Genomic DNA, 55,357 nt, shown 5'->3' on the forward strand with positions numbered 1-55,357 from the left:
CGTGACTAAGCTAGGCATTAAATTTCATATTGAGCAGGTATACGAGCCAGTGGAGCCAAGCGTGTGGCTGCCAGTGACACATAAATTTTTCATTAAAGGGAAAGTACTTGGTTTTGAGTTTGAGGGAAATTATCTGGCCACGGTAAGTGATTATAAAGTGGAGATCAATCCCGACCTGGATGTGGAAATAACGGTAATAGATGAGAAAGTAGAGAAAGAGCTTGCAAAAGAACTGGAAGAGCAGGTGCCGGATAAGGATAAGGAGGAAATACAGGAGTTGTTGACTTCCGGTAAAGAGGTAACCAGAAAGCAACTGCGCAAAGTGATCAAAGCCTATGAAAAGATGGAGATGAAGGAGCGAAATGAGCCGGACGTAATCTCAAACCGGACATTTAAAGTTGACTCTCTTGCTCATAAGCAAGACTCTGCTTTTTGGGCACAAATACGACCGGTACCACTTACAGCTAATGAAAAGAAGGGATACGCCATCACCGATAGCCTTGCACAGGTGGAAAAGGCTGAAAGGGAGGGAGATACCCTAAAAACAGCCAAGAATAAACGACAGGGCTTTCACTTGCAGGATGTAATGTTGGGCAATACCTATAAACTGGCAGACAAAACACACCTGAAAATCTACAGTCCGTTGGAAAAACTGCGATATAACACAGTGGAAGGATTTAATTTCGACTACCGTCTGTCATTCACCAAAACTTTTAACAATAAAAACTGGCTTAGGTTAGGGCCAACTGCGCGATATGCCTTTGCCAGGGAAAAGGTATCAGGTTTTTTTGATGTCAGGTATGATTTTGGCGAACCGGAGCGTAGGAATATCCTGGACCTGGATGTAGGTAGATATGTGGATCAGTACAACAATGATGAACCCATTCACCCTTTTATCAATAGTTTCATGACACTTTTCTTTGAAAGAAATTATATGAAGATCTATGAGAAGGATTTTGTGAAGTTAGATTACACACGAAAGCTTAGCGATAAGTTTAGAATAAAAATAGGTGCCCAACTGGCTGATCGCAGGGAATTGGTCAATAACACTGACTACAGGTTTTTTGACATTTCCGGTGATCACCTGACGCCAAATGCTCCCGCCAGCCTGACGATGCCGGATACCTCTTTTCCTGAGCACAGAGCGCTTACAGCAAATGCGGTCCTGGAGTTTCAGCCATTTGTCAAATACCGGATATACAATGGCAGAAAATCAGTGATTGAAAATTCCTCCCCTGTGGTCAAGTTTTACTATAACAAAGGGATCAATGATGTGCTGGAGAGCGATGTTGATTTTGATCAGTTGGAATTGAGCTTAAGGCATGGCTTTAAGATCGGCATACGTGGCTTGGTTGACTTATCGCTAAAGGCGGGCACATTCCTGAATAGCGATAAGATGTACTTTATGGATTACAAGCATTTTCTGGGCAACCGTACCCCCTTTGCTACTACTGATCCTGTCGGAAGCTTCAGGCTATTGGATTACTATACCTTCAGTACCAATGAAGAATACTTTGCCGGCAATCTGCACTATCAGTTCAGAAAATTTTTGATCACCCAAATGCCGCTGGTGCGCCTCTCAGGTGTTCGGGAAGGTTTCTTTGTAAACTACCTGGCCAATGATGTCTCAAAAAATTATACCGAACTGGGCTATGGCATCAACTACATCTTCAGGGTTTTCCGCCTGGAAGCAGTTACATCTTTTTATGATGGCAAGTACCAGGATTTTGGTGTGAGGATAGGAATTGCAACTAATTTTGAGAATATTTTTTGATGTTCCTTGACGATTGAAAGCTCCGTGATTTCATAGAGAAAGTCAAATAGCAGGTTTTAAGAATAAGCGCAAGAGGCAAGAGTGATTCTTAGTAATTAGTGTTTGTAAGAAAACTCTAAGTGGCTTTAAGAAAACGTTACCGTCAAAGGGCGGCGGGACGAAGTCCCAAAAAGCGGTAGTCCCGTACAGTTGCCAGGAAGGGCATTTTTGGGACAAGCGTAACGCAGACATTGACGTTTTCTTAGAGACACTAATTATGATGAAAGGAAACTATTTGCTATATTACACGTGTTACATTGAATATAAATGTACGTGTATATGAACACTAAACTTACCTTAACATTGGAGAAGGAAGTAATTGAAAAGGCTAAGAAATATGCGGCTGAAAAGGGAAGAAGCCTGTCCGAACTGGTAGAGAATTACTTTCAATTTCTGACAGAAACACCAGAACAGGAAAAGGAGATAAAACTCTCACCTAAGGTGAGTAAGTTGCGAGGTGTTTTAAAAGTTAACTCAGACTTTGATTATAAAAAAGTACTGGAAGAAGAGCTGCTGAAAAAGTTTAATGGATAAAGTATTCGTTGATACAGACGTAGTCATTGATTTCTTAATTGATAGGGAACCACACATCCGTCACTCTTCGCTGATATTCAGTCTGGCAGAAAAAAAGAAGCTTCAAGTCTATATTTCTACTTTATCGATTAATAACATCTATTATGTAACCCGGAGAATTATCGGACATAAGAAGGCGCTGGAAATAATTAAAAATTTAATTGAAATCGTGGAGATACAAAGTGTGGATAAACATGAGATACTATCCGCACTTGATAGTGGCTTTAAGGATTTTGAAGATGGTGTACAACATGCATCGGCCCTTCACATAAAGGGACTTAAAGGTATTATTGCCAGAAATATTAAGGACTATAAAAAGGCTCAAGTCGCAGTTTTTACTCCGGAAAGTTTTCTTAAAGTCTTTAAATCAAAAAGCCATGGCTGATTTGCATACCCACCTAGCGCAAGTCTGCGACTTGTGCTCAAGAATGAGCTAGAGAGTCTGTGACTCGGCAAAGCAGGGAAGAGTACGATTAGGGGAACGAAGGGAGCAGGATGATTATATGTAAAAGGAGCAAAAAAAGCCGCTAAAAGCGGCCCCTCATCTCAATACTCACATCTAACATCTCAATACTAACCTACACTGTCATGATCTCTGATTCCTTCTTGGCAAGGATCTCGTCAATCTTCTTGGTATATTCATCAGTCAGTGCCTGCACTTTGTCTTCAGCCCGCTTGATGTCATCTTCTGAAGCGCCTTCTTTTTGAAGCTGCTTAAGGTTGTCATTGGTTTCTTTCCTGATATTTCTTACACTCACCTTGCCCTGCTCGCCTTCATGCTTAACCTGCTTAACAAGTGTTAAACGCCTTTCTTCTGTCAACTGGGGAATGTTAATAATGACCTGCTGACCATCATTCTGAGGGTTCAGCCCCAGATCGCTGTTGATGATGGCTTTTTCAATATCGGGAATTACAGTTTTTTCCCAGGGTTTGATCATCAGTGTTCTGGCGTCAGGTGCGGTAACAGAGGCTACCTGATTGATAGGGGTGGGGTTGCCATAGTATTCTACCATAAGTCCTTCCAGCATAGTTGGAGAGGCTTTTCCGGCTCTGATCTTTACAAGTTCGCCACTAACATGTTTTATGGCTTTGTTCATCATATCCCTGGCTTCATCCAGGTACATATTAATTTCTTCCATGGTTTTCGGGTTTTCCTGCTAAATATAAGAAACTGAGTTAATTATTAGGTTATCAAAGTACCTGCATTCTCTCCCTGCACAATATTAAAGAGGTTATCAGGTTTATTCATATCAAACACAATAATCGGGAGGTTGTTTTCCTGGCACAGGGTGAAGGCTGTCATGTCCATAATGTTGAGATTCTTCTCATATGCTTCTTGAAATGACAGCTCCGAATACCTCGTTGCCGTGGGATCTTTTTCAGGATCAGCAGTATACACACCGTCCACACGTGTTCCTTTTAGCACTACATCAGCCTGGATCTCAATCGCCCTTAAGCTGGCTGTGGAGTCGGTGGTAAAATATGGATTACCAATACCAGCCCCGAAAATTACAATCCTTCCTTTCTCCAGGTGCCTGATAGCTCTCCTTCTGATAAACGGCTCGCAAACCTGCTCCATCTTAATGCCCGACATTAGCCTGGTGTAAAGGCCGGCACCCTCCAACGCGCTTTGAAGCGCCATGCCATTAATTACCGTGGCCAGCATACCCATATAGTCTCCCTGCACACGCTCTATTCCTGAAGCTTCTGCCTGCACGCCCCGGAATATGTTTCCACCACCAATCACAATAGCAATCTCCACGCCCATCTCTTTTACCGCTCTTATCTCTTCGGTGTATTGCTGCAGACGCTTTGGGTCTATGCCATATTGACCCGATCCCATTAAAGATTCGCCACTAAGCTTCAGTAATATTCGTTTGTATCTCATTGAAAGTAGGAAGGTTGTTTTAGTTTAAATTGGTGCAAATATAATAGGGATAAATGAATAATTCAGAGGTGCGTCTTAAAATTGGACCAGCACCTGATTTTTTTCTACACTATCACCTTTTTTTACCTTCACCGACTTCACTACACCATCACCACTCGCTTTGATAATATTTTCCATTTTCATGGCTTCAAGGATCATGATCGGATCACCTTTCTTTACCTCATCGCCTTCTGAGACATGCACTTCAAAGATCAGCCCTGGCATAGGGGCCTTGATGTCGTTTAACTGCGCCGATGCTACAGTATCCATTCCCAATTTTTCCAGCAAAAGATCGAATTTATCTTTCAGCTCCACCTCATACTTATTACCGTTGACTTTTAGAATGATCGATTTTTCCTTGTAGTTAGCCTTTACAATGTCTGCCCGATAAGAATTGTTATCTTTTATGATATGGAAAGACTGACTGTCGATCTTGGAGATATCCCAAACGAAAGACTCTCCGTTAACCAGCATCTGGTCCTCTTTGAGTACAACTTCAAATGTGTTATTATTAACTGTTACCTTATACATAGCGCGCGTTTAGTTAAGGTACCAAAGATAAAACCCTTCGGTGTAATACCTGACGAATTTATTAGAATTATCACTTTTTTGTACCTTTGCATTACGAGGGGTGCCCCAAAGCACGGGCTGAGATTATACCCAAAGCTCCACTAGCAACGGAGCTGAAACCTGATCCAGGTAATGCTGGCGTAGGGAAGGTATGTTAACAATGATCGGGATCCCCTGTACCCGAAGAAAGTTTAACACTAAAAATATCAATCATGAAATGCTTATTACTAACAGCGCTTATGCTGTTAACCGCTTTCGTTTCTTACGGACAATTTTCCGTGTCAGGTATCGTAAAAGATGCCGATACAAGTGAGCCATTACCCGGAGCCAATATTTTTCTTGGGGAGAAGGCCAGGGCAACTGATAATGAGGGAAGATTTACATTTACCAGCGTCTCCAAAGGGATATATCAACTGAAAGTAACATATATAGGATATAATATTTACGAACAACGCCTGACACTTGATGATAACAAGGAGCTACAAATTGTCTTAAAGCCAGATGTTTTTATGGCTGATGAAGTGATCGTATCTGCCACCAGGGCTACGGAGAAAACCCCTACTACATACACTAACGTAGATAAAGATGAAATTGAGGCAAACAATCTGGGCCAGGATTTGCCTTATTTGCTTAATATGACGCCCTCACTGGTGACAACCTCGGATGCCGGAGCAGGCGTGGGGTATACAGGATTAAGGATAAGAGGGTCGGATGCATCACGTATCAATGTAACTATTAACGGCATTCCGCTTAATGATAGTGAATCTCAGGGAGTGTATTGGGTCGACATTCCGGATATAGCTTCCTCAACGGAAAACATCCAGATACAGCGCGGAGTAGGTACCTCAACCAATGGTGCCGGAGCTTTCGGAGGTACTATTAATTTGCAGACCAACACCAAAAAAGAAAAAGCTCATGGGGAGGTGATCAATTCCTTTGGCTCTTATGATACCTGGCGGCATACCCTCGGGTTTGGTACCGGCCTGATCAATGACAGATGGACTTTTAACGGGCGATTATCTAAGATCACCTCCGATGGATATATCGACCGGGCTACTTCTGATCTCAATTCTTATTATTTATCCGGTGGATACTATGGTAAAAATACACTGATTAAAGCCATCATTTTCGGAGGAAAGGAAAGAACATACCAATCCTGGTACGGCACCCCTGAGGCACGTTTGGAAAATGATATGGAGGGGATGAACGTGGTGGCTGATCTTAACGGCTTCACACCTGAACAACGGGCCAATCTCTTAGAATCCGGCCGTACCTATAATTTTTATCAATACAAAAATGAGGTAGACGACTATCAACAGGATCATTACCAACTGCACCTGTCACAACAAATCACAAACGCCATTACAGCAGGTCTGTCTTTTCATTATACCTACGGCAGAGGTTTTTATGAGCAGTTTAAAGAGGACGATGACTTTGAAGATTATGGTTTGCCAGATGTTGTCGTAGGTGGTTCTACTATTTCTTCATCGGATATCATTCGCAGGAGGTGGCTGGATAATGATTTTTATGGAGTGACATATTCTTTTGAATACAATGAAGGAAAGTGGAATGTGGTACTTGGAGGCGCCTACAACAAATATGTGGGAGACCATTTTGGGGAGATCATTTGGGCTGAATATGCTGTGAATAGCTTTATAGAGGACAGGTACTATGATAACACTGGCCACAAAGATGATTTTAATACCTTTATTAAAGCCAATTATCAGCTAAACGATCGGCTAAATGTTTTTGGAGATATTCAGTATAGAAACATTCAGTACGAAGTAGATGGTATAGATAACGATCTTCGCATTTTGGCGGTAGATGCCGCCTATGATTTTTTCAATCCGAAGTTTGGGTTATTATATGACCTGAATAGTACAAGCCACCTGTATGCATCATATAGTATCGCTAACAGAGAGCCTGTTCGTACGGATTTTATCGACTCTCCCGAAAAGCCCAGGCATGAAACCCTGCGAAACCTGGAGGCGGGTTATAGAAAGCAGGGATCAGGCTATCACATAGCCGCGAATTATTATTTAATGGATTATCAAAATCAACTGGTTTTGACCGGAGAGTTAAATGATGTAGGCAGCCCGTTGCGCACCAATGTATCAGAAAGCTATCGGATGGGTGTTGAGCTTCAGGGGCAGTTAAGGCTCCTTGATCAGTTGAGGTGGAGTGCAAATGCTACTTTTAGTCGCAATAAGATCGGATTGTTCCGGGAAGTGGTCTATGACTATGGTGCGGACTGGGATGAGTTCAATGTGGTTGAAACTACTCATGAAGATACGGATATATCCTTCTCGCCCAACATTGTGGCAGCCTCTCAATTGACCTGTTTGCCGTTCAGAGGAATGGAAATTTCCCTTTTGTCGAAGTATGTTGGTAAGCAATACCTCGACAATACTTCCAATGACAACAGAGCAATCGAGGCATATTTTGTAAATGATCTCAGGCTCCGCTACACGCTCTATACGTCATTGATAAAGGAAATCGGAGTTACCTTTCAAGTGAATAACATTTTTGACGAACGGTATTCATCTAACGGTTACACCTTTGGCTACAGGGCTGGTGATTTCATAGTGCGGGAGAATTATTATTACCCCCAGGCTACAACAAACTTTCTGGCGTCTGTCACCTTGAAATTTTAGGAGTTGGAAATGTCTTAATAAAGAAAATTTGAAGTTGTTTTAGCTTTTACCAGTTGTCATGCTATTGTAATACTTGCCATTCGGATTTACCTTTGCAAAGCAAAAAACGATCTTAATGGCTCCACCATCGAATATTAAACCGCATAACTTCTCCTTATCAGGGTTTATTCAGGTGACCAGGTTCTGGAATTTACTGATCATTATTCTGGCACAATATTTCACAGCGGTTTTTCTGGTGAATGACGACACCTACCTGTTATACTATTTAAAGGATGTCAGGCTTTTTTTATTAAGTCTTTCATCTGTGATCATTGCCGCGGCCGGTTATATCATCAATGATTATTATGATGTAAAAATAGATTTGATCAACAAACCGGAAAGAGTGGTGGTTGGCCGCATACTTAAACGCAGGGTGGCCATGGTAGCTCATACAGTACTTAATTTTACAGGTATTAGCCTTGGCTTTCTGTTGTCGTGGAAGATTGGCGTGGTCAATTTTACATGTGCACTACTGCTTTGGCTCTACTCCAACCAACTGAAAAGGATGCCATTGGTGGGTAATTTGTCAGTAGCCCTCCTTACAGGAGTAGCCATTTACGTGGTAGATATGCTTTACAGATCCGGTAACCTGATGATAATTGCCTATGCGTTATTTGCCTTTTCATTTACATTGATCCGTGAGATCATCAAAGATATGGAGGATCTTCGGGGTGATGCGACCTTTGGCTGTAAAACACTGCCTGTAGTATATGGTATCAGGAAAACCAAGAATATTATTTATTTCCTTTCCGCCATTTTTTTGGCAGGGCTGTGTTTCCTTGCTTATATATTTGTGGGTATTGCTATGACACTATTTTGTCTTGGTCTGATCATACCTTTGGGTGTCCTTGCCTATAAACTGGCCGGTGCCGATACTGTGAAGGATTTTAATTACTTAAGTAACTATTGTAAAGTAGTCATGCTACTGGGGATACTGAGCATGATCATTTTTAAATGAAAACTATGACTCGAATAGCCATTTTTGCTTCCGGCAGCGGTTCGAACGCAGAGAAGATTGCCAGATATTTTCAAAACATTACAGATAAGCAGGTAAGTCTTATACTCACCAACAATGCGAATGCCTTTGTATTGGAAAGGGCTAAAAATATGGGTATTCCTACCATTGTCTTTTCAAAAAAAGAATTCATAGAATCCGAAACCGTGCTTGAGATCCTCAGAGATCATCAAATAGACTTCGTAGTTTTGGCAGGGTTTCTACTTCTGGTTCCTGAATATCTGGTGGAGGCATACCCTGATAAAATAGTCAATATTCATCCTGCTCTGTTGCCGAAGTACGGGGGCAAGGGGATGTATGGAGACAAGGTACATCAGGCAGTAAGAGAAGCCGGAGATGAAGAGTCGGGTATTACTATTCATTACGTAAATTCCCGGTACGATGAAGGACAGATAGTTTTTCAAGCCCGATGCCCTGTCACTGAGGAAGATACACCTGAATCCATTGCTCAAAAGGTGCATGCGTTAGAATACCAGCATTATCCGCAGGTTATCGAGCAGTTAATTAATAAATCAATTAAAAATTTATAATTTTGCACCCTTGAAAGCAAGCCTTGCATCAAGGACTTGCGCACATGGCAAAATACACATTCAATCATTTATAAATTTACTCATTCAACACTAGCAACGCATGTCTTTGAAAAAGATCCAATCAGCCTTAATATCAGTTTATTACAAAGATAATCTGGAACCAATTGTGAAATTACTGGCTGAGAATAATGTAGAGATCTTCTCTACGGGAGGTACGCAAAAGTTTATTGAGGACCTTGGGGCTCCTGTAACTGCAGTCGAGGATCTTACCAGTTACCCGTCAATCTTTGGAGGGAGGGTGAAAACCTTACACCCCAAAGTGTTTGGAGGTATCCTGCACAGGCGTGAACTTGATGCTGATGTGCAGCAGGCAGGTCAATATGAAATACCAAGCATAGACCTGGTGATTGTGGATCTTTATCCATTTGAAGAGACAGTAGCCTCAGGGGCTGAGGAGCAGGATATTATTGAGAAAATTGATATCGGAGGCATTTCACTTATCCGTGCGGCTGCTAAGAACTTTAAAGATGTTCTTATTGTTTCATCACGCGAGCAATATGGCGCTATAGAGAATATTTTAAAGGATAAGGGTTGTGCCACCGATCTTTCTGATAGGAAACTATTTGCAGCAAAGGCCTTTGATATCAGCTCGCACTATGACTCAGCCATTTTCAATTACTTCAACCAAAATGATGAAGTGAGCAGCTTTAAACAGAGCATCAGGCACAAACAGGTTCTGAGATATGGGGAAAATCCACACCAGCAAGGCGCTTTTTATGGTAACCTATCGTCAATGCTGGAACAGTTGAATGGGAAAGAACTATCTTACAATAATCTTGTTGATATTGATGCTGCCGTAGCTTTGATTGAGGAATTTGACGAAACGGCTTTTGCTATTCTGAAACACACCAATGCTTGTGGTGTTGCCACGGCAAGTAGTGTTAAAGAAGCATACAAAAGGGCATTTGCAGCGGATACGGTGTCTGCATTCGGGGGCATTTTGATCACCAATAAAAAGGTAGACAAAGCGGCAGCGGAGGAAATGCATGCCCTGTTCTTTGAAGTGCTGATAGCGCCAGATTTTGATGAGGATGCACTGGAGTTGCTTAAACAGAAGAAAAATAGAATATTGCTAAAGCAAAAACATAACCTCAACACAAAAAAACAGTTTAAAAATTTGCTGAACGGTATAATTGAGCAAGACAGAGACCTAAAGACCGACCAACTGTCTGACCTGAAAACGGTAACTGAAAAGGAACCAACAGAAGCAGAAAAGACGGCATTGGTATTTGCCAGCAAGGTATGTAAACATACTAAATCAAACACTATAGTTCTGGCAAGAGACGGCCAATTGCTGGCAAGCGGGGTTGGTCAGACCTCAAGGGTTGATGCACTTAAACAGGCAATTGGAAAGGCTAAAGAGTTTGGGTTTGACCTGAAAGGCGCTGCAATGGCTTCAGACGCATTTTTCCCTTTCCCGGATTGTGTGGAAATAGCCAATGGAGAGGGTATAAAAGCGGTGATCCAGCCGGGAGGTTCCATAAAAGATCAGGATTCTATTGACTTTTGTAATAAAAATGACATGACTATGGTATTTACCGGAATACGTCATTTCAAACATTAAAAATATTTAACTTTGCAAGTTAAACAGAAACAAATTTGTAAATTTCCGATTATTGATAAGCCTAACCTTTTGATACTATAACATGGGATTGTTCGATTTTTTTTCAAGTGATATAGCCATTGACCTCGGCACAGCTAACACGCTCATTATTCATAAAGACAAAATAGTAGTTGACGAACCTTCAATAATAGCCATCGACAAAAACACCAATAAGGTGCTTGCGATAGGTCGTGAGGCTATGCAAATGCATGAAAAAACTCATGAGAATATCAAAACCATTCGTCCGCTGAAAGACGGTGTGATCGCTGATTTTCATGCTGCAGAGCACATGATCCGAGGCATGATCAAAATGATAGATAGTGGCAAGAAATTTTTTCCGTCATCTCATAGAATGGTGATCTGCATCCCTTCAGGCATTACTGAAGTAGAAAAGAGAGCGGTACGCGACTCAGCAGAACATGCCGGGGCTAAGGAAGTATATATGATACACGAGCCGATTGCAGCGGCTATAGGTATAGGTATCGACATAGAACAACCCGTAGGATCAATGATCGTTGATATCGGTGGGGGAACAACTGAAATCGCTGTTATTGCCCTTTCAGGAATAGTTTGCGATCAGTCAATTCGCGTGGCCGGTGATACTTTCAATCGCGATATACTTGACTATATGAGAAGGCAACACAACCTCTTAATTGGGGAGAGGTCTGCTGAGAAGGTTAAAATTGAAGTAGGCTCAGCGCTTACCGAGCTGGATGACGGACCTGAGGATTATGAGATCAGAGGTCGTGATCTGATGACAGGTATCCCCAAAGTTATCAAGATCTCCTATTCTGAAATTGCTTTCGCTCTTGATAAATCAGTTTCTAAAATAGAGGAGGCAGTGCTGAAGGCGCTTGAGATATCGCCCCCCGAACTGTCAGCCGATATTTATGATAATGGTATACATCTGACGGGAGGAGGTGCGTTGCTGAGAGGACTGGATAAGCGATTGGCTTTAAAAACCAAATTGCCCATCCACGTGGCTGAAGACCCTCTAAGAGCAGTAGTGAGAGGAACAGGCCACGCACTGAAAAACCTGAATTCATTCAAGGCAGTATTAATGACTTAATTGCTTTTGTCTTATAATTGGCTATCTTATAACATAACTTTTGACTTTTGATCAAACCGGGTAAATGCAAAGATTATTTCTGTTTCTTTACCAATACAGAGCGTTCTTGACATTTCTTTTCCTGGAGGTAGTTTGTAGTTGGCTGATTATTGAGAACAATGACTATCAGGGAGCTAAGTTCTTCAATTCCTCGAATCGCATTGCAGCAGGTCTGTTGCAGTCGTCCAACAACATTTCTGACTATTTTGGACTAAAAGGAGTGAATGAGCAGTTGGCAAGGGAGAATGCAGAGCTAAAAGAAAAACTTGAAAGCCTGAACCAAAGCCTGTACGATACCTCCTACATAGGTCCGGATTCAATAGTTGCTGACATTGATTCGACTGTTACTCATAAGTATGAGTTCTTCAGCGCCAAGGTCATAAATAATTCCACAAGACGGTTTAACAATTATATCACCATCAATAAAGGCAAGAAGCATGGCGTTGAGCCTGGCATGGGTGTAATCGGAAACGATGGTGTAGTAGGAAAGGTAAAAACCGTATCGAAACATTTTGCGGTGATCACTTCCATACTTCATGGTGACGTACTGGTCTCCACAAAGGTCAAAAGAACCGGCGATCTTTCTACTGTAAAATGGGGAGGAGTGGATCCTTATGTCGCAGAGCTTTTATATGTACCACGGCACGTCAACGTTCAGGTGGGCGATACAATTGTTACTTCAGGTTACAATGCTATATTTCCAGAAGGTGTGCCGGTTGGGCTAGTAAAAGAGGTAGATCTTCCGGAAGATGCCCTTTTTTATGATATTACAATTACTCTGGCAAGTGATCTTAATGAAATTTCTTATGTATACCTGATAAGAAATAAGCTCAGGGGAGAACAAGACTCTTTGCAAATTAATACCGAATTACACTAAATGATAAACAGGAGACTGATCATACAGATTTTTTCGTTTTTCCTATACGTACTCGTGCAGGTGCTTTTTCTGAAAAATCTCGTACTTTTTGATAAGTCCTTTTGTTTTTTATACGTAGTTTTTTTGCTACTTATGCCTGTCGAAACCGGGGTGCTCGGTCTGATGATACTCGGTTTTATAACAGGTTTCACCGTTGATATTTTTTATGACAGTTTGGGAATTCATGCAGCCGCTTGTGTGTTTATAATGTTCGTAAGAAACTACTGGTTAAATCTTTTAACACCACAAGGTGGCTACGATTCCGGCTCTATACCCACCATTCGATTGAATGGCTGGCAATGGTTCAGCTTTTATACGCTGCCATTGATCTTTCTGCACCATTGTGTGTTGTTTTTCATAGAGTCTGCAGGCTTTGGATTGTTCGGGTTCACCCTTTCTAAGGCATTTTTTAGCACCTGGTTCACTTTTGTGGTAATCCTGATCACACAGTATCTTTTCTACAATAAGAGAAGGGGAATATGAACGAGTCGCGTAAAAATATTATTCAGTTGATTGTGATACTCACAGCAATTGTTTTTTTGGTCAAACTTTTTTCTATTCAGGTACTTGACGACAAGTATGCGCAGGCAGCCACTAGTAACATTATACATAAAGTAGTGGAGTATCCTCACCGCGGCCTTATCTACGATAGAAACGGGAAGCTAATAGTATACAACACACCTCAGTATGATCTCACAATTACTCCAAAAGAGGTGAGGGACCTTGATACTTTGAGGTTTTGTGAATTATTCGGGCTTGCTCCCGGTGAATTTAAGTCGAAGTACGAAAAAATGTCGCGCACCAAGGGCTTTTCTTATGTAAAGCCCAATGCCTTTATCAAGCAGCTTTCGAACGTAGACCTGGCGCGCGTGCAGGATTACCTGGTCGATTTCCCCGGGTTTGATATACAGGCCAGAACTACCAGGGCTTACAGCTATCCTGTAATGGCCAACGCATTGGGATATGTCAGCGAGATAAACCAGAGGCAGTTGGATCGTGATACGGCCAATTACTATAAACAAGGTGACTACATAGGCCAGAGTGGGATTGAAGCTTACTACGAAGAACAGTTAAGAGGAAAACGAGGGGTAAAATTCAAGATAAAGAACGTTAGAGGGATTGAAAAGGGGGACTTCGAAGGTGGAAAATACGATACTTTGGCTATACCTGGAAAAAACCTGACCACCACAATAGATATAGATTTACAGCGCTACGGTGAGGAGTTGATGAAAGGCAAAGCTGGAAGCATAGTCGCTATTGAACCCGCAACTGGAGAAATACTGTCCATTGTGTCAGGCCCTTCTTATGATCCCGCTGACCTGACGGGTCGCAACTATAGTATGAACTTCGCCAGGATAAGCGCCGATACGATGAAGCCGCTGTTCAACCGACCATTGATGGCACAGTATCGCCCCGGGTCGATATTTAAGATCATACAGGCTATGATAGCCCTGGAAGAAGGAGTTATTGAACCCTACACACGAATTGCATGCAATAGAGGGATAATAGGATGTCATGGGGCACATTCTTTTGAAGATCTTGTCGGGGCGATTAAGCATTCATGTAATCCATACTTCCATAATGTTATGAAAAGAGTGGTCAACCAGGGCCTATCAGCGGACACGTATGAAGATACAAAAATAGGCTTGGCTAAATGGAACAAACATATAGAAAGCTTTGGACTTGGCGCTCCTTTGGGCATAGACCTTCCTAACGAGAAATCCGGGTTGGTGCCGAGTGTGGCATATTACGATCGTGCATATAAAAACAGGCCATGGAAGTATTCGAATATTTATTCTATTGCTATCGGTGAAGGAGAAAACCTTGTAGTGCCTCTGCAGATGGCAAATTTTGCTGCTATAGTAGCTAACAGGGGCTATTATTATGTGCCTCACCTAGTGAAGTCAATAGGAGACTCAGGAGAGCCGTTGTCTCAATTCAAGGAAAAACATTATACCTCAGTTGATCCCGGATATTTTGAAATAGCAGTGGAAGCTATGGCAAAAGTGGTAGAGTCAGGGACCGGTCAGTATAGAGCAAGGCTAAAAGATATAGTCGTTTGTGGGAAAACAGGTACTGTGCAGAATGATCCTTTGCCCGATCACTCGGTTTTTATTGCTTTTGCCCCGAGAGACGATCCTAAAATTGCTGTGTCGGTGTATGTGGAAGACGCAGGACAGGGTGCCCGTGCCGCTGCTTCAATAGCAAGCCTTATGATTGAGAAGTATTTATTAGGGGAGACGAAACGACCTTATATTGAAAATTATGTATTGAAAGGAGACTTTTTAAATTGAGAAGAGGCGATAGCATAGCGAGTAAATTAGATTGGCTGACAATATTTCTGTACTTTTTTATAGTGCTGTTGGGCTGGCTGAATATTTATGCTGCTGTATATGATGAAACTGCAGTACAAAATATTTTTAGCATCTCGCTTAATAGTGGGCGTCAACTGATCTTTATAGCTGCTTCGGCGGTCATTATTATAGCCATTCTCACGGTAGACTTCAAATTTTATGATACTTTCGCCTATTTTATATTTGGTGGCATCATCTTCCTGCTGGTGTTTGTTCTCGTTTTTGGCCGTGAAGTAGCGGGTTCAAAATCATGGTTTGAAATTGGAGCATTCCGGCTACAACCTGCTGAATTCGCCAAATTTGCCACTGCCCTGGCAGTAGCTAAGTACATTGGTACCAGCGGCTTCAGAATGGATTATATAAAAAACCAGTTGATGCTCTTCGGAATACTCGCTCTGCCTGCCATCCTCATAATTTTACAGGGTGACACCGGTACTGCCATGGTGTATTCTATATTCCTGTTCGTGTTTTTTAGAGAGGGGATGTCTCCATTGTTGCTTATACTCGGTACGGCGGCTGGAGTAATATTTGTACTCACACTGCTGGTACCCGAACACATTTATTTGTATGGAGGTATAGCCATAATAGCAGCCTTGGCGCTCGTTTTTGGAAAAAGAACTACACGAAGGATTATTCTGATAGTAGGAGGAGCATTGGTCATAACAGGTGTGATCAAAAGTGTTGACTATATTATTGATGATGTTATGAAACCGCATCAGCAGAATAGAGTAAAAGCGCTGATCAACCCGGATGCGGATCCTCTTGGCTATGGATGGAATGTCACTCAGTCAAAAATAGCGATTGGCAGCGGAGGCTTTTCCGGTAAGGGGTTTCTGCGAGGCACCCAAACAAAGTTCGATTTCGTGCCAGAGCAGAGTACCGATTTTATATTCTGTACCATTGGCGAAGAGCATGGCTGGATCGGAAGTCTGGTAGTTATCAGCCTTTTTGTGACATTGCTTCTGCGTATAATCTATATAGCGGAACGTCAGAAATGGCGATTCGCCAGAGTGTATGGTTATAGTGTGGCCTGTATATTGTTCTTCCATTTTGGGGTTAATATCGGCATGACTATCGGTCTTTTCCCGGTAGTAGGCATACCACTGCCCATGTTTAGCTACGGAGGCTCATCATTAATAGCTTTTACAGTACTTATATTTATCCTGCTCAAGTTAGACGCTCATCGAATGCAGGTGTTGGTGAGGTAGTTAATATTTGTAAGAAAACTCTAAGTGGCTTTAAGAAATGAAGTCCCAAAAAGCGGAGCGTACTGGGGTACGTGAGTATTTTTGGAACGAGCATAACGCAGACATTGGCGTTTTCTTAGAGACACTACTTAGCTTGTCCCCCCCAGGATATCAATAACGCACAGCTCCCTACGACAACCTTTTCAACAAAAGCTCCATAAACTCCTCAACCTCTTCACTTTCTTCATTCCAATGAGGATATTCAGACGCCAGAAATGAAGTAGCAGACCTTTTATTCTCACAGCTTTCCAAATAGTCAATAGTTCTGTTAAACGACTCCTCATCACCCTCAAAAAGGGTATTGATAAACATAAACCGCTGATTGATGCTGATATGCTTTCTGATGCTGGTGATCTTTTGTCTTTGGTGGATTTCTGCGATACTCGGTTTCTGACTGGAAGAATGATGATCATTTAATGTCTGAAACGCATCATTGTTGGATTCACCATTACCTTCTTCATGGTCAATAGGTGTTGGCTCATCAAAATGCTCTTCCTGTTGTACTTGCTGCTTATCATCATAAGTATCAGCAGTTGTGCCATATAAAATAGTCTCGGAAAGAGGCTCGATAGTAGAAAATTTGGTCATATATCCATCTACATCTTCGGGGCTCGCCTGGATATTCTGAAATACTTCGTTGAGCAGATGTCCTGCATCTTCCTTTGATATTCGCTGGTTTCCCGTTGCCTCTACTTTTTCTATTAGCGCCTGGAGTAAATTGCTATTGATCTTAACATATTTTGCAGTCCGTTTTAGTTCCTGAAGAGATAGCTCCTCCTTATCAGGATCATGGATCAGGTGCATGTAATAATCGTAGGGAGAGAAAATAAGCAGGATTGTATCGTAAGTGGCATTTTGAAGCAGAGGAAAAAAATCATCTTCTCTGATGGCAATTTGCCGTGACAGGATATTCATAAATTCCTTCAAAGCGTCCTTTACCTCTGGCGCCTCGTAGTTGAAGTAAGGGCTTTTTATTTTTGAAGCTTCCTTTCTCCATTCCGCCAATAGGTGCCTGATCACAAACAGATTAATTTGCCGGATTTCACTTAGTTCCAATATTTCCTTGCCTGTGATCACGGGTTGATGACTGAAATGGCTAAAGGTCAATTTTTCACAAAATGTGTTGCAATAGGCCTTTATCTCTGACGTGTTTAAGTTGTTTTCCATGCTGTTCAATTACACTAACCGGTTTTCAATAGTTACCTTTGCAGGTAGCGCACTTATAAAGTTAATAAATATGGCTAAGATCGTTATCACAAATATCGATAACAAAGTCATTTCAACTAATGAAAAATCAAACACCGTGCTAAAAATATTGCACGAGAACTTCATAGATTGGATGCATGCCTGCGGAGGAAAGGGCAGATGTACCACCTGTAAAATGATCGTGATTGAAGGCATGGAGAATCTTGGACATCTCACTGTGCATGAGAAACGATTCATGGAAATGGATGCCCTCAAAGAAAATGAGCGACTTACCTGCCAGTGCATACTTGAGAAAGGTGTGGTGACGATAAAGGTACCCGAAACAAGCAAGCTGCCTCACATACAGTATTCGGATTAATGAGTCACTGGTAATAGGTTATACCCAGCTAAACTCTAATATATCACATCTCATATCTCACATCTCATATCTAATCACTACTTTTGAAAAATGTTTGTAGAACCCAATTTTGGTAAAGCAAAGAAGACCGGCTGGATAGAAGTCATCTGTGGGTGCATGTTTTCCGGTAAAACGGAAGAGCTCATTAGAAGGCTGAATCGTGCGCTGATAGCCCGTCAGAAGGTTGAAATATTTAAGCCCTCTATTGATGTCAGGTATCATAAAAGCGATGTAGTATCCCATAATGAAACCTCCATTCGTTCTACACCTGTCGATTTTGCCAATGATATCCTGCTCATGGCTGGCGACTGTGATGTGGTAGGTATCGATGAAGCCCAATTTTTTGACCAGGAGATCGTTAACGTATGTAACAAATTGGCGAATAATGGTAAAAGAGTGATAGTAGCAGGATTGGACATGGATTTTGAAGGTAAACCGTTCGGACCAATGCCTTACCTGTTGGCAGTGGCAGAATTTGTTACAAAAGTACACGCCATATGTGCCAATACAGGTGAATTGGCTTCATTCTCCTTTCGACTTACAGATGAACAGAGTAAAGTGTATTTAGGTGAAAAGCAACAGTATGAGGCGAGAAGCAGAAGGAGTTTCTTTGAAGGTATGAAAGAACGAAAAAAATAGTGATCAAAAAAAAGCTTCTGGTTTTAATGGGTCTTACCATTTGGTGGTACTATGCCTGCGGGCAGGAAAACATCCCTGTCGGCACCTGGCGTACGCACTTTTCTTATAATGATACGCGACATATTGCGATCGCTGGCGATGTTATATATGCTTCCTCTGAAAATGGTCTTTATTACTTTGATAAAGAAGATAATAGCATTGCTAAAATATCAAAAATAGATGGACTGCAAGGGGAAGATATTTCATCGTTGTACTACAGCAACGATCACGACCTGCTATTGATAGGTTATAACTCAGGCAATCTTGATATTATTAAGGGTCAGGAGATCATCAATATAGACTTGACAACTCATTCGCAGATTAATGATTCCAAAACCATTAATCATGTAGTAGGATTTCAGTCGTATGCATATCTGGCTACTGATTTTGGCGTTCTGAAGTTCGACCTGAAGAAGCTGGAGGTGCGGGAAACCTGGCGTGAGATAGGTGCCGGTGCAAGCACCCTCCGGGTTAATCAGGGAGTAGTTTTTCATGATAGCCTTTTCTTAGCCACCGATGAAGGAGTAATAGCTGCTAACCTGGTCCGGAATATTAATCTGCTTGACCACCAAAACTGGATAAGATTTGGAGTTGCCGATGGTATTCCCCAGACATCAACCCGGATCATCGCACTTTTTGATGACCGTTTGATTGCGGGGATAAGCAACGATGCACTTTATTTATATGACGGACAGTGGCAGATGCTAGATATATTAAATGGTGCCAGCTATACTTTTGCAACCGGTTTGCCTGATCGGGTTGCCATCATTCAAGATGAGCAGTTATCTTTTATTACGTCAGACCTGCAGTCGCAGCCATTTGCAAACGAAATGGTGAATAAGCCACAGGAAGTGATCGAAGACAAGGAAGGGAATCTTTGGATAGCAGATGGCAGGAACGGATTGGTATCAGATTTTAAAGGTCCATTTCAGAAATATGCTCCATCCGGTCCATTCAGCAATGAAGTATTTCGTCTATACCATCACCGAAATTCAATTTATGCACTACCCGGTGGCTATGGTGCTAGTCTTGTGCCATTGGGAAGAGAAAATGGCTATTACGTTTATACAAACGGTGAGTGGAATAATTACAATCCCCAAAGCTCTGACCTTAACATTCCGGAATTTAAAGATATTGTTGATGCTACGCACATTGGGAGCGACTTGTTTCTGGCTTCAGCCGGTTACGGGCTTCTTCAGATAAAGGATAACAATGAAAAAGTCATTATTGATGAAAATACACCGGGAAGCCCATTGGAAAATTTGGAGGCAGCCCAAAAAAGAACGATCATACCTGCTATAGCACCAGGCGAGGACGGGTTGTGGGTACTTAACTATGGAGCCACTAATCCACTGCATATTTATAAAACTGATGGTAGTTGGCAATCGTATAGTTTTAATCTGTCAACTGCAAAATACCCGGTAGCTATCCTTCTTGTTCATGACCATGTATGGATGGTCATTGACCCGGATAGAGGTGGTGGTATATTCGTTTACAATCCTGCTGATGGGAATGGCAGATATTTAACGGAACTGCCGGACAACGGAGGTTTGGCTAATGTAAAGGTAAGGGCGCTTGCTTTGGATCTTGAAGGATTGGTTTGGGTAGGTACGGATAATGGAGTGTCAGTATTTTCAGATCCTTATACTGTGCTAAGCGGATCAGTAGATGCCATTGAGCCAATTTTTGAAAACAGAGATCTGCTTACCGATGAAAAGGTAACAGCCATTGAAGTAGATGGTGGTAACAGAAAGTGGATAGGCACGACCAATGGCGTTTGGCTGATAGGAGATAACGGAGATGAGCAGATAGCATATTTCAACACTTCCAACAGTCCGTTGCCTGATAATAATATCATTGATATTACAATCAACCAGCAGAGTGGTGAAGTATTTTTTGCGACATCAGGCGGAATGGTGTCCTATCGGGGCGCTGCTACAGCCTCCAAACCCGAACATGCTGAGGTCAAAATATTCCCGAATCCGGTATCAGCCAATTTTAAGGGCACTGTTGGTATTTCAGGCCTGGCTACCGATGCGATAATAAAAATTACTGACATCAGCGGAAAGTTGATTTGGCAAACACAAGCCAATGGAGGCACTGCCACATGGCACGTTGCAGATTATAATGGGAGAAGGGCCGCTACCGGAGTCTATCTCGTGTTTAGTGCCTCTAAAGATGGCAAAGATACATTTGTAGGAAAAATAGCGGTGCTTAATTAATGCTTCACAAAACAAGAGGTATAGTCTTTAAATATTTTAAATATAGAGATACCTCTATTATAGTCAAGATCTTTACTGAGGCTTTTGGGTTACAGACCTATGTGGTAAACGGGGTGCGAAGCAAAACTTCCAGAGGCAAGATCGCTCTCTATCAACCCCTGACATTGCTCGACATGGTAGTGTATTATAAAGACTCTGCAGAAATAAATCGTATTTCCGAAGTAAAATGCCGAAGCCCTTTTCAATCTATCTCAACCAATATAAAGAAGACGGCCATTGCCATGTTTTTAGCGGAGGTGCTTTATAAAACAGTAAAGGAAGAAGGTGAGGTAGCAGAACTGTTTGACTTTATATTCCACTCCATTGAAATACTAGATCATGTGCCGGAGGGCTTTGAAAACTTTCATTTGCAGTTCCTGTTGAAACTGGCCAGGTACCTTGGCTTTGGTGTGGAAAGCTCTGAGATTTTTTATGATAGCTTTCCCGAGGAAGACGTAGAGCCCGTGAAGCAACTACTTATGAATCCTTATGAGCAGCGTATAAAGATTTCCAATACTATGCGCAGGATCTTACTCGATCATATCATTAAGTTCTATCAAACACATATTGACACACTTAAAGAGGTTAAATCTGTTAAAGTCCTTCAGGAAGTACTGTAGTTGTAAATGACGTGAGTTCTTAAGGCTTTTGAGAATAGGATGGCCGAGCATTTTATATCCAACTCACGTTAAACCGTTTTACAGCTTGCCAACTACTCATTACAATGGGTAAAAAAACTTGCCCGATAGAAATATTTATGCGACCTTTGCGCCTGCAAAAAAAGATAGGGTGAAGCAATAACCATACCCGCAGATTATTCTATATAAAAAATTTAATAACTAGTATTTGGTAACTCGCTTTAAGTTACTATCTTTGCAGTCCTTTTGCGGAAAAACCGTGAGAGCTACAGCTAGAGTACGCTTATAAAGATTTTAAAATGTCTGGTATTATAGGAAAGAAAATCGGAATGACTAGCATTTACAGTGCCGCTGGAAAAAACATCCCATGCACAGTGATAGAGGCTGGTCCTTGTGTGGTCACACAAGTAAAAAATGAGGAGACTGACGGATACAGAGCTGTCCAGTTAGGCTATGGAGAGCGTAAAGAGAAAAACACTCCTAAGGCATTGTTGGGGCATTTCAAAAATGCTAACACTACTCCTAAAAAAGAGGTTGTTGAGTTCAGGGATTTCAGAGTAGAATTTGAAGGAGGGGTTCAACTGGGCCAGGAGATCAGAGTCGGAGATGTATTTATAGAAGGTGATTTTGTAGACGCTATCGGTACGTCAAAAGGTAAAGGTTTCCAGGGTGTTGTAAAAAGACATGGTTTCGGTGGTGTTGGACAAAGCACTCACGGTCAGCACAACAGAGAGAGGGCGCCTGGTTCAATAGGTGGAGCATCTTTCCCTGCAAGAGTTTTTAAAGGCATGAGAATGGCCGGTAGAACCGGAGGAAATAGAGTGAAAGCTATTAACCTTCAGGTGGTTAAGATCATCCCTGAAAAGAATTTGATATTAGTAAGTGGTTCTGTGCCAGGAGCAAATAATTCAACTGTAATTCTCGAGAAATAATGGACATTTCAGTAGTAAAATATAGTGGTGAAGATACAGGAAGGAAAGTAACCCTTTCTAAAGAGATATTCGGTATCGAGCCAAACGATCATGCAATATACCTTGATGTTAAGCAATACTTGGCTAACCAGAGACAAGGTACACATAAATCAAAGGAAAGAGCTGAGGTAAGCGGATCTACAAGAAAGATCAAAAGGCAAAAAGGCACCGGTACTGCCAGAGCGGGTAGTATTAAGTCTCCTGTTTTCAGAGGTGGAGGCCGGGTATTCGGACCTACTCCAAGAGATTATTCTTTTAAGTTGAATAAGAAATTGAAGGAATTGGCGAGAAGATCAGCTTTGACCTACAAGGCAATAGACAAGAGCATTGCAATTGTTGAAGACTTCTCTTTGGAAGCTCCTAAGACAAAGGACTACCTCAAAATGCTGAATGCACTTTCTTTGGGAGATAAGAAAACACTATTGGTTCTTGCTGACAACAATAAAAATGTTGTTTTGTCAGGAAGAAACGTTCAAAACACTAAAGTGGTTACAGCGGATAGCCTGAACACGTATGATGTGTTGAATGCTGATAATTTAATACTAAGCGAGAGCTCAGTTGAGAAGATTGATAACTTATTGAAGAAATAAAAATGAGTGTTTTAATAAAGCCATTGGTTACAGAAAAAGTTTCTGCTTTAAACGAAAAAGGCAAGTATGGTTTCGTAGTAGACCGCAAAGCTAATAAAGTAGAGATCAAGAAGGCTGTAGAAAAAATGTACGGAGTGACCGTAGAGGACGTAAATACCATGAATTATCTTGGTAAAAAGAAATCCAGGTATACTAAGTCCAGAATTATTTCAGGAAGAACCCCGTCATACAAAAAAGCTATTGTAACCGTAGCGGATGGTGAAGTAATAGATTTTTACAGCGAAATTTAATTATTAAGAAGAGATGGCAATTAAAAAATTAAGACCGGTTACTCCAGGAACAAGATACAGGATAGCTCCTGCTTTTACGGAGATTACTAAGTCTGAGCCTGAAAAGTCACTGGTTGTAATCAAGAAAAGATCCGGAGGTAGAAATAACAGCGGTAAAATGACCATGCGCTATATTGGTGGTGGTCATAAAAAGAAGACCCGCCTCGTGGATTTCAAACGAAATAAGTTTGATATACCTGCTACGGTTAAGGCGGTTGAGTATGATCCTACAAGATCAGCTCGTTTGGCATTGTTGTTTTATGCTGATGGAGCAAAAGCTTATATCCTCGCCCCAGAGGGTATTCAGGTAGGACAACAATTGATTTCAGGGGAGTCAGTAGCTCCTGAAGTTGGTAATGCTCTTCCTCTATCTAAGATTCCTTTAGGTACAATCATTCATAATATAGAGTTAAAGCCTGGAAAAGGCGGTGCATTGGCAAGAAGCGCAGGCTCTTATGCCCAGCTTACTGCAAGAGAAGGAAAATATGCCACTATTAAATTGCCTTCAGGTGAAACCAGAAAAGTTTTAGTTACTTGTTTAGCCACTATAGGTTCTGTTTCAAATTCTGATCACATGAACGTGAGATTAGGTAAAGCAGGTCGGAACAGATGGTTAGGTGTAAGACCTCGTACAAGAGGTGTGGCTATGAACCCGGTAGATCACCCGATGGGTGGCGGTGAAGGTAAGTCTTCAGGAGGGCACCCAAGGTCTAGAAAAGGTCTGTACGCAAAAGGTAAGAAGACCAGAACACCTAAGAAATATTCAAATAATCTAATCATCAGTAGAGGTAAGAAAAAATAATGGCTAGATCACTAAAAAAAGGACCATATATAGATTTCAGACTCGAGAAAAAAGTCGATGTCATGAATGATTCAGGAAAAAAATCAGTGATTAAGACCTGGTCTAGAAGGTCAATGATCTCTCCTGATTTTGTAGGGCACACATTTGCAGTGCACAATGGAAATAAATTTATCCCTGTGTATGTTACTGAAAACATGGTAGGTCATAAACTGGGCGAATTTGCCCCTACCAGAAACTTCAGAGGTCACGTAGGTAAAAAAGATAAAGGCAAAAGATAATTATGGAGGCAGTAGCTAAACTAAAGAATGTACCTACCTCTCCACGTAAGATGAGACTAGTAGCAGATCTTATCAGAGGTGAAAGAGTAAATAAGGCACTTAACATATTGAAATTTGAGCCTAAGCAAGGTGCTGCCAGGCTTGAAAAATTATTGCTCTCAGCGATATCTAACTGGCAACAGAGTAATGAAGACATTGACCTTGAAGAGGCCGATCTTTATGTAAAGTCTATTCAGGTAGATAGCGGCAGGATCTTAAAAAGATTGAGACCAGCTCCACAGGGTAGAGCCCATAGGATCAGAAAAAGATCAAACCACGTGACACTCGTTTTGGACAGCAAAGCTCCTGTAGAAAAGGCTGAAGTGAAAACTAAGAAAAAAGAAAAAGAAGATAAATAATGGGACAAAAAGTTAACCCTATTGCTTTAAGACTTGGCATCGTAAGAGGATGGGATTCCAACTGGTACGGTGGGAACACTTTTTCTGACAAGCTGATTGAAGATCACAACATCAGAAAGTACATCGCAGCCCGTATCCCTAAAGGAGGAATCGCAAAAGTTGTTATTGAAAGAACTTTAAAAAGAATCACTTTGACAATACACACTGCCCGTCCGGGAGTGGTTATTGGTAAAGGGGGTGCCGAAGTTGATAAGATCAAGGAGGAGCTTAAAAAGCTTACAGGAAAAGACGTCCAAATCAACATCTTTGAAATAAAGCGTCCGGAGCTTGACGCTCAGTTGGTAGGAGATTCTATTGCACAACAGTTGCAGGCAAGGATTTCTTACAGAAGAGCAATGAAGCAAGCTATCGCCTCTGCTATGAGAGTAGGTGCGCAAGGTATAAAAATCAAGGTATCCGGCCGGTTAGGTGGTGCTGAGATGGCTCGTACCGAGCAGTACAAAGATGGAAGAATTCCTTTGCATACTTTAAGAGCTGATATCGATTATGCGATTAGCGAAGCTAATACAGTATACGGTAAGATCGGTATTAAGGTGTGGATATTCAAAGGCGAGATCTATGGAAAGAGAGATCTTTCTCCAAACATAGGTATGTCTAACACCGGAGGTTCCGGTGGTGGCGGACGAGGCGGACGCAAGAGAGGCGGAGAAGGCGGTCCTAAGCGTAAGAAGAAATAAATTAGTTTAGAAGATGTATTGTGCCACCAACGGTGCAAGTCTAAAGTCATAAAGTTATGTTACAGCCGAAAAGAACGAAGTTCAGGAAGAAACAGAAAGGCAGGGTAAAAGGTATAGCTCAACGTGGTCACAGGATAGCGTTTGGAGCTTTCGGTATCAAAGCACTTGAGCCGGGATGGATTACCTCCAGACAAATAGAAGCTGCCAGGATTGCAATGACCCGTGCTATGAAAAGGGAAGGTCAGGTTTGGATCCGTATATTTCCTGACAAACCAGTTACCAAGAAGCCTGCAGAGGTTCGTATGGGTAAAGGTAAGGGTGCTCCTGAATACTGGGTAGCAGTTGTGAAACCAGGTACTATCCTTTTTGAAGCCGGTGGTGTTAAAAAAGAGTTGGCACAAGAGGCGTTGAGATTAGCACAGCAGAAGCTTCCTATCAAAACAAAGTTTGCAGTACGTAGAGATTACGTTGAACAATAATAGAGATGAAAAATTCAGAGATAAGAGCACTAAGCATAGACGAACTGAAGCAGAAACTGGCTGGCGAGCAGGAGGCATATAGAAAGATGAGATTCGCGCATGAGATATCTCCCATCGAGAATCCCATGAAGATAAAAGAAACCCGCAAATTGATAGCCAGGTTAAAGACTGAATTGAGCGCTAAAGAACTTGCTAAATAATATTTAAATGGAGTCAAGAAAATTAAGAAAAGAAAGAATAGGGCAGGTTGTCAGCAACAAAATGGAAAAGTCCATCACTGTTACTGTACAACGTAAAGAGAAGCACCCTATCTATGGTAAGTTTGTTAAGAAAACTACCAAGTTTACGGCTCATGACGAAAAGAACGAGTGTGGCATAGGAGATACCGTAAGGATCATGGAAACTCGTCCTTTGAGTAAGAACAAAAGATGGAGATTAGTTGAAATCATAGAAAAGGCTAAATAATGATACAGCAAGAGTCAAGATTAAACGTAGCAGATAATAGCGGTGCAAAGGAAGTTCTTTGCATTCGTGTATTAGGAGGCACTGGTAAAAGGTACGCTTCAGTTGGTGACAAAATTGTTGTATCAGTGAAGTCAGCACTATCATCCAGTAACCTGAAAAAGGGTACAGTATCTAAAGCTGTAATCGTTCGCACCAAGAAAGAAGTGAGAAGAAAAGACGGGTCATATATCCGATTTGAGGATAATGCTGCTGTACTTCTTACCGCGAATGACGAACCAAGAGGTACCCGTATTTTTGGACCTGTGGCTAGAGAATTGCGTGAAAAGCAATTCATGAAGATTGTTTCACTGGCACCTGAAGTATTATAATCATGGAAAGAAAGAAAAACAAACAACCCAAACTACACATCAGAAAAGGAGATAAAGTGAGAGTAATCTCAGGAAACTCTAAAGGTAAAGAAGGTGTAGTACTTGAAGTAATACCTTCTAAGTTAAGAGCGGTTGTCGAAGGTGTTAATGTAGTGACCAAGCATGTAAAACCTTCTGCTACAAATCCTGAAGGAGGTATAGAGAAAACTGAGGCAGCTATCCACATCAGCAATCTGATGCTGATCGACCCTGCTACTGGCGAAGCTACCAAAACCGGTAGAAAAGCAGACGATAAGGGGAAGCTTCAAAGATATTCTAAGAAAACTGGAGAACTGATAAAAAATGGCTAATCCAAGATTAAAAGATAAGTATCAAAGTGAAATTGTACCTGCTTTAAAGGACAAATTTCAGTATAAGTCTGTGATGCAAGTGCCCAGAGTAGAGAAGATCTGTATCAATAAGGGTATTGGAGCAGCAGTGGCTGACAAAAAACTTGTTGATATTGGCATCGAAGAGCTCACCACCATCACAGGGCAAAAGGCCGTTGCTACCAAGTCGAAAAAGTCTATATCAAACTTTAAGTTGAGAGACGGAATGCCTATCGGAGCAAGAGTTACTTTAAGAGGTGACAAAATGTACGAATTTATGGATAGGTTGATGTCAATTGCTCTTCCCCGGGTGAGAGACTTCAGAGGTATCAGCGACAAAGGCTTTGATGGCAGAGGAAATTATACTCTGGGAGTGAAGGAACAAATCATTTTCCCTGAGATAAGCATCGATAAAATAAATAAGATCAGTGGTATGGATATCACTTTTGTGACTACCGCTGACTCTGATGAAGAAAGTTACGAACTGCTGAAGGCATTTGGTATGCCTTTCGCAAGCAAATGATAAATTATTATGGCAAGAATCGCTGTTATAGCTAGAGAAAAAAAGAGAGAGAAATTAGTAGCAAAATATGCTGCTAAAAGAAAGGCATTGAAAGAAGCCGGAGACTACGAAGGGTTAGATAAATTGCCCAGGAATGCGTCACCTGTAAGACTTCACAACAGATGCAAGCTTACCGGTAGACCTAAAGGGTACATGAGGAAATTCGGTATCTCCAGGGTTACATTCAGAGAGATGGCTTCTGATGGAAAAATTCCAGGAGTAACTAAAGCAAGCTGGTAAAAAGATTCTCTTTTTATTTTCATACAAAAAAATAGTTCAGTATCTTTGCAGGCCTGTTTCATACGGGTGGCAATTTTACTTTAGATAAAGAAGAAAATGACAGATCCAATAGCAGATTATTTAACCCGGTTGAGGAATGCTATCAAGGCCAAGCATAGGGTCGTTGATATTCCTGCGTCTAATATCAAGAAGGAAATGACGAAAGTACTTCATGATAAAGGGTATATTCTGAACTATAAGTTCGAAGAGACGAAGAACCATCAGGGTAATATTAAAATCGCTTTGAAATATAATCCTGAAACCAAGCAGCCGGCTATTTTCCATTTGGAAAGAGTGAGTAAGCCTGGTTTAAGAAAATATGCTCCTGCCGATGCTCTTCCCAGAGTATTGAACGGTTTGGGGGTAGCTATACTTTCTACTTCACATGGCGTGGTGACTGATAAAGAAGCCAGAGACATGAATGTGGGGGGTGAAGTTTTGTGTTACGTATATTAAAATAAACATCAATGTCAAGAATAGGGAAAAAACCAATAAAGCTTGCAAGCGGTGTTTCATACACATTTGACCAGAAGAATGGTAGTGTTGTAGTGAAGGGACCCAAGGGAGAGCTTACACAGAAAATAGACCCTGCCTTCAAATTGGTTGAAAACGAAGGCGAGCTGACGCTTGAAAGACCAACAGAACAAAAGAGGCATAAAGCGCTTCATGGTCTTTACCGCTCCTTAATTAATAATATGGTAGTAGGTGTAAGCGAAGGGTTTACAAGAAAGCTGGAATTAGTCGGTGTGGGTTATAAGGCCACTGCTCAGAACAACGTATTGGAGCTTAGCCTTGGATATTCGCATAATATATTTTTGGCTGTTCCTGGTGAGTTGAAAATCACAGCAGAAACTGAAAAGGGTAAGAACCCGGTTGTTACTTTGGAAGGAAACGATAAACAACTTATCGGACAAATAGCTGCAAAGATCAAGGATCTGAGACCTGTTGAACCTTACAAAGGTAAAGGTGTGAGATTCGTAGGTGAACACATTAGACGTAAAGCTGGTAAACAAGCTGCTAAATAATTAAGGAAATGGCATTTAATAAGTATAAAAGAAGACTTAGAATTAAGAGAGGTATCAGAAACAAGATCTCTGGTACTCCTGAAAAACCAAGACTTTCTGTTTTTAAGAGTAATAAAGGTATCTATGCTCAGTTGATTGATGATACTAATGGCCATACCTTATTGGCAACGTCTTCAAGAGAACTGGGAAGTACTAAAAACAACCTTGAAACTTCTAAAAGTGTAGGAGCTAAGCTTGCTGAAAAAGCCAAAGCTGGAGGAATCGAGCAAGTTGTATTCGATAGAAACGGTTATGTGTATCATGGTAAAGTGAAAGCTTTGGCAGAAGGTGCACGAGAAGGAGGTCTAAAATTTTAAAGCATTATGTCTCAAAGTAATATAAGATCAGTAAAAGCTAGTGAAATAGACCTTAAAGAAAGGGTTGTTGCTATCAAGCGTGTTGCTAAAGTTGTAAAAGGTGGTAGAAGGTTTAGCTTCTCCGCTATCGTGGTTGTTGGAGATGGAAACGGTGTGGTAGGATACGGCCTTGGCAAAGCAAATGAAGTGACAGACGCCATTACTAAAGGTATAGATGACGCTAAGAAGAACCTGGTAAAGGTTCCTGTAATTAAAGGCACAGTTCCTCATGAGTCTATCGGAAAGTTCGGTGGTGGATTCGTATTGTTGAAGCCTGCTTCTCCTGGTACCGGTGTTATTGCCGGTGGTGCGATGCGTGCCGTATTGGAGAGTGCCGGAGTTCATAATGTTTTGGCCAAATCAAAAGGTTCTTCTAACCCTCACAACGTGGTGAAAGCTACTTTTGATGCCTTAACCAACATGAGAGATGCCTACACCGTGGCTCAGAATAGGGGAGTATCTTTATCTAAAGTTTTTAATGGTTAAAAAGATGGCAAAAGTTAGAATTTCTCAAGTAAGAAGTACAATTGGAAGGCCTGAAAGACAAAAGCGAACAATAAAAGCTTTAGGTTTAGGCAAAATTGATAAATCTGTTGAGGTGGAAATGACTCCTCAAATAGCAGGAATGGTTAACAAAGTGAGCCATTTAGTATCTGTTACTGAATTGTAAAAAATTATCCGAGTCTGTGTAACAGCAGGCGTTTAGGCAAAAAGCATATAAGATGAAACTTAATACATTAAAACCCGCTAAAGGTTCAGTTAAAAGTAAAAAGAGAATAGGACGTGGTCAGGGCTCTGGTAAAGGTGGTACCTCTACAAGAGGTCACAAAGGAGCTAAGTCCAGGTCGGGATACTCACAAAAGATGGGTTTTGAAGGTGGTCAGATGCCACTTCAAAGAAGAGTACCGAAATTCGGTTTTACCAACCCTAACAGAGTGGAGTACAAAGCGATTAATTTGGATACCATACAGACACTGGTTGATACCACTAAAGCTAAAGAAGTGGATGTTAAACTTATTGTTGAAAATGGTCTCGCTTCAAAAAATGACCTGATTAAGATATTGGGTAAAGGAGAGTTGAAATCTAAGGTGGATGTAACTGCTCATGCTTTTTCAGCAACGGCTTCCAAAGCTATTGAGGCAGCTGGTGGAAAAGTGACTCAACTATAATTATGAAAAAGTTTTTTACAACAATAAAGAATATATTTTCAATAGAGGATCTGAGAATAAGAATCCTGAATACACTCGGGTTTCTTATTGTTTTCAGACTTGGGTCTTTTATTGTACTACCAGGTGTAGATCCTGATGCACTGGGAAGTGGCGCACAGGGAGGCATATTTGATTTGTTGAATACCTTCCTCGGAGGGTCCTTTAGCAGAGCCTCAATTTTTGCATTGGGTATTATGCCATATATCTCGGCTTCTATTGTTATTCAACTATTGACTGTGGCCGTTCCTTATTTCCAAAAACTCCAGAAAGAAGGAGAATCAGGAAGAAAGAGACTGACACAGATCACTCGGGTATTGACTATTGCCATCACATTGGCTCAGTCAGCGGGATATTTGGCGGCTACTATTCCTTCAGAGGCTGTTCTTTATACACAATCATTCTTCCAGGTATCATCCATGATCATACTGGTTGCGGGAACGATGTTCTGTATGTGGTTGGGTGAGAAGATAACCGATAAAGGAATTGGCAATGGTATTTCAATGCTGATCATGATCGGTATTATTTCCCGATTTCCCGGCTCTATAGTAAGTGAAGCAATGACCAGAGGAATGAGCGGTGCGCTGGCGTTTGTACTGGAGATTGTGGCCTTATTCTTCGTTGTTATGGCAGTGGTGATGTTAACACAGGCAGTAAGAAGGATACCTATTCAATATGCAAAGCAGGTAATTGGAAATAAACTTTATGGTGGTAAAAGGGATTATATTCCATTGAAGGTCAATGCCTCTGGAGTAATGCCTATCATCTTTGCTCAGGCGCTGATGTTTATTCCACCGTTGATCGCGGGTATTTGGAAAGAAAGCGAAGTAGGCGCTTATATCGGATCTACATTTGCTGATCCATATTCTTGGCAGTATAATCTGGTATTCGGTATTCTTATTCTGTTGTTTACATTTTTCTATACAGCAATTACAGTTAACCCTAATGATATTGCTGATAACCTGAAGAGAAATGGTGGGTTTATTCCGGGTATAAAACCTGGAAAACAGACTTCCGAATTTATCGATCAGGTATTAACAAAAATTACTTTACCAGGTTCTATATTTCTAGCGATAGTGGCGGTACTGCCGGCATTTGCTGTAAAAGCGGGTATTAGCCCTAACTTTGCGCAATTTTATGGAGGTACGTCATTGCTCATCATGGTCGGTGTTATCTTGGATACACTTCAGCAGATTGAAAGTTACCTGTTGATGAGACACTATGAGGGTATGATGAAATCGGGTAAAGTAAAAGGACGTTCTCAAATTGCTGCTGCTTAATCTCGGATGATTCATTATAAATCCAGGGAAGAAGTAGAAACTATAAAAGAAGGTGCTTTAATACTAGGTAAAGCACACGGAGAAGTAGCGAAGCAGGTGAAGCCGGGTGTAAAGACCATTGAGCTGGACCGCATAGCTGAAGAGTTTATAAAAGATCACGGTGGAGTGCCATCATTTAAAAATTATAATGGCTTTCCATCATCCTTGTGTATATCATTGAACGAAAATGTTGTTCATGGTTTCCCAAGTGAATATGAACTCAAAGATGGTGACATAATTTCTGTTGATTGCGGGGTTTATTATAAGGGGTTTCATAGCGACTCAGCTTATACCTACTCGGTGGGAAATGTGGATAAAGAGGTTATGCAACTCCTCAAAGTGACAAAAGAGTCACTTTACAAAGGTATTGAAATGGCTGTTTATGGCAACCGGATAGGTGATGTCGCTTTTGCGATCCAGTCTCATGTAGAGCAGTATGGTTACGGTGTGGTAAGAGAATTGGTGGGACATGGAATCGGAAGAGACCTGCATGAAAGCCCTGAAGTGCCGAACTATGGTAAACGGGGAAAGGGACCTAAATTGAACGATGGGCTGGTAATAGCCATAGAGCCAATGGTGAACCTGGGTACCAAGAATGTGGTTCAGGAGTCTGATGGTTGGACGATCAGAACGGCAGACAGGAGGCCTTCAGCTCATTATGAGCATACAGTTGCAATATTTGAAAATGGAACGGAGGTCTTAACGACCCATAAATTTATAGAAGAGAATTTTAAATTTTAATATGGCTAAACAGAAATCTATAGAGCAGGATGGTACTATTACCGAAGCGCTTTCTAACGCGATGTTCAGAGTGGAGTTGGAAAACGGACACGAGGTAATCGCACACATTTCTGGTAAGATGAGAATGAACTATATTAAAATTTTGCCGGGTGACAAGGTCAAACTAGAAATGTCACCTTATGATTTGACTAAAGGACGAATTGTATATAGATATAAGTAAGACATGAAAGTTAAAGCGTCAGTAAAGAAGCGTAGCGCTGATTGTAAAATAATCAGAAGAAAAGGAAAAGTCTACGTGATCAATAAAAAGAATCCAAGGTTTAAACAAAGACAAGGCTAAACTATGGCAAGAATTGCAGGAGTAGATATCCCGGATAACAAGAGAGGGGAAATAGCTCTCACCTATATCTTTGGTATAGGCAGAAGTACAGCACAGAGAATACTCACTGAAGCTGGAGTAGATTGGGATAAAAAAGCACAGGATTGGACAGATGATGAGTCTACTGCCATCCGTAACATTATCAGTGAAAACTTCAAAGTAGAAGGTGTTCTTAAGTCTGAAGTGCAAATGAGCATTAAGCGACTTATGGATATCGGATGCTACCGTGGTTTGAGACATAGAAAAGGCCTTCCGGTAAGGGGTCAGAGAACGAAGAACAACTCAAGGACCAGAAAAGGAAAGAGAAAAACTGTTGCTAACAAGAAAAAGGCAACTAAATAATAATATAGCGTAATGGCACAAAAAAGAAAAGATAAAGCAAAAAAGCGTGTAGTAGCTGTCGAGGCTATAGGTCAGGCTCATATCAAAGCTTCTTTCAACAATATTATCATTTCTCTGACGAATACTTCAGGGCAGGTAATATCATGGGCCTCAGCTGGTAAGATGGGCTTTAAAGGATCTAAGAAAAATACTCCTTATGCTGCTCAAATGGCGGCTCAGGATTGTGCTCAGAAAGCATATGACCTTGGATTGCGAAAAGTAGAGGTTTATGTTAAGGGGCCAGGTGCTGGTAGAGAATCAGCTATCAGAACAATCCAGAATACAGGTATCGAGATTACAACTATAAAGGATGTAACTCCACTGCCACACAATGGTTGTAGACCACCAAAGAGACGTAGAGTATAATTAATTAAGCGAAAAGTATTTTATAATGGCAAGATATAGAGGTCCGAAAGCGAAAATAGCCAGAAGATTTAATGAGCCAATTTTTGGCCCAAGCAAGGCATTGCAAAAAAAGAGCTATCCTCCTGGGCAGCATGGTAGAGGCAGAAGAAGAAAAGAGTCTGAATATGCTGTACAGTTGAAGGAGAAGCAAAAAGCCAAATACACTTACGGTGTGTTGGAAAAGCAATTTGCTAATCTTTTTGATAAAGCTTCAAGAAAATCTGGAATTACCGGTGAGATCCTCCTTCAATTGTTGGAGTCCAGATTAGATAATACGGTATTCAGATTGGGTATAGCACCTACAAGAAGAGCCGCCAGACAGTTGGTGTTGCATAAGCACATTGTTGTGAACGGTTCAATTGTAAACATACCTTCATTTGCACTTAAGCCTGGTGATATTATTGCGGTAAGAGAGAGATCTAAATCTCTGGAAGCAATTACTGATAGCTTGGCAACACATGCGGCTAAAAGATATCCATGGTTAGAGTGGGACGGAAGTGAAATGGTTGGAAAGCTTGTTAATATGCCTCAGAGAGATGAGATCCCTGAGAACATCAATGAGCAACTGATTGTCGAGCTTTACTCGAAATAATCATTAAAAAATTATTAGCCTGGCGCTTCAACAGCATCAGGCTATAACTATAAAAGTTAAAAACCTATGTCAATTTTAGCATTTCAAATGCCTGACAAAGTCGTGATGGAAAAGGCGGATGATTTTCACGGCTTGTTCACTTTTAAACCGCTTGAAAAAGGTTACGGTGTTACTATTGGTAATGCTCTGAGAAGAATTTTACTCTCTTCTCTGGAAGGGTATGCTATCACAGGGATTAAGATCCCGGGCGTACTGCACGAATTTTCTACCGTAGAAGGTGTTGTAGAAGACGTTTCTGAAATTATCCTTAACCTAAAAATGGTTAGGTTCAAAAAAGTTGGAGAGTCTTTCGATAATAAAATTACTGTGTCTATCAAGAATCAGAAAGAGTTCAAAGCGGGTGATATCGCTAAAGGTACTACAGCTTTTGAGATCCTGAATCCTGAATTAGTCATTTGTAATCTTGATGAGTCAGTTGATCTGGAGGTGGAGTTGACTATCGAGAAAGGAAGAGGATATTTGCCTGCGGAGGAAAATAAACCTTCTGAACAGGTGTTCGGATTCATTCCTATTGATGCGATCTTCACACCTATCAAGAATGTAAAATATAGCATTGAGAATACCAGGGTTGAGCAGAAAACCGACTACGAGCAATTGGTATTGGATATTCAGACTGATGGTTCTATCCATCCTGAGAAGGCTTTGGAAGGTGCGGCTCATATTTTGATACAGCACTTCATGTTATTCTCTGATAAATCTATTGAGTTAGAAACAGATAAAGGTGGAGAAATAGAGCAGGTAGATGAAGAAATGCTTCATATGAGAAAGCTGCTGAAGACTCCTCTGAATGATCTGGATCTTTCTGTTAGAGCTTACAACTGCCTGAAAGCCGCTGATGTTAAGACTTTAGGCGACCTGGTAAAGCTGGAGATCTCTGATATGATGAAATTCAGGAACTTCGGTAAGAAATCTTTGGCTGAATTAGAGCAATTGGTTCAGGATAAGAATTTGACATTCGGTATGGACTTGTCCAAGTATAAACTTGATGAAGAATAGTAAAAATGAGACACGGGAAAAAAATTAATCATTTAGGTAGAACAGCTCCTCATAGAAAGGCTATGCTTTCAAATATGGCTTCTTCGTTGATCCTTAATAAGAGGATTACAACTACTGTTGCCAAAGCAAAGGCTTTGAGGAAATATGTTGAGCCTCTACTGACAAAAGCGAAAGAAGATACTACACATTCCAGAAGGGTTGTATTCTCATATCTGAACAATAAGGATTCTGTTAAGACTTTGTTTGATGAGGTGGCTGAGAAGATCACCGACCGACCAGGGGGATACACCAGAATATTGAAAACGGGTAACAGACTGGGTGATAATGCTGATATGTGTATTATAGAGCTGGTAGATTACAACGAACTGTTACTTGGTGAGAGCAAGCCTGCTAAAGCTAAAACAAGAAGAAGCCGAAGAGGAGGTAAAAAATCTTCCGAAGATACTGCTGCTGAAACAAAAGAAGCAGTGAAGGCTGATGAGGCTACTGAGGTTAAGGAAGAAAAGAAGGAGAAGAAGGAGACACCAAAGGCAGAAGCTAAGAAGGAAGAAGTGGCAGAAGCTAAAGCGGAGCCTAAAGAGGAGAAGGCGGAAGAGCCTGAGAAAACTGATGATAAAGAAGAAAAAGCTGATCAGTAAATTGAAAATTATTATAAAAAAGAAAGGGATTGGATTTATATCTGATCCCTTTTTTTATTTTTGTAACTCAAAATTTCAAGCTTACAACCAGACGACCCGGGAAAGCATTGAGACCACGTTCTACCGGTCGTCACCTCGATAGCTATCGGGGAAACGGTAATAAAGATGTAATATATCACACATGAAATTACAGAAAAAAGAAAAAGCCTACCTTTTATTAGAAGACGGAACATTACTTGAGGGTACAGCCATTGGTAAAAAGGGTACTCGCGGAGGAGAGATCTGTTTTAATACAGGTATGACCGGATATCAGGAGATATACACTGATCCATCATACTACGGTCAGATCATTGTTAATACCAACAGCCATATTGGTAATTATGGTGCAATGAATGAGGAGCAAGAGTCTGATAGCCCTAAAATTAATGGACTGGTAGTAAATGACTATTCCTATGTGTACAGCCGTAAACTGGCAACAGAGAGCTTGCAGGAATACCTGGAGAGAAATGATGTTATTGGTATTGCCGATGTAGATACGCGCATGTTGGTGCGACATATCAGGAGTAAAGGAGCAATGAACGCTATCATTTCTTCCGAACTGGAGGTGGACGCATTGAAAGCAGAGCTTGCCAAGGTACCATCAATGCATGGCCTCGAGTTATCCTCGCAGGTCTCTACTAATGAGGTTTATTTCGTAGGAGATGAGTCGGCTCCTTTAAAAGTAGCAGTATTGGACTTAGGTATTAAGAACAGTATTTTGCAGAACCTGTCATCAAGGGGAGTTTACTGCAAGGTATTTCCCGCTAAAACTACTTTCGAGGAAATGAAAGCATGGGACCCTGATGGCTACTTTATTTCAAATGGACCTGGAGACCCGGCGGCAATGGACTATGCAGTTGAAACAGTTACTCAAATATTGGATGCCGGTGAGCCACTGTTTGGTATTTGCCTGGGGCACCAGCTCTTAGCCAGGGCTTGTGGCATATCTACCTACAAGATGCATCATGGACACAGGGGATTAAACCACCCGATAAAAAATCTGGTTACCGGGTTAAGCGAAATGACTTCCCAAAATCATGGATTTTCCATCTCGGAAGAAGATGTAAAAAATTCTGATCGCGTGGAAGCTACTCATGTACATTTAAATGATCATACGGTGGCGGGAATAAAGGTGAAAGGAAAGAAGGCATTTTCTGTACAATATCATCCTGAGGCCTCACCTGGTCCTCACGATTCACGATATCTTTTTGATCAATTCATCCAAACTATAAAATCCAAATAACAATCATGAGTTTAATAGAAAGTATCCACGCAAGGCAAATCCTTGATTCAAGGGGTAACCCCACCGTAGAAGTTGATGTAATTACTGAAAATGGCATCATCGGAAGAGCTGCTGTTCCTTCTGGCGCTTCTACCGGAAAACATGAAGCTGTAGAGCTGCGAGACGGTAATAAAAAAGTTTATATGGGAAAAGGGGTGCTGAAAGCAGTTGAAAATGTAAATTCTGTATTAGCCGAAGAGCTTGTAGGGTTTTCTGTTTTCGAGCAAAATCTATTAGACAAGATCATGTTGCAAGCGGATGGTACTGATAACAAAGCTAAGCTTGGCGCCAATGCCATTCTGGGCGCGTCACTCGCTATTGCCAAAGCTGCAGCTCAAGAGTCAGGGCAGTCACTTTTTAGATATATAGGGGGTGTGAATGCGAACACACTACCTGTACCAATGATGAATATTCTCAATGGTGGAAGCCATGCTGATAACGCTATTGACTTTCAGGAATTTATGGTTATGCCTGTGAAGGCTGATACATTTTCTGAATCATTGAGAATGGGAACTGAGGTTTTTCACCATTTGAAGAAAGTACTGAGTGATAAAGGCCTTTCTACAAATGTGGGAGATGAAGGAGGTTTTGCTCCTAACATTGCTTCCAACGAGGAGGCCATTGAGGTGGTACTTCAGGCTATAGAAAAGGCTGGGTATAAGCCTGGAGAAGATATTTTTATTGCGATGGATGCTGCCTCATCCGAATTTTATGATGCTAAGAGCAAAGTATATCATTTTGCATCTACCGGTAAGAAGTTGAGTTCTGATGAAATGGTCGATTATTGGGCTTCATGGGTAAATAAATATCCTATTATTTCCATAGAAGATGGTATGGAAGAAGATGATTGGACAGGATGGAAGAACCTTACGGAAAAGATTGGTAAGAAAGTTCAACTGGTTGGCGATGACCTGTTTGTGACCAACGTAAAGAGATTACAAGATGGTATCAACCAGGGAGTTGGTAACTCAATTTTGATCAAGGTAAATCAAATTGGCTCTTTGACTGAGACGATAAATACAGTGAACCTGGCCAAGAAGAATTCTTACAAGAGTGTGATGTCGCACCGTTCGGGAGAAACCGAGGATAACACCATTGCAGACCTTGCCGTAGCATTAAATACAGGGCAGATCAAAACAGGATCGGCTTCAAGGTCAGATAGAATGGCGAAGTATAATCAGTTGCTTCGTATAGAGGAAGAATTAGGCGAAACTGCTTATTTTCCAGGTAGAAATTTCTAAATAATCAATGCTTTCCGGGTTGTACAGCCCGGAAAGCTCTCTATTTTCAAAAAATCTTCTTAACTTAACATGAGTTCGATATAAGATACCTGAAAATAGACGGTCATCCTGATGGAAGAAAGGATCTTTCTAAGTTTTTACCCTTGAGCCAGGTAAGATTCTTCATGCTTCCCCAAAGGCAAGTTCGGGATAGGCAGAATGACCTTCAATAGAGGTTTTTTGCTCGGTTTTCCTGATGCGGACACCTTTAATCAGTTTTGTTATGTCAAACTCACGTTAACTTAAGTGTACATTTTTTCAACTATGGCGGCTATGAAACTACCCAAAGTCACAAAAAACTTCTACTTCATATTCAGCTTTTGTTTTCTGGTATGGATGCTGTTTATTGATGCCAACGATATTGTCACGCAATTTCAACTCAAGCAGCAGTTGGAAAATCTGGAGGATGAAAAAGCGTATTACCTGGAAAAGATCGATGAGGTGAAGAAGGACAGAGAAGAGCTTTTAAGCAATGATGCTTTGTTAGAGAAATTCGCCAGGGAGAAGTATTACATGAAAAAGGAGTCCGAAGATCTGTTTGTAATTGTTGAGGAGAAAAAATGAAAAAACTATTGACCCTGTTGATCGTTGGGATATTGTCGTTACCCGTGGCCTTTGCCCAGGTAGAAGAGGAAATTGACAAGGGAGGAGATTTTTGGGATAGAATATACATAGGTGGGAACCTGGGACTTCAGTTTGGATCTATTACTTCTGTTGAAATATCACCTCTGGTTGGTTATCGATTTACCAATACCTTTTCCGCTGGATTTGGGATCACCTATCAGTATTTTAAAGCTGACTATGTGGATGCATTTAACAGGAAGGTGGATTTTGAAACCAACATTTATGGAGGCAGGCTATTTGCCCGTAAGAACCTGACTGAACAGATATTTGCGCATGCCGAATATGAATCTCTAAATCTTGAGTTCTATAACACCGCTGCTGACAGAATAGTCAGGGAGTGGGTGCCGGCTATGTTTATCGGAGGGGGGTTCTTTCAACCAATAGGTAGACGCTCGGGGTTTAACGTCATGGCGCTTTACAATGTGATCCACGATGACATAAAATCGCCATACAACAGCCCGTTGGTTATCAGAGTGGGGATTACTGCAGGGTTTTAAAACCTATTTTTAGCTTTTTAGCCACTTCTTCCAGATCGCGTATAACATTGCTATTCAGTGGAATACCCGCTTTGAGTCTCAGGGCTTCCGTTTCCCTTTCAGGGTCACCGGGTATTAGCACTTGTTTGCCCTCCACAGCTTCAGTATCTCTGAACCTCTTGATCCAATTGTCCATGTGCCATTTAAACTCATCGGCAGGTCTGAAGGCATCTATACGCATGGCCCCGAGAAAGTGGCCGAGACCTTCGCCAACAGGATTGTCAGACAACGGTAAAAAACTGACGAATGGTGGCGCCCAGGGACCATAATTGGCACCTGAAAAAACGGCTGAAAATATATCGACAATAGCGCCTAATGCATAGCCTTTGTGACTGCCATGTTCCCTGTCACCGCCCAATGGCAGAAGCGCTCCGCCTTCTTTCAGCTCATGAGGATTTTTACTTCCATTACCTTGTTTATCCTGAATCCAGCCATAGGGTGCTTCAAGACCTTTTCTTTGTAATATTTCAAGCTTACCATTAGCTGCTGTGGTGGTAGCAAGATCCGCAACAAATGGCGGTTGTTCATTGGTAGGAATAGCTACTGCTATAGGATTGGTTCCCAACATTCTTTCAGTAGCAAAAGTAGGCGCTACCAACGGGCTGGCGTTGGTCATCGCCATGCCAACCATATCCTGATCCAGCGCCATCATAGAATGATAGCCTGCTATTCCAAAATGATTGGAATTTTTCACAGATACCCAGCCTGTACCTACTTCTTTTGCCTTTTGAATAGCAATTTCCATAGCTTTTGGAGCTACAACAAGGCCTAAGCCTTTGTCACCGTCAACTACGGCAGTGCTGGGAGTTTCGTGTACTATTTTTATATGCGGTGTAGGGTTGATCCTACCTGCCTCCCATAATCGTACGTACCCGATCAGCCGGGCTACCCCATGCGAATCTATACCGCGTAGATCTGCTTTGACAAGCACATCGGTAGCGAGCTTCGCATCTTCTTCGGAACATCCTATTGCGAGAAAAGTGTTCCTTGTGAAATTCTCTAACTCTTCAACTGAAAATATTTCCTCCATAAGCGTGGCAAATTTAGTCATATAATCCAATTATGCGAGTGTGGCTCATGAAAAATGGCCATGTAGGATCCTGTCCAATACTCCTTCTTTTAGCGCCTGGGTCGAAACTCTCAGGTTTTTGAAAGGATGCATATCCAGCAAAAGTTTGATGAGACAGGAGGCTACAACTATCATATCAACCCTCATTTCCAGCATGCCGGGGATAGCAAGTCGCTCATCTTTTGTTTTTGTAATAAGCTCAGAATGGATCAGGTGATAGCCCTCAATGGACAATGGCACTTCTGTGGTATGTTCACCGGTGGTTATATGCTCTTTAGCGCAGTAAATATCGCTCAGCGTATCAAACGTGCCTGATGAACCAATAAGTGTTTGCGGCTGGTATGCGTTAAGCTGTTCAAAAAGTGACTGAAGGCTGGTGGAAAGATATTTTTCAAGCGCTTTTATTTCCTCCTTTTTTATAGGGTCGTTTTTATGGAACATGTCAAGAAGGCGTTGCGCTCCTATTTCAAAACTGCCCTTCCATAAAATATGATTGGCGCTTCCGATAATGAATTCCACACTACCGCCACCAATATCCATAATAAGTACAGGCTGGTCACCGATGTCCAAAGCAGCATTTACACCCCAAAAAATAAGTTCAGCTTCTTTGTTTCCATCAATAATGCGTATATCAATTCCTGTCCGGCTTTTAATGATCTGTTTGACCTCCTCGCCATTGGTAGCATTCCTAAAAGCGCTGGTTGCAAAAGCATATGTGCCGGACACATTGTTTTTGCTGATCACCTCTGCAAAGTGGTGTATAGTATTCACGGCTCTCTCGATGGCGTCTGGTACAATCACTTTGCTGCTGATACCACCACGCCCTATTCGCACTGCTACTTTTTCCCTGTGTAAAATATTGAGGTTCGAGTCGTCATGTGCTGCAATAAGCAGGTGAAAAGTATTGGTGCCACAATCAATTATTGCTATGTCTTTGGCCATTTCAAGTTTAAAATTTGCCAAATATAGCAAATGGAATATTGCCATGCCCGACATCTTCTTCTACATTTGAGCAATAGGTATTAACCAGGGAAAAAAGGGTATAAGTACTTGATTCCATGTCAATTTATTTATCTTTGAAAATCTCAGAAAAACATCAATAAATGGACGATAACAAACTAAAGAAGCCCGTATATACTTTGCCTGCAAAGGAGGAGAAATTTGAATTGCTGGAAAAGAAGAATAAAGAAGCACTACTCGGTGGTGGTGAAAAAAGAATAGAAGCTCAGCATAAAAAAGGTAAACTCACCGCCCGTGAGCGTGTACACCTTTTGCTGGATGAGGGGTCTTTTGAGGAAATCGGAAAATTCGTGATGCACCGCTGTAAAGATTTTGGTCTGGATAAAGAATATTATCTTGGGGATGGTGTGGTGACCGGATATGGAACGGTCAATGGGCGTCTGGTTTATGTTTTCTCCCAGGATTTCACCGTTTTTGGAGGGTCGTTGTCAGAAACACATGCTGAAAAAATTGTAAAGATCATGGATCTGGCCATGCAAAACGGTGCACCATTGATTGGTCTTAATGATTCCGGTGGCGCCAGGATCCAGGAGGGTGTGGTGTCGCTCGGTGGGTATGCTGATATTTTTTATAGAAATACTTTGGCCTCAGGTGTGGTCCCTCAAATATCTGCTATTATGGGACCATGTGCCGGTGGAGCCGTTTATTCGCCCGCGATTACTGATTTTATCCTGATGGTTGAGAATACTTCCTACATGTTCGTGACAGGACCAAACGTGGTTAAAACTGTTACTCAGGAGACCGTAACAGCCGAAGAATTAGGCGGGGCCAGTGCGCATAGCACGAAAAGTGGCGTGACTCATTTCTCCTGCCCCAATGAGGTGGCCTGCATCAACGATATTAAGAAATTGCTTAGCTATATGCCTCAAAATTGTGAGGAAGATGCTCCAATAGAACACTATGAGCAGCAAGGGGATGAGCGTGTGGCGGCATTGAACGACATTATTCCTGATAATCCCAATCAACCATATGACATGAGAGAAGTGATAGAAGGACTGGTAGACTCAGATAGTTTTATGGAGGTGCATAAAAATTTCGCTGAAAATATTGTGGTAGGTTTTGCCAGGATAGGTGGAAGGAGTATCGGTATAGTTGGTAATCAGCCGGCTTCACTTGCAGGAGTACTTGATATTGATGCCAGTACGAAAGGGGCTCGTTTCGTCAGGTTCTGCGACTGCTTCAATATTCCTTTATTGGTGCTTGAAGATGTGCCTGGCTTCTTGCCGGGTACCGACCAGGAGTGGAACGGTATAATCACCAATGGAGCAAAACTACTTTATGCCTTTAGCGAGGCCACCGTACCAAGGATCACAGTAATCACCAGAAAAGCTTACGGTGGCGCTTATGATGTAATGAACTCCAAACATATAGGTGCGGATATGAACTATGCTTGGCCAACGGCTGAAATTGCTGTTATGGGAGCCAAAGGCGCTGCGGAAATCATCTTTAAAAGAGAAATTGCCGAGGCAGCAGATCCTGAAGCCAAACTTCAGGAGAAGGTAGACGCGTATACTGAAAAATTTGCCAACCCATACAGGGCTGCTCACCGGGGTTACATAGATGAGGTTATAAAGCCTGAGGAGACCAGGGCGAAGCTAATGAAGGCTTTTAAGATGCTTGAAAATAAAGTGGCCAATCTGCCGAAGAAGAAGCATGGCAACATACCGCTTTAAGGGAAATGAGCAATAGGGTAGCGATAATTACTGCTGCGGGCAAAGGCATGGGCGCTGCGTGTGCTCGTGAATTATCACAGCAGGGATATCAGGTGGCTTTGATGTCGCGCTCTGAAAGCAGTCTTGAGTTAGCCCAGGAGCTTGGAGGATTGGGCGTGCAGGGATCTGTAACTGAAAAGGACGATTTGAAGAAGTTGGTAAATGCTACATTAGGAAAGTTTGGGCGAATCGATGCTGTAGTTAATAACACTGGTCATCCTGCGAAGGGCAAACTGCTGGAACTAGGTGAAGAAGACTGGCACCAGGGGCTAAACCTGGTCGTACTTAATGTGGCGAAAATGGCGCAGCTTGTTACGCCAGTTATGCAAAAGCAAGGTGGCGGAGCCTTCGTGAATATATCGACTTTTGCAGCATATGAGCCCTCTCCGTCTTTTCCAATATCATCGGTATTGAGAGCGGCCTTAGGTAGTTATGCCAAGCTATATGCTGATCAGTATGCAAAGGATAACATAAGAATGAACAACCTGCTACCAGGATTTATTGACAGCTATCCGGATCAGAGGAGATCCGTAATTCCATACCCATGAAAAGGCCGGGGTCAATGGATGAAATCGCGAAAACAGCAGCATTTTTGGTGTCGGATGGAGCTGCATATATCACGGGCCAGAACATTAGAATAGATGGTGGATTAACACGATCAGTTTAAAAAAAAATATAATATGGATAAGAAGAGCAGAACATTTCTGGAAAAATATCTCAATAATTCATCTCCCACGGGGTTTGAATCGTCAGGGCAAAAAATATGGTTAGAATATGTTCAACCATATATCGACACTTACTTTACTGATACCTACGGTACTGTTGTAGGTGTAGTCAATCCTGAGGCCGATTACAAGGTGGTGATCGAGGCCCATGCTGATGAGATATCCTGGTTTGTCAATTATATTACCGATGAAGGGTACATCTATGTGCGTAGAAACGGAGGCTCCGACCACCAGATAGCACCATCGAAGAGAGTAAATATCTATACCGATAAAGGCATCGTAAAAGGAGTGTTTGGATGGCCAGCGATACATGTCAGGAATGAGAGAAATGAAGAGAGTCCGACCCTGAAGAATATATTCGTGGATATCGGATGTCAAAGTAAGAAGGAAGTGGAGAACATGGGAGTTCACGTGGGTTGTGTGATGACCTTTGATGACGAACTGATCGATCTGAATGAGCGATTCCTTGTTGGCCGGGCTTTGGACAATAGAATAGGTGGATTTATGATAGCAGAAGTTGCCAGGAGACTTAAGGAAGGGAAAAACAAATTACCTTTTGGTCTGTACATAGTAAATGCCGTTCAGGAGGAAGTGGGATTGCGTGGCGCTGAAATGATCGCCAAAAAAATAAAGCCCAATGTAGCTATTGTGACAGATGTTTGCCATGAGACGACCGCACCTATGTATAATAAGATAGAAAGTGGACTGCAAAAGGCTGGGAACGGCCCCGTGCTTACGTATGGTCCTGCGGTTCATAATAACCTATTAAGGGAGATTATTGAAATTGCAGAGAAAAATGACATTCCCTTTCAGCGGGCAGCGGCCTCAAGAGCTACAGGTACAGACACTGATGCTTTTGCCTATTCTAATGAAGGTGTTGCTTCTGCGCTTATATCACTACCGTTGAAATATATGCATACTACGGTAGAAACAGCCCATAAAGATGACGTAGAGAATGTGATCAAACTTATATTTCAGTTATTGTTGAAACTTAAAGCCGGTCAGGATTTTCGGTATTTGAAGTAGTCAAAATCCCACGTAGAGAACAGTTGTTTGCTAACTCTGCAGGTTTTTCTTTACAATAATCTATGAATTACTTACATTTGTTGCTTGCGAAATTTTTTACAATTAAAATGGGCTATGAAAATCACTCGTAAATTTTTTCTTTTTGTAGCAATTGTTGGCTTTTGTTTAAGTAGCACCGTGCGGGCCCAGGATAGGCCTCCGCACGAAGTTCATGCCATGATGATATACAACTTTCTGAAGTATATCCAGTGGCCGGGGGAGCAGAATTCAGGAGAATTCGTAATAGGTGTAATCGGTGAAGATGCTGTCTTCAAGACACTCACAGAGTGGTATGGCAATAAGACCAGGGGGGATAAGAATTTTGTGATCAAGAAATTTAGCTCTGCCGGAGAGGTAGCGGACTGTCAATTGCTTTACATTGGCAAAGCTGCCAGCTCACAGTTTGATCAAATTCAGGCAAAGGTGCAGAATACTTCTACGCTTACCATTACTGATAAAAGCGGGCTGGGAGAGAAAGGAAGCTGCATTAATTTTAAGGTAGTCGACAGCAGATTGAAATTTGAACTGAATCAGGCTGCCATGGAAAGGTCCAAATTGAAAATATCGAGCCAATTAACAGCTATGGCTATTCTTATTTAGAATATAAACTTTTTAAAAAGAGCCCAATGGTTTAGTTACTATTGGGCTCTTTTGTTTTTCCATCCTCACATCGATTTATTATTGGTCCGAATTTTGGAGTTAGCTTATATCATTAATAATCATTATATTATAGATATTTTCGGTTCATTTTTTTAGCAGAAAGGAATCTGCATCACTGAAGTAACTATAGGGGACTTTAATTTTTAGCGATATGAAAAGATCAATCATTACCCAAAATTTGCTTGCCTTAGCTTTGGTAGCTCTACCGTTGTTTGCCTCTTCTCAGAACCGGCCGATCCATGAAATTCATGCCATGATGATATATAATTTCACCAAATACATACAATGGCCGGGATACGAAGCTTCTCAGGACTTTGTGGTTGGCGTGATAGGAAGTGATGACGTATTTAATACGTTGAATACCTGGTATGGAAATCAGGAACGAGGTAATAAAAAGTTTGTTATTAAGAAATTCGGCTCACCGGGAGAAATACAAAAATGCCATATCATCTATGTTGCTAAGAACAACAGCAAACAATTTGATGAAATAAAAAACAAAGTTGGGGGAAATCCAACGTTGATCATTACTGACAGACCTGGTCTTGGTAAGGAGGGTAGCGGTATAAATTTCGTTACTGAGGGTAATAAATTATCTATTGAGTTAAATCAGGCGGCCCTGGATGCTGCCAACCTGAAAGTTTCAAGTCAATTGACTTCTATAGCCAAAGTTATTTAGGGACTTTAAAAAAAAACGCAGATTTCTGTGTGACACTTATCCAAAAATGCTCATCCTGGCACTTGTACGTGACTCCGCTTTAGGGTTTCACACCTTGGTGCTATCGCACTTCGGTGCCAGACACAAGCCCTTGCTTGCTCTGCAAAAACGGCTACGCGATGACGAATTAACCTGGATATTTTCTTAAAGCCACGGTTTTCTGAGAGACGCTTTCAGCTTCGAGAGCATTTTCCCAATTTTGTATTAGTTGCTTTATTTTGGGAAAGAACCTGAGGATACATTATGGAATAAACGCTCATTTAGCGGAAATAGGCTTCAAAACCTATCTCGGAGAACTTTGGCACCACCTTTGAATTGTAGTTATTAAATCCAACTAAGGTCTATAGTATGAAAACGGTAAAAACATTATTTTTAGCACTTCTCCTAATAGCATTTCTTCAACCGGTTCAAGCTCAAAACAGGCCTCTTCATGAGATACACTCTATGATGATCTACAATTTTATTAAGTACATTCAATGGCCTGATCATAGCGACAGCGAGGACTTCGTGATTGGAGTAATAGGAGACGATGAAGTGTATGGCACTTTGAACGCCTGGTATGGAGGCAAATTAAGAGGAAATAAGAAATTTGTGATCAGGAAATTTAGTTCTCCTGGTGAGATTAATGGTTGTCATATCCTTTACGTTGCCAAGGAGAGCAGCAAAGAATTTGACGCAATTAAGTCCAAGACCACCTCATCAACGCTCATCATTACGGATAAGCCAGGAATGGGTGAGAAAGGGAGCGGTATTAATTTCAGAACTGTGAATAACAAACTGGCTTTTGAATTAAATCAAAAGGCCATAGAACAATCGCAATTGAAAGTGTCAGGACAACTGGCCAGCATGGCGATTTTAATATAGCCGGTTACCAAAAGAGGTTGCCGTGAATTAAAAAAAGAAACTTAAAGGTAATGGTATCGGATTTCAGTCTGTGCCTCGAATATCTTCGATTTTTTACAAGCCGATGACGCAAAAGGTTCGGTATTAGGTTTAACAATATAGTAAAAGATTCGATTGATAAACTAGGTGGACAATGGGGCGCTTGCTGTGCCGATACCTATTTTTTCATCTTCCGGATATTGATTTCCGGCCATTTTTTAATCTTGGATTTGGGGGATAACTTTGCTATATGCAAAGTGTTTCTAGAACGACATATGATCAGATGGGGTTCGAGGTAATAGTGCCTCGAAATCCCCGGATCATATCTCTTGTCCCTTCTCAAACAGAACTACTCTTCGATCTCGGTCTTGACGATCAAATTACAGGTGTAACTAAATTTTGCATCCATCCGGCAGATAGGGTGAAGCAAAAGCCTATCATAGGTGGTACCAAAAAATTCCGTTTTGATGTTATTGATGAGCTCCGGCCCGATCTTATCATAGGCAATAAAGAGGAGAATTATCAGGAAGGGATAACGCAATTAAAAAGCAGGTATCCTGTCTGGATGAGCGATATCGTCAGTCTCAGGGAGGCCACGGAGATGATCCGTAGCATTGGTAATATAACAGATGTTGAAGCCAAGGCCAATCAGTTGGCAGATGACATCCTCGGTTCTTTTGAAAATATCAAAAGACATGATTCCAAAAGAACCTTATATTTTATTTGGCAGAACCCCTATATGGTAGCAGGTAACGGCACCTTTATCAATGAAATGTTGCAACGAATCGGCCTTATCAATGCTGCGGTACATCTTGAGAGATATCCTGAGCTACGCATCTCACAGATAGGGGAGCTTGATCCTGAGCTTATCTTGTTGTCTTCAGAACCTTATCCATTTAAAGAAAAGCATATCGAAACTTTCATGGATCTTTGCCCGAACGCAAATGTTCAGGTCGTAGATGGTGAGATGTTTTCCTGGTACGGTAGCAGGTTGCTCGGGGCGGTTGATTATTTCAACAGCCTAAAGCTCTGAGATTTTAAATCCGGCTTTATTCATGTCCTTCCAAAAGCCGGGATAAGATTTGTTCACCACCTCAGGATCCTTGATCTTGATATCGCCAAGGGTACTCAATGGGGCAAAAGCCATGGCCATCCTATGATCATGATAGGTATCAAACTCCGGGGACCTTAACTCTGCAATGCTATGAGCAGGGACAAGTAGCCATTGATCCTCATTTTCTTCCAGTCGCGCTCCGAATTTTGACAGTTCCGTTTGCAGGGCGGCTATTCGATCGGTTTCCTTAATTCGCAGGCTCTCTAATCCTGTCATTTTACAGGTGATACCCTTTGCAGCGCAAATAACAGCTACTGTCTGAGCCATGTCCGGACAATCTGTGAAGTCAAAAGAGGCATTAGCTTCATGAGCCTTTTTCGACAGGTGCGCTCCCTGAGGTGTAAATTCAGTAGAAACTCCCAATTGACTCATGTAGTCCGCTATCCGCCTGTCGCCCTGAATAGAGTCATCTTTGAGATCTTTGAGAATGATTTCCGCATCCTCGCTAAGCGCAGCAAAGCTATACCAATAGCTCGCAGCAGACCAGTCAGGTTCAACAGTATATTGCGCAGGGTGGTATGACTGTTTGGGAATATTTATGATGTTTTCCTTCCAATCGGCATTTACTCCGAATGCCTTCATCACCGCCAGGGTCATTTTGATATAAGGTCTGCTGCCGATATGCCCCGTTAGTTCGATAGTCAGGCCCTCGGGCAGTTCAGGGGCTATCATGAGTAGAGCAGAAATATATTGACTGCTGATATCACCACGTATTTTTATTCTACTGGTGAGTTGGTCTTTTATACGCTTAATTTTAATCGGAGGGTAGCCCTCGTTGTTGAGATATTTTATATCTGCCCCTAATTCCTGCAGCGAATCGGCTAGTATTTTTATGGGCCGCTCCTGCATGCGTTTTGTCCCGGTCAGGGTTATTTCCTCTGCCCTTACTGCAGCGTAGGCAGTGAGAAATCGCATAGTGGTACCAGCATCCAATACATCCCAAATTGGTCCGTCTGAATTCAAAAGCCGCTGCATGGTCACTGTATCGCGTGCTTCTGATACGTTCTTCAATGGTGACTTTTTTCCTGCCAGTGCGTCTATTATTAAAGCTCTGTTAGCTATGCTTTTAGAAGCCGGCAACATAATAACTGTGGAGTTAATGCGGCTGTGTTTTTTTATATATAGCGTATTTTCTTTCACCTGAAATGGACTTTTGAGTGAACAATATTAATTGAAAATCGTTTAAAAACATAAATTGGTACACTTTATGTGGACCTACTTCATAAATTGTCTATAATGAAAACAGGAAAAACGTTGGCTTTAGCGCTAGGGATAGCAGCGGGAGCATTAGTAGCAGTAGTAGTAACAGGCCGCTCCGGAAAGAAAATCAGAAAGCAGGTAGCCAGGAAGTATCAGGAACAAAAAAATGATATAAGCCAGGCCACCAGATTGTATGACGATTCGGAAGCTCAGTACATTTAAAGTTTATCGTAGTAGATCAAAGCACCGAGCGCTTCTTCAGAATTAATTTCCTGATCCCATACGATTTGACCGATACCGCTCAGCAAGGCAGCTAGAATGCTATTGCCCTTGTTCTTTTTGTCTTGTATCAAATAATGTAATGCTTCCCCGCGATCATGGTCGGTCAAAGGAATCTTGCCGAAGATCTGCAATATATAGCTGGAAACTTCTTCAAGTTCAGCGGAACTGATAAGATTTCTGCTGTGACTTAAATATGCCTCGCAGATCATCCCGGCAGCAATGGCTTCACCATGTAGTTTTGGCTTGCCGCTGTTGAGTAAGTAACTTTCAATGGCATGTCCGATAGTGTGGCCGAAATTCAGAGCTTTCCTTAAACCTGATTCGTAAGGATCCTGCTTAACAATGCCATGCTTTATGCTTATAGAGTGGGGTACCAGGATATTCCAATCCAAGGACTCAAAATTATTTTTCTTAAGCTTCACCCAACCCTCAACGTCAGCGATCAGGTGATGCTTGATCACTTCGGCAAAACCTGACCTAAGTTCGTTTTTTGGCAGGGTTTTGAGGAACTGAAGATCAATAATAACATTTTTTGGCTCTTGGAAGAGACCAATATGATTTTTATAGCCATTAAAATCAATGCCCAGTTTGCCTCCCACACTGGCATCAACTTGTGATAGCAATGTTGTGGGAATATTGATAAAATCAATTCCTCTTTTATAAGTACCTGCACAGAACCCTCCCATATCTCCAATTACACCTCCACCGAGATTGATCATCAGTGATTTTCTGTCAAAGCTATGCTCGGTCAGTTGTTGCCATATATTGGAACATGTATCCAGGATTTTAAACTTTTCACCACTTTTTATCTCGATCAGGATATGTTGAGGCAGTGAACGTGCCACCAGCGGATAACAATGCTTACGGGTATTTTCATCAACTAATACAGCTATTTTGCTGTAGGATTCGTGTTGCAGGATCGTGCCAAGCGTATCAGATGCGCTCGGTGTTAGTATAATATTGTCTAGGATCACTTTGATTTAGAGGTGTGTTGGTTTAATATATTTGTTTGGTTTTTGATAGATTCGGTATGGATCAGTTTGTAAAGATCTTCAATGAATTCCCTGCCAAGACCAAGTGCTTCCGCCCAGTCAGGCCTACTTTTTATGATCTCATTCCAGCGTTCGAGCTGAAAGATCGTAACGTTGTTGTCGCGCTTATATTCGCCTATCAGTCCTATCACTTTCATTCTGTTGGAGAGCGTCTCCAGCAGGTCATGGTCAATGCTGTCAATTTTGTCTCGTAGCTCTTCCAGTTTATTCTTAAATAAAACATTATTGGAAGTTGCTTTTCTTATTTTTAGATTTTTTCGGATCTCGCTTAATTGGTCAGAGGTAATTTGTTGTTGAGCATCACTCAGCGCCTTATCCGGATCAGGATGTACTTCGATCATCAGTCCATTGTAGCCCATGTCCAGGGCTTTTTGAGAAATATCAAAGATCATGTCCCGGTTACCACTAATATGGCTGGGGTCGCAAATTAATGGTATTTCCGGGATGTTCCTTTTAAGTTCAAGCGGGATCTGCCAGACCGGTTCATTTCGGAACTGTGACTTTCGAAAAGATGAAAAACCTCTGTGGATAGCTCCAATTTTGGAAATTCCGGCATTATATATCCTTTCAATAGCGCCAATCCATAAAGCAAGGTCTGGGTTAACTGGGTTTTTGACCAGCACCGGGATATCTGTGCCCTGCAGAGCATCAGCAATCTCCTGAACGGTGAAGGGGTTAACTGTAGTGCGTGCTCCAAGCCACAGGATGTCAATATCATTTTTTAGTGCTTGCTCAACATGCTGGGCGCTGGCTACTTCGGTAGCGAACTGCACCTGAAATTGGCTCCTGGCGCTTTTTATCCAGTCAAATGCTTTGGCGCCTACACCTTCAAAGCTATTTGGACGGGTGCGGGGTTTCCAAATACCGGCCCGTATCACCTTCACCCCTTGTGCTGCAACTTTTTCAGTGATATCCAACAACTGCTCTTCTGATTCAACACTGCAAGGACCGGCTATTAGCCAGGGGTTTTTGTACCTCTTTATCCATTCTCCATTTATCTTTTCAGCACCTGGCATTGAGTCATGTTTTATGGCTACTGGCAACGTTGTTAGTAGCTGGTATTTTTTTATCCAATTGCGGAATAAAGATATATTAAAAAATAAAAAAAACCGGACGTAAAGGCTTAATTTATATATTTGTAGCGGTTAAGAAAAACGTATGAACTTGAACTCTAACATATCATTTGACGACACTTCTGTGGCCTTTCAGGCAAAGTCAACCAAGGCACTGAAGAAGGCCAATCTTATGTTTACCGTTGTAAACAATCCGCTAATGTCGAAGCTGGCGACCAAGTCGGTTAAACTTGCATTCGCACTTAATTTGCCTATAAAAGGAATTATTAAAAGTACTGTGTTCGAGCATTTTTGCGGTGGTGAGAATATCGAGGATAGCAAGCAGACCATTAATGAGTTAGCTGATTTCCATATTGGCGCCATTTTAGACTATGCAGTTGAGGGCGAGGATAATGAAGCTACCTTTGATGCTACAAAAATGGAGGTAATGCGGACTATAGATGCAGCTAAAGCTTCCCCAAATATTCCCTTCAGTGTTTTTAAAGTGACCGGCATTGCCAGTGCGTCTATATTACAAAAGGTTCAGGAAAAGAAGGAGCTGACGGAGGCGGAGGCCCAGGCATATGAGAGAGTTAAGGTCAGGGTCGATGAGATATGCCGGAAAGCTTATGAAAATGATGTGCCCATCCTGATTGATGCCGAAGATTCCTGGATCCAGGAACCAATAGATGAAATGGTATATGCTATGATGCAGAAATACAATCAGAAGCGGGCAATAGTGTATAACACATTTCAGATGTACAGGGTGGATATGTTGGATAATCTGCGAAAGGCACATCACTATGCCACTATGCATAATTATTTCTTTGGGGCGAAGCTTGTGCGGGGTGCATATATGGAAAAGGAACGGGAAAGAGCAGCGGAAATGGGATACCCCGATCCGATCCAGCCTAACAAAGAGGCTACAGACAGGGACTTTGATAAAGCGTTGGCATTTTGTATTGACAATAAGCAGCGTATATCGTTGGTGTGTGGTTCACACAATGAAAACAGTAACTATTACCTGGCGCTTCTTATGGAGAAGCACAGCATGAAGAATGACGATTCCCGGGTGTACTTTGCTCAGCTTTACGGTATGAGCGACAATATATCATTTAATCTGGCTAAGGCGGGTTATAATGTGGTAAAATATGTGCCTTATGGCCCTGTAAAGGTTGTAATGCCCTACTTGTTCAGGCGCGCAGAAGAGAATACTTCTGTTGCAGGTCAGAGCAGCCGGGAGCTGTCACTTATCAGAAAAGAACTGAAAAGAAGGGAGAATTAAGGCAAACTCATTAATCCTTTGGTCAATCGTCACTGGTTAAATTTATTGAAAGCAGCGATGATTGACCAATGATAAATTGCTATTCGTCTTCCATCTTCCCTACTTATCTGTTATTACAAATTCCACTCGTCTGTTTTGAACACGTCCGCTTTCCGTTTCGTTTGATGCCAACGGTTTGCTTTCGCCAAAACCCGCGGAATTGACTTGCTTTGATCTAATACCTTTGTTCAGCAGGTAGTCCATCACTGACCGGGCGCGTTCTTCCGATAGCTTTTGGTTATAATCCTCACTACCCATGGAGCAGGTATGGCCATCAAGCTGGATCTTTACTTTCGAATTTTCTTCCAGAAAGCTGTAGATCTTGTCCAACTGAGGTATTGACTCAGTGCGAAGGGTGGCTTTATTAAAGTCAAAATAAATATTATCCAATGGTATGCGCTGCCCGACTTCTATAGGGTCCATGTGTATGACATAATCAATTTCATCACTTTCGTAGACTACCGAAAGGTCCACCATGTGAGATTCGATGGAAAGGTAGTTTTCTGCCTGAGCTGAGATCTCATATTTTGTGCCGTTGGGAATAACAAAGCTAAATTTTCCAGAACCATCGCTTTTCTGCTTCCATTCTTCTTTGTTTTTATTTTTATCGAATATCACAAGGTTAGCGTGAGGGATCGGTTCCAGTGTATTTTTGTCCAGTACAGTCACATTTAGCTCTACAACGGGTTCTGGCAGGTGAAATAAAGGTAGCTCAAGGCGGTAAATATCAGCATCCAAACCATTTCCTTTGGTGTAGTATGCATATTTAGTATCATAAGCCAGGTGAAAGAAGATCTCATCATCAGGGGAATTGATGAACGGGCCCAGGTTTTCAGGTTCAGTCCATTTTGTCCAGCTATCATCGATTCTTCGCGAAACGAATACATCACTTCCTCCGAAGCCGAGGTGTCCTTTGGTTGAGAAGTAAAGGGTTTTGCCATCAGGGGCCAGAAAGGGTGAGGACTCTTCTTCGGAGGTATTGATCACGTTCCCAAGGTTTTTTGGCGTTGACCATCGGCCATTGTCCTGCACAAAGCTTACGTATAGGTCGCGGTTTCCATAAGTGTCTCTTCTTTGTACCGACATGAGCAATATTTTTTCATTATTGCCCAGGAAGTAATTAGCGTAAGCAGAAAAATTCTCATGGTTTTCAATAATAACAGGCCTGGTGCCGGTAAGGCCGCTATCAGACTTATGAGCAATGGATAAGCCCTCGATCATTTTCCCTTTTTTATACCGATTGCCCAGTAGCAGTACATAACCTTCCGCTGATGGAGTAACACTGCAAATGAAATTGGGACCTTCATTATTCAGGGGCATGCCTATATTTTGTGCTTTACTCCACTCACCATTGTCGTCTCGTTCCGAATACC

69 protein-coding genes (2 of these 69 only partly in view) are annotated in these 55,357 nt (G+C 41.6%); 59 read left to right on the forward strand and 10 right to left on the reverse strand.

The features are described 5' to 3' along the window. The 3 genes from C900_RS05570 to C900_RS05580 all read left to right on the forward strand — a co-directional run. Positions 1-1,774, forward strand: partial view of a DUF5686 and carboxypeptidase regulatory-like domain-containing protein gene (locus C900_RS05570; RefSeq protein WP_009578686.1) — the 3' portion only. Its footprint begins 848 nt before the window's first position; 1,774 of the gene's 2,622 nt are visible here — the last part of the coding sequence; its start codon lies off the left edge, out of view; its stop codon occupies positions 1,772-1,774. Positions 1,775-2,092: 318 nt separating this feature from the next. Beyond that, a complete protein-coding gene (locus C900_RS05575; protein WP_009578687.1) occupies positions 2,093-2,347 on the forward strand; it encodes a DUF6364 family protein in 255 nt (84 codons plus the stop codon). Next, positions 2,340-2,771, forward strand: a complete 432-nt coding sequence (locus tag C900_RS05580; RefSeq protein ID WP_009578688.1) for a PIN domain-containing protein — start codon at positions 2,340-2,342, stop codon at positions 2,769-2,771. The genes C900_RS05575 and C900_RS05580 overlap by 8 nt, the downstream gene beginning before the upstream one ends. Positions 2,772-2,964: 193 nt before the next feature. Here C900_RS05580 and frr read toward each other — a convergent pair whose 3' ends face one another. The 3 genes from frr to C900_RS05595 form a co-directional block, all read right to left on the reverse strand. Continuing rightward, on the reverse strand, positions 2,965-3,525 hold the full coding sequence (frr, locus tag C900_RS05585) for a ribosome recycling factor (protein ID WP_009578689.1): 561 nt from the start codon (positions 3,523-3,525) through the stop codon (positions 2,965-2,967). 44 nt (positions 3,526-3,569) lie between these two features. Beyond that, positions 3,570-4,274 carry a UMP kinase gene (gene pyrH, locus C900_RS05590; protein ID WP_009578690.1) on the reverse strand — a complete coding sequence of 235 codons (705 nt, stop codon included), beginning with the start codon at positions 4,272-4,274 and terminating at the stop codon, positions 3,570-3,572. 75 nt (positions 4,275-4,349) lie between these two features. After that, positions 4,350-4,844, reverse strand: coding sequence for an acyl-CoA carboxylase biotin carboxyl carrier protein subunit (locus C900_RS05595; protein ID WP_009578691.1), 495 nt, complete (start codon positions 4,842-4,844; stop codon positions 4,350-4,352). Positions 4,845-5,095: 251 nt separating this feature from the next. Here C900_RS05595 and C900_RS05600 point away from each other — a divergent pair, with 251 nt between their 5' ends. From C900_RS05600 to rodA, 9 genes are all read left to right on the forward strand, one after another. Continuing rightward, positions 5,096-7,537 carry a TonB-dependent receptor gene (locus tag C900_RS05600; RefSeq protein WP_009578693.1) on the forward strand — a complete coding sequence of 814 codons (2,442 nt, stop codon included), beginning with the start codon at positions 5,096-5,098 and terminating at the stop codon, positions 7,535-7,537. A gap of 115 nt (positions 7,538-7,652) precedes the next feature. Continuing rightward, entirely contained in the window at positions 7,653-8,534 is an 882-nt protein-coding gene (locus C900_RS05605) for a geranylgeranylglycerol-phosphate geranylgeranyltransferase (RefSeq protein WP_009578694.1), read from the forward strand. A gap of 5 nt (positions 8,535-8,539) precedes the next feature. Beyond that, positions 8,540-9,121, forward strand: a complete 582-nt coding sequence (gene purN, locus C900_RS05610) for a phosphoribosylglycinamide formyltransferase (protein WP_009578695.1) — start codon at positions 8,540-8,542, stop codon at positions 9,119-9,121. A gap of 100 nt (positions 9,122-9,221) precedes the next feature. After that, on the forward strand, positions 9,222-10,745 hold the full coding sequence (gene purH / locus C900_RS05615; RefSeq protein WP_009578697.1) for a bifunctional phosphoribosylaminoimidazolecarboxamide formyltransferase/IMP cyclohydrolase: 1,524 nt from the start codon (positions 9,222-9,224) through the stop codon (positions 10,743-10,745). An 82-nt stretch (positions 10,746-10,827) separates the two neighbouring features. Then, positions 10,828-11,853: a rod shape-determining protein gene (locus C900_RS05620; protein WP_009578698.1), complete on the forward strand. Its 1,026-nt coding sequence runs from the start codon at positions 10,828-10,830 to the stop codon at positions 11,851-11,853. Between the two features lie 64 nt (positions 11,854-11,917). Continuing rightward, positions 11,918-12,769 carry a rod shape-determining protein MreC gene (gene mreC / locus C900_RS05625; RefSeq protein ID WP_009578699.1) on the forward strand — a complete coding sequence of 284 codons (852 nt, stop codon included), beginning with the start codon at positions 11,918-11,920 and terminating at the stop codon, positions 12,767-12,769. Beyond that, on the forward strand, positions 12,770-13,291 hold the full coding sequence (locus tag C900_RS05630) for a hypothetical protein (protein ID WP_040495764.1): 522 nt from the start codon (positions 12,770-12,772) through the stop codon (positions 13,289-13,291). Further along, entirely contained in the window at positions 13,288-15,102 is a 1,815-nt protein-coding gene (gene mrdA, locus C900_RS05635; RefSeq protein ID WP_009578701.1) for a penicillin-binding protein 2, read from the forward strand. The genes C900_RS05630 and mrdA overlap by 4 nt, the downstream gene beginning before the upstream one ends. Next, positions 15,099-16,370, forward strand: coding sequence for a rod shape-determining protein RodA (rodA, locus tag C900_RS05640; RefSeq protein ID WP_040495766.1), 1,272 nt, complete (start codon positions 15,099-15,101; stop codon positions 16,368-16,370). Before mrdA ends, rodA begins: the two co-directional genes overlap by 4 nt. Before the next feature lie 168 nt (positions 16,371-16,538). Here the strand turns inward: rodA and C900_RS05645 are convergent, their stop codons facing one another. Further along, complete coding sequence (locus tag C900_RS05645) at positions 16,539-17,576, reverse strand: hypothetical protein (protein WP_009578703.1); 1,038 nt, start codon at positions 17,574-17,576, stop codon at positions 16,539-16,541. Positions 17,577-17,646: 70 nt separating this feature from the next. On the opposite strand from C900_RS05645, the gene C900_RS05650 reads away from it, so the two are divergent. The 37 genes from C900_RS05650 (at position 17,647) to C900_RS05825 (ending at position 40,073) form a co-directional block, all read left to right on the forward strand. After that, the gene (locus C900_RS05650) at positions 17,647-17,973 is read left to right on the forward strand and encodes a 2Fe-2S iron-sulfur cluster-binding protein (RefSeq protein ID WP_040495825.1); all 327 of its coding nucleotides are present in this window, start codon (positions 17,647-17,649) and stop codon (positions 17,971-17,973) included. Positions 17,974-18,063: 90 nt separating this feature from the next. Further along, on the forward strand, positions 18,064-18,651 hold the full coding sequence (locus C900_RS05655; protein ID WP_040495768.1) for a thymidine kinase: 588 nt from the start codon (positions 18,064-18,066) through the stop codon (positions 18,649-18,651). Further along, entirely contained in the window at positions 18,651-20,912 is a 2,262-nt protein-coding gene (gene porZ, locus C900_RS05660; protein WP_157493905.1) for a type IX secretion system anionic LPS delivery protein PorZ, read from the forward strand. The genes C900_RS05655 and porZ overlap by 1 nt, the downstream gene beginning before the upstream one ends. After that, positions 20,912-21,571: a DNA repair protein RecO gene (gene recO, locus C900_RS05665; protein WP_009578707.1), complete on the forward strand. Its 660-nt coding sequence runs from the start codon at positions 20,912-20,914 to the stop codon at positions 21,569-21,571. Before porZ ends, recO begins: the two co-directional genes overlap by 1 nt. A 317-nt stretch (positions 21,572-21,888) precedes the next feature. Next, positions 21,889-22,521: a 50S ribosomal protein L3 gene (gene rplC, locus C900_RS05670; RefSeq protein WP_040495770.1), complete on the forward strand. Its 633-nt coding sequence runs from the start codon at positions 21,889-21,891 to the stop codon at positions 22,519-22,521. Then, positions 22,521-23,150 carry a 50S ribosomal protein L4 gene (gene rplD / locus C900_RS05675; protein WP_009578709.1) on the forward strand — a complete coding sequence of 210 codons (630 nt, stop codon included), beginning with the start codon at positions 22,521-22,523 and terminating at the stop codon, positions 23,148-23,150. The genes rplC and rplD overlap by 1 nt, the downstream gene beginning before the upstream one ends. A gap of 2 nt (positions 23,151-23,152) precedes the next feature. Continuing rightward, entirely contained in the window at positions 23,153-23,440 is a 288-nt protein-coding gene (rplW, locus tag C900_RS05680) for a 50S ribosomal protein L23 (protein ID WP_009578710.1), read from the forward strand. A 13-nt stretch (positions 23,441-23,453) separates the two neighbouring features. Continuing rightward, positions 23,454-24,281: a 50S ribosomal protein L2 gene (gene rplB / locus C900_RS05685; RefSeq protein ID WP_009578711.1), complete on the forward strand. Its 828-nt coding sequence runs from the start codon at positions 23,454-23,456 to the stop codon at positions 24,279-24,281. Next, a complete protein-coding gene (gene rpsS, locus C900_RS05690; protein WP_040495775.1) occupies positions 24,281-24,559 on the forward strand; it encodes a 30S ribosomal protein S19 in 279 nt (92 codons plus the stop codon). Before rplB ends, rpsS begins: the two co-directional genes overlap by 1 nt. A gap of 2 nt (positions 24,560-24,561) precedes the next feature. Then, entirely contained in the window at positions 24,562-24,957 is a 396-nt protein-coding gene (gene rplV, locus C900_RS05695) for a 50S ribosomal protein L22 (protein WP_009578713.1), read from the forward strand. Then, positions 24,957-25,694 (forward strand): 30S ribosomal protein S3, encoded by a 738-nt coding sequence (gene rpsC / locus C900_RS05700; RefSeq protein ID WP_009578714.1) that lies wholly within the window; start codon positions 24,957-24,959, stop codon positions 25,692-25,694. The genes rplV and rpsC overlap by 1 nt, the downstream gene beginning before the upstream one ends. 56 nt (positions 25,695-25,750) lie before the next feature. Beyond that, positions 25,751-26,173 carry a 50S ribosomal protein L16 gene (gene rplP / locus C900_RS05705; protein WP_009578715.1) on the forward strand — a complete coding sequence of 141 codons (423 nt, stop codon included), beginning with the start codon at positions 25,751-25,753 and terminating at the stop codon, positions 26,171-26,173. Positions 26,174-26,178: 5 nt separating this feature from the next. Then, positions 26,179-26,373 carry a 50S ribosomal protein L29 gene (rpmC, locus tag C900_RS05710; RefSeq protein WP_009578716.1) on the forward strand — a complete coding sequence of 65 codons (195 nt, stop codon included), beginning with the start codon at positions 26,179-26,181 and terminating at the stop codon, positions 26,371-26,373. A gap of 7 nt (positions 26,374-26,380) precedes the next feature. After that, positions 26,381-26,638, forward strand: coding sequence for a 30S ribosomal protein S17 (gene rpsQ / locus C900_RS05715; RefSeq protein WP_009578717.1), 258 nt, complete (start codon positions 26,381-26,383; stop codon positions 26,636-26,638). Then, positions 26,638-27,006 carry a 50S ribosomal protein L14 gene (gene rplN, locus C900_RS05720; protein WP_009578718.1) on the forward strand — a complete coding sequence of 123 codons (369 nt, stop codon included), beginning with the start codon at positions 26,638-26,640 and terminating at the stop codon, positions 27,004-27,006. Before rpsQ ends, rplN begins: the two co-directional genes overlap by 1 nt. A gap of 2 nt (positions 27,007-27,008) precedes the next feature. Beyond that, a complete protein-coding gene (gene rplX / locus C900_RS05725) occupies positions 27,009-27,356 on the forward strand; it encodes a 50S ribosomal protein L24 (RefSeq protein ID WP_009578719.1) in 348 nt (115 codons plus the stop codon). Beyond that, positions 27,349-27,897 (forward strand): 50S ribosomal protein L5, encoded by a 549-nt coding sequence (rplE, locus tag C900_RS05730; protein ID WP_009578720.1) that lies wholly within the window; start codon positions 27,349-27,351, stop codon positions 27,895-27,897. Before rplX ends, rplE begins: the two co-directional genes overlap by 8 nt. Before the next feature lie 9 nt (positions 27,898-27,906). Beyond that, positions 27,907-28,176, forward strand: coding sequence for a 30S ribosomal protein S14 (rpsN, locus tag C900_RS05735; protein WP_009578721.1), 270 nt, complete (start codon positions 27,907-27,909; stop codon positions 28,174-28,176). A gap of 96 nt (positions 28,177-28,272) precedes the next feature. Continuing rightward, positions 28,273-28,671: a 30S ribosomal protein S8 gene (gene rpsH, locus C900_RS05740; RefSeq protein ID WP_009578722.1), complete on the forward strand. Its 399-nt coding sequence runs from the start codon at positions 28,273-28,275 to the stop codon at positions 28,669-28,671. An 11-nt stretch (positions 28,672-28,682) separates the two neighbouring features. Next, positions 28,683-29,240, forward strand: coding sequence for a 50S ribosomal protein L6 (gene rplF, locus C900_RS05745; protein ID WP_009578723.1), 558 nt, complete (start codon positions 28,683-28,685; stop codon positions 29,238-29,240). A gap of 8 nt (positions 29,241-29,248) precedes the next feature. Further along, positions 29,249-29,596 (forward strand): 50S ribosomal protein L18, encoded by a 348-nt coding sequence (gene rplR / locus C900_RS05750; RefSeq protein ID WP_009578724.1) that lies wholly within the window; start codon positions 29,249-29,251, stop codon positions 29,594-29,596. A gap of 6 nt (positions 29,597-29,602) precedes the next feature. Next, on the forward strand, positions 29,603-30,121 hold the full coding sequence (gene rpsE, locus C900_RS05755) for a 30S ribosomal protein S5 (protein WP_009578725.1): 519 nt from the start codon (positions 29,603-29,605) through the stop codon (positions 30,119-30,121). A 4-nt stretch (positions 30,122-30,125) separates the two neighbouring features. Next, the gene (gene rpmD / locus C900_RS05760; RefSeq protein ID WP_040495826.1) at positions 30,126-30,305 is read left to right on the forward strand and encodes a 50S ribosomal protein L30; all 180 of its coding nucleotides are present in this window, start codon (positions 30,126-30,128) and stop codon (positions 30,303-30,305) included. Between the two features lie 52 nt (positions 30,306-30,357). After that, a complete protein-coding gene (gene rplO / locus C900_RS05765) occupies positions 30,358-30,804 on the forward strand; it encodes a 50S ribosomal protein L15 (RefSeq protein ID WP_009578727.1) in 447 nt (148 codons plus the stop codon). Between the two features lie 2 nt (positions 30,805-30,806). Next, positions 30,807-32,120 (forward strand): preprotein translocase subunit SecY, encoded by a 1,314-nt coding sequence (gene secY, locus C900_RS05770; protein WP_009578728.1) that lies wholly within the window; start codon positions 30,807-30,809, stop codon positions 32,118-32,120. 6 nt (positions 32,121-32,126) lie between these two features. Next, positions 32,127-32,900 carry a type I methionyl aminopeptidase gene (gene map, locus C900_RS05775; RefSeq protein WP_009578729.1) on the forward strand — a complete coding sequence of 258 codons (774 nt, stop codon included), beginning with the start codon at positions 32,127-32,129 and terminating at the stop codon, positions 32,898-32,900. A gap of 1 nt (position 32,901) precedes the next feature. Then, on the forward strand, positions 32,902-33,120 hold the full coding sequence (gene infA / locus C900_RS05780; RefSeq protein ID WP_009578730.1) for a translation initiation factor IF-1: 219 nt from the start codon (positions 32,902-32,904) through the stop codon (positions 33,118-33,120). A gap of 3 nt (positions 33,121-33,123) precedes the next feature. After that, a complete protein-coding gene (gene ykgO, locus C900_RS29140) occupies positions 33,124-33,240 on the forward strand; it encodes a type B 50S ribosomal protein L36 (protein ID WP_002695078.1) in 117 nt (38 codons plus the stop codon). Positions 33,241-33,243: 3 nt separating this feature from the next. Beyond that, positions 33,244-33,621, forward strand: a complete 378-nt coding sequence (gene rpsM, locus C900_RS05785; RefSeq protein ID WP_009578731.1) for a 30S ribosomal protein S13 — start codon at positions 33,244-33,246, stop codon at positions 33,619-33,621. A gap of 12 nt (positions 33,622-33,633) precedes the next feature. Then, entirely contained in the window at positions 33,634-34,026 is a 393-nt protein-coding gene (gene rpsK / locus C900_RS05790; RefSeq protein WP_009578732.1) for a 30S ribosomal protein S11, read from the forward strand. 25 nt (positions 34,027-34,051) lie between these two features. After that, positions 34,052-34,657 carry a 30S ribosomal protein S4 gene (rpsD, locus tag C900_RS05795; protein WP_009578733.1) on the forward strand — a complete coding sequence of 202 codons (606 nt, stop codon included), beginning with the start codon at positions 34,052-34,054 and terminating at the stop codon, positions 34,655-34,657. Positions 34,658-34,723: 66 nt separating this feature from the next. Beyond that, positions 34,724-35,713 (forward strand): DNA-directed RNA polymerase subunit alpha, encoded by a 990-nt coding sequence (locus C900_RS05800; protein WP_009578734.1) that lies wholly within the window; start codon positions 34,724-34,726, stop codon positions 35,711-35,713. 5 nt (positions 35,714-35,718) lie between these two features. Continuing rightward, positions 35,719-36,351 carry a 50S ribosomal protein L17 gene (gene rplQ, locus C900_RS05805; protein ID WP_040495785.1) on the forward strand — a complete coding sequence of 211 codons (633 nt, stop codon included), beginning with the start codon at positions 35,719-35,721 and terminating at the stop codon, positions 36,349-36,351. 181 nt (positions 36,352-36,532) lie between these two features. Beyond that, complete coding sequence (gene carA, locus C900_RS05810) at positions 36,533-37,633, forward strand: glutamine-hydrolyzing carbamoyl-phosphate synthase small subunit (RefSeq protein ID WP_009578736.1); 1,101 nt, start codon at positions 36,533-36,535, stop codon at positions 37,631-37,633. A 5-nt stretch (positions 37,634-37,638) separates the two neighbouring features. Further along, on the forward strand, positions 37,639-38,913 hold the full coding sequence (eno, locus tag C900_RS05815; RefSeq protein WP_009578737.1) for a phosphopyruvate hydratase: 1,275 nt from the start codon (positions 37,639-37,641) through the stop codon (positions 38,911-38,913). Positions 38,914-39,216: 303 nt separating this feature from the next. Continuing rightward, positions 39,217-39,516, forward strand: a complete 300-nt coding sequence (locus C900_RS05820) for an FtsB family cell division protein (RefSeq protein ID WP_009578738.1) — start codon at positions 39,217-39,219, stop codon at positions 39,514-39,516. Then, on the forward strand, positions 39,513-40,073 hold the full coding sequence (locus C900_RS05825; protein WP_009578739.1) for a hypothetical protein: 561 nt from the start codon (positions 39,513-39,515) through the stop codon (positions 40,071-40,073). Before C900_RS05820 ends, C900_RS05825 begins: the two co-directional genes overlap by 4 nt. On the opposite strand, the gene C900_RS05830 is transcribed toward C900_RS05825, so the two are convergent. Further along, a complete protein-coding gene (locus C900_RS05830) occupies positions 40,057-41,142 on the reverse strand; it encodes an Ldh family oxidoreductase (protein ID WP_009578740.1) in 1,086 nt (361 codons plus the stop codon). The genes C900_RS05825 and C900_RS05830 overlap by 17 nt on opposite strands. A gap of 45 nt (positions 41,143-41,187) precedes the next feature. Next, entirely contained in the window at positions 41,188-42,123 is a 936-nt protein-coding gene (locus tag C900_RS05835; protein WP_009578741.1) for a Ppx/GppA phosphatase family protein, read from the reverse strand. Positions 42,124-42,284: 161 nt separating this feature from the next. Here C900_RS05835 and C900_RS05840 point away from each other — a divergent pair, with 161 nt between their 5' ends. The 8 genes from C900_RS05840 to C900_RS05870 all read left to right on the forward strand — a co-directional run bounded on the left by C900_RS05840 (position 42,285) and on the right by C900_RS05870 (position 48,993). Further along, positions 42,285-43,874 carry an acyl-CoA carboxylase subunit beta gene (locus C900_RS05840; RefSeq protein WP_009578742.1) on the forward strand — a complete coding sequence of 530 codons (1,590 nt, stop codon included), beginning with the start codon at positions 42,285-42,287 and terminating at the stop codon, positions 43,872-43,874. 5 nt (positions 43,875-43,879) lie between these two features. Further along, a complete protein-coding gene (locus C900_RS05845; RefSeq protein WP_009578743.1) occupies positions 43,880-44,461 on the forward strand; it encodes an SDR family NAD(P)-dependent oxidoreductase in 582 nt (193 codons plus the stop codon). 14 nt (positions 44,462-44,475) lie between these two features. Continuing rightward, positions 44,476-44,580 (forward strand): SDR family oxidoreductase, encoded by a 105-nt coding sequence (locus C900_RS31015; RefSeq protein WP_425401995.1) that lies wholly within the window; start codon positions 44,476-44,478, stop codon positions 44,578-44,580. Positions 44,581-44,593: 13 nt separating this feature from the next. After that, complete coding sequence (locus tag C900_RS05850; RefSeq protein WP_009578745.1) at positions 44,594-45,664, forward strand: M42 family metallopeptidase; 1,071 nt, start codon at positions 44,594-44,596, stop codon at positions 45,662-45,664. Between the two features lie 216 nt (positions 45,665-45,880). After that, complete coding sequence (locus C900_RS05855) at positions 45,881-46,303, forward strand: YfiR family protein (RefSeq protein ID WP_009578746.1); 423 nt, start codon at positions 45,881-45,883, stop codon at positions 46,301-46,303. Positions 46,304-46,514: 211 nt separating this feature from the next. After that, positions 46,515-47,039, forward strand: a complete 525-nt coding sequence (locus tag C900_RS05860) for a YfiR family protein (RefSeq protein WP_040495788.1) — start codon at positions 46,515-46,517, stop codon at positions 47,037-47,039. A 387-nt stretch (positions 47,040-47,426) separates the two neighbouring features. Continuing rightward, entirely contained in the window at positions 47,427-47,942 is a 516-nt protein-coding gene (locus C900_RS05865) for a YfiR family protein (RefSeq protein WP_009578749.1), read from the forward strand. 268 nt (positions 47,943-48,210) lie between these two features. Next, complete coding sequence (locus tag C900_RS05870; RefSeq protein WP_009578750.1) at positions 48,211-48,993, forward strand: ABC transporter substrate-binding protein; 783 nt, start codon at positions 48,211-48,213, stop codon at positions 48,991-48,993. On the opposite strand, the gene aroA is transcribed toward C900_RS05870, so the two are convergent. Beyond that, the gene (aroA, locus tag C900_RS05875; RefSeq protein WP_009578751.1) at positions 48,982-50,214 is read right to left on the reverse strand and encodes a 3-phosphoshikimate 1-carboxyvinyltransferase; all 1,233 of its coding nucleotides are present in this window, start codon (positions 50,212-50,214) and stop codon (positions 48,982-48,984) included. The two genes, C900_RS05870 and aroA, sit on opposite strands and share 12 nt — an antisense overlap. A 96-nt stretch (positions 50,215-50,310) precedes the next feature. Between aroA and C900_RS05880 the strand changes: the two genes are divergently transcribed. Then, positions 50,311-50,496: a YtxH domain-containing protein gene (locus C900_RS05880; RefSeq protein WP_009578752.1), complete on the forward strand. Its 186-nt coding sequence runs from the start codon at positions 50,311-50,313 to the stop codon at positions 50,494-50,496. On the opposite strand, the gene aroB is transcribed toward C900_RS05880, so the two are convergent. Next, positions 50,493-51,530, reverse strand: coding sequence for a 3-dehydroquinate synthase (gene aroB / locus C900_RS05885; RefSeq protein WP_009578753.1), 1,038 nt, complete (start codon positions 51,528-51,530; stop codon positions 50,493-50,495). The genes C900_RS05880 and aroB overlap by 4 nt on opposite strands. Continuing rightward, positions 51,527-52,624 carry a bifunctional 3-deoxy-7-phosphoheptulonate synthase/chorismate mutase type II gene (locus C900_RS05890; RefSeq protein ID WP_009578754.1) on the reverse strand — a complete coding sequence of 366 codons (1,098 nt, stop codon included), beginning with the start codon at positions 52,622-52,624 and terminating at the stop codon, positions 51,527-51,529. The genes aroB and C900_RS05890 overlap by 4 nt, the downstream gene beginning before the upstream one ends. Before the next feature lie 142 nt (positions 52,625-52,766). Between C900_RS05890 and C900_RS05895 the strand changes: the two genes are divergently transcribed. Further along, the gene (locus tag C900_RS05895) at positions 52,767-53,945 is read left to right on the forward strand and encodes a proline dehydrogenase family protein (protein WP_009578755.1); all 1,179 of its coding nucleotides are present in this window, start codon (positions 52,767-52,769) and stop codon (positions 53,943-53,945) included. Between the two features lie 99 nt (positions 53,946-54,044). Here the strand turns inward: C900_RS05895 and C900_RS05900 are convergent, their stop codons facing one another. Continuing rightward, on the reverse strand, positions 54,045-55,357 hold the 3' portion of the coding sequence (locus tag C900_RS05900) for an OmpA family protein (protein WP_185113953.1). Its footprint extends 721 nt past the window's final position; the window shows 1,313 of its 2,034 coding nt (coding positions 722-2,034); its start codon lies beyond the right edge, outside the window; it ends in the stop codon at positions 54,045-54,047.

This window comes from Fulvivirga imtechensis AK7 (assembly GCF_000331535.1).
GTDB lineage: Bacteria > Bacteroidota > Bacteroidia > Cytophagales > Cyclobacteriaceae > Fulvivirga > Fulvivirga imtechensis.

What these genes read in the sequence shown, in the direction of transcription:
- C900_RS05575 (WP_009578687.1), top strand. Translation starts at nt 2,093, where the DNA reads ATGAACACTAAACTTACCTTAACATTGGAGAAGGAAGTAATTGAAAAG.
- C900_RS05580 (WP_009578688.1), top strand. Translation starts at nt 2,340, where the DNA reads ATGGATAAAGTATTCGTTGATACAGACGTAGTCATTGATTTCTTAATT.
- frr (WP_009578689.1), bottom strand. Translation starts at nt 3,525, where the DNA reads ATGGAAGAAATTAATATGTACCTGGATGAAGCCAGGGATATGATGAAC.
- pyrH (WP_009578690.1), bottom strand. Translation starts at nt 4,274, where the DNA reads ATGAGATACAAACGAATATTACTGAAGCTTAGTGGCGAATCTTTAATG.
- C900_RS05595 (WP_009578691.1), bottom strand. Translation starts at nt 4,844, where the DNA reads ATGTATAAGGTAACAGTTAATAATAACACATTTGAAGTTGTACTCAAA.
- C900_RS05600 (WP_009578693.1), top strand. Translation starts at nt 5,096, where the DNA reads ATGAAATGCTTATTACTAACAGCGCTTATGCTGTTAACCGCTTTCGTT.
- C900_RS05605 (WP_009578694.1), top strand. Translation starts at nt 7,653, where the DNA reads ATGGCTCCACCATCGAATATTAAACCGCATAACTTCTCCTTATCAGGG.
- purN (WP_009578695.1), top strand. Translation starts at nt 8,540, where the DNA reads ATGACTCGAATAGCCATTTTTGCTTCCGGCAGCGGTTCGAACGCAGAG.
- purH (WP_009578697.1), top strand. Translation starts at nt 9,222, where the DNA reads ATGTCTTTGAAAAAGATCCAATCAGCCTTAATATCAGTTTATTACAAA.
- C900_RS05620 (WP_009578698.1), top strand. Translation starts at nt 10,828, where the DNA reads ATGGGATTGTTCGATTTTTTTTCAAGTGATATAGCCATTGACCTCGGC.
- mreC (WP_009578699.1), top strand. Translation starts at nt 11,918, where the DNA reads ATGCAAAGATTATTTCTGTTTCTTTACCAATACAGAGCGTTCTTGACA.
- C900_RS05630 (WP_040495764.1), top strand. Translation starts at nt 12,770, where the DNA reads ATGATAAACAGGAGACTGATCATACAGATTTTTTCGTTTTTCCTATAC.
- mrdA (WP_009578701.1), top strand. Translation starts at nt 13,288, where the DNA reads ATGAACGAGTCGCGTAAAAATATTATTCAGTTGATTGTGATACTCACA.
- C900_RS05645 (WP_009578703.1), bottom strand. Translation starts at nt 17,576, where the DNA reads ATGGAAAACAACTTAAACACGTCAGAGATAAAGGCCTATTGCAACACA.
- C900_RS05650 (WP_040495825.1), top strand. Translation starts at nt 17,647, where the DNA reads ATGGCTAAGATCGTTATCACAAATATCGATAACAAAGTCATTTCAACT.
- C900_RS05655 (WP_040495768.1), top strand. Translation starts at nt 18,064, where the DNA reads ATGTTTGTAGAACCCAATTTTGGTAAAGCAAAGAAGACCGGCTGGATA.
- recO (WP_009578707.1), top strand. Translation starts at nt 20,912, where the DNA reads ATGCTTCACAAAACAAGAGGTATAGTCTTTAAATATTTTAAATATAGA.
- rplC (WP_040495770.1), top strand. Translation starts at nt 21,889, where the DNA reads ATGTCTGGTATTATAGGAAAGAAAATCGGAATGACTAGCATTTACAGT.
- rplD (WP_009578709.1), top strand. Translation starts at nt 22,521, where the DNA reads ATGGACATTTCAGTAGTAAAATATAGTGGTGAAGATACAGGAAGGAAA.
- rplW (WP_009578710.1), top strand. Translation starts at nt 23,153, where the DNA reads ATGAGTGTTTTAATAAAGCCATTGGTTACAGAAAAAGTTTCTGCTTTA.
- rplB (WP_009578711.1), top strand. Translation starts at nt 23,454, where the DNA reads ATGGCAATTAAAAAATTAAGACCGGTTACTCCAGGAACAAGATACAGG.
- rpsS (WP_040495775.1), top strand. Translation starts at nt 24,281, where the DNA reads ATGGCTAGATCACTAAAAAAAGGACCATATATAGATTTCAGACTCGAG.
- rplV (WP_009578713.1), top strand. Translation starts at nt 24,562, where the DNA reads ATGGAGGCAGTAGCTAAACTAAAGAATGTACCTACCTCTCCACGTAAG.
- rpsC (WP_009578714.1), top strand. Translation starts at nt 24,957, where the DNA reads ATGGGACAAAAAGTTAACCCTATTGCTTTAAGACTTGGCATCGTAAGA.
- rplP (WP_009578715.1), top strand. Translation starts at nt 25,751, where the DNA reads ATGTTACAGCCGAAAAGAACGAAGTTCAGGAAGAAACAGAAAGGCAGG.
- rpmC (WP_009578716.1), top strand. Translation starts at nt 26,179, where the DNA reads ATGAAAAATTCAGAGATAAGAGCACTAAGCATAGACGAACTGAAGCAG.
- rpsQ (WP_009578717.1), top strand. Translation starts at nt 26,381, where the DNA reads ATGGAGTCAAGAAAATTAAGAAAAGAAAGAATAGGGCAGGTTGTCAGC.
- rplN (WP_009578718.1), top strand. Translation starts at nt 26,638, where the DNA reads ATGATACAGCAAGAGTCAAGATTAAACGTAGCAGATAATAGCGGTGCA.
- rplX (WP_009578719.1), top strand. Translation starts at nt 27,009, where the DNA reads ATGGAAAGAAAGAAAAACAAACAACCCAAACTACACATCAGAAAAGGA.
- rplE (WP_009578720.1), top strand. Translation starts at nt 27,349, where the DNA reads ATGGCTAATCCAAGATTAAAAGATAAGTATCAAAGTGAAATTGTACCT.
- rpsN (WP_009578721.1), top strand. Translation starts at nt 27,907, where the DNA reads ATGGCAAGAATCGCTGTTATAGCTAGAGAAAAAAAGAGAGAGAAATTA.
- rpsH (WP_009578722.1), top strand. Translation starts at nt 28,273, where the DNA reads ATGACAGATCCAATAGCAGATTATTTAACCCGGTTGAGGAATGCTATC.
- rplF (WP_009578723.1), top strand. Translation starts at nt 28,683, where the DNA reads ATGTCAAGAATAGGGAAAAAACCAATAAAGCTTGCAAGCGGTGTTTCA.
- rplR (WP_009578724.1), top strand. Translation starts at nt 29,249, where the DNA reads ATGGCATTTAATAAGTATAAAAGAAGACTTAGAATTAAGAGAGGTATC.
- rpsE (WP_009578725.1), top strand. Translation starts at nt 29,603, where the DNA reads ATGTCTCAAAGTAATATAAGATCAGTAAAAGCTAGTGAAATAGACCTT.
- rpmD (WP_040495826.1), top strand. Translation starts at nt 30,126, where the DNA reads ATGGCAAAAGTTAGAATTTCTCAAGTAAGAAGTACAATTGGAAGGCCT.
- rplO (WP_009578727.1), top strand. Translation starts at nt 30,358, where the DNA reads ATGAAACTTAATACATTAAAACCCGCTAAAGGTTCAGTTAAAAGTAAA.
- secY (WP_009578728.1), top strand. Translation starts at nt 30,807, where the DNA reads ATGAAAAAGTTTTTTACAACAATAAAGAATATATTTTCAATAGAGGAT.
- map (WP_009578729.1), top strand. Translation starts at nt 32,127, where the DNA reads ATGATTCATTATAAATCCAGGGAAGAAGTAGAAACTATAAAAGAAGGT.
- infA (WP_009578730.1), top strand. Translation starts at nt 32,902, where the DNA reads ATGGCTAAACAGAAATCTATAGAGCAGGATGGTACTATTACCGAAGCG.
- ykgO (WP_002695078.1), top strand. Translation starts at nt 33,124, where the DNA reads ATGAAAGTTAAAGCGTCAGTAAAGAAGCGTAGCGCTGATTGTAAAATA.
- rpsM (WP_009578731.1), top strand. Translation starts at nt 33,244, where the DNA reads ATGGCAAGAATTGCAGGAGTAGATATCCCGGATAACAAGAGAGGGGAA.
- rpsK (WP_009578732.1), top strand. Translation starts at nt 33,634, where the DNA reads ATGGCACAAAAAAGAAAAGATAAAGCAAAAAAGCGTGTAGTAGCTGTC.
- rpsD (WP_009578733.1), top strand. Translation starts at nt 34,052, where the DNA reads ATGGCAAGATATAGAGGTCCGAAAGCGAAAATAGCCAGAAGATTTAAT.
- C900_RS05800 (WP_009578734.1), top strand. Translation starts at nt 34,724, where the DNA reads ATGTCAATTTTAGCATTTCAAATGCCTGACAAAGTCGTGATGGAAAAG.
- rplQ (WP_040495785.1), top strand. Translation starts at nt 35,719, where the DNA reads ATGAGACACGGGAAAAAAATTAATCATTTAGGTAGAACAGCTCCTCAT.
- carA (WP_009578736.1), top strand. Translation starts at nt 36,533, where the DNA reads ATGAAATTACAGAAAAAAGAAAAAGCCTACCTTTTATTAGAAGACGGA.
- eno (WP_009578737.1), top strand. Translation starts at nt 37,639, where the DNA reads ATGAGTTTAATAGAAAGTATCCACGCAAGGCAAATCCTTGATTCAAGG.
- C900_RS05820 (WP_009578738.1), top strand. Translation starts at nt 39,217, where the DNA reads ATGGCGGCTATGAAACTACCCAAAGTCACAAAAAACTTCTACTTCATA.
- C900_RS05825 (WP_009578739.1), top strand. Translation starts at nt 39,513, where the DNA reads ATGAAAAAACTATTGACCCTGTTGATCGTTGGGATATTGTCGTTACCC.
- C900_RS05830 (WP_009578740.1), bottom strand. Translation starts at nt 41,142, where the DNA reads ATGGAGGAAATATTTTCAGTTGAAGAGTTAGAGAATTTCACAAGGAAC.
- C900_RS05835 (WP_009578741.1), bottom strand. Translation starts at nt 42,123, where the DNA reads ATGGCCAAAGACATAGCAATAATTGATTGTGGCACCAATACTTTTCAC.
- C900_RS05840 (WP_009578742.1), top strand. Translation starts at nt 42,285, where the DNA reads ATGGACGATAACAAACTAAAGAAGCCCGTATATACTTTGCCTGCAAAG.
- C900_RS05845 (WP_009578743.1), top strand. Translation starts at nt 43,880, where the DNA reads ATGAGCAATAGGGTAGCGATAATTACTGCTGCGGGCAAAGGCATGGGC.
- C900_RS31015 (WP_425401995.1), top strand. Translation starts at nt 44,476, where the DNA reads ATGGATGAAATCGCGAAAACAGCAGCATTTTTGGTGTCGGATGGAGCT.
- C900_RS05850 (WP_009578745.1), top strand. Translation starts at nt 44,594, where the DNA reads ATGGATAAGAAGAGCAGAACATTTCTGGAAAAATATCTCAATAATTCA.
- C900_RS05855 (WP_009578746.1), top strand. Translation starts at nt 45,881, where the DNA reads ATGATGATATACAACTTTCTGAAGTATATCCAGTGGCCGGGGGAGCAG.
- C900_RS05860 (WP_040495788.1), top strand. Translation starts at nt 46,515, where the DNA reads ATGAAAAGATCAATCATTACCCAAAATTTGCTTGCCTTAGCTTTGGTA.
- C900_RS05865 (WP_009578749.1), top strand. Translation starts at nt 47,427, where the DNA reads ATGAAAACGGTAAAAACATTATTTTTAGCACTTCTCCTAATAGCATTT.
- C900_RS05870 (WP_009578750.1), top strand. Translation starts at nt 48,211, where the DNA reads ATGCAAAGTGTTTCTAGAACGACATATGATCAGATGGGGTTCGAGGTA.
- C900_RS05880 (WP_009578752.1), top strand. Translation starts at nt 50,311, where the DNA reads ATGAAAACAGGAAAAACGTTGGCTTTAGCGCTAGGGATAGCAGCGGGA.
- C900_RS05890 (WP_009578754.1), bottom strand. Translation starts at nt 52,624, where the DNA reads ATGCCAGGTGCTGAAAAGATAAATGGAGAATGGATAAAGAGGTACAAA.
- C900_RS05895 (WP_009578755.1), top strand. Translation starts at nt 52,767, where the DNA reads ATGAACTTGAACTCTAACATATCATTTGACGACACTTCTGTGGCCTTT.